Annotated in this window: 57 protein-coding genes and 1 tRNA gene (1 of these 58 cut by a window edge); 31 read left to right on the top strand and 27 right to left on the bottom strand. The window is 63.0% G+C overall.

Going from position 1 to position 54,313, the window contains the following annotated elements; genetic code table 11:
* A protein-coding gene (locus tag PARACOCCUSGL_RS20220; RefSeq protein WP_010392782.1) for a GNAT family N-acetyltransferase crosses the window boundary here: on the top strand, positions 1–203 show its 3' end. It extends 610 nt beyond the left edge of the window; only the last 203 of its 813 coding nucleotides appear in the window; its start codon lies off the left edge, out of view; the stop codon is at positions 201–203.
* Positions 204–207: 4 nt separating this feature from the next.
* On the opposite strand, the gene PARACOCCUSGL_RS0102700 is transcribed toward PARACOCCUSGL_RS20220, so the two are convergent.
* A complete protein-coding gene (locus PARACOCCUSGL_RS0102700) occupies positions 208–939 on the bottom strand; it encodes a response regulator (protein ID WP_010392781.1) in 732 nt (243 codons plus the stop codon).
* 135 nt (positions 940–1,074) lie between these two features.
* Between PARACOCCUSGL_RS0102700 and mce the strand changes: the two genes are divergently transcribed.
* Both mce and PARACOCCUSGL_RS0102690 read left to right on the top strand, forming a co-directional pair.
* A complete protein-coding gene (gene mce / locus PARACOCCUSGL_RS0102695) occupies positions 1,075–1,479 on the top strand; it encodes a methylmalonyl-CoA epimerase (protein WP_010392780.1) in 405 nt (134 codons plus the stop codon).
* Positions 1,479–1,739, top strand: coding sequence for a DUF1467 family protein (locus tag PARACOCCUSGL_RS0102690; protein WP_010392779.1), 261 nt, complete (start codon positions 1,479–1,481; stop codon positions 1,737–1,739). The genes mce and PARACOCCUSGL_RS0102690 overlap by 1 nt, the downstream gene beginning before the upstream one ends.
* On the opposite strand, the gene PARACOCCUSGL_RS0102685 is transcribed toward PARACOCCUSGL_RS0102690, so the two are convergent.
* A complete protein-coding gene (locus PARACOCCUSGL_RS0102685) occupies positions 1,705–2,406 on the bottom strand; it encodes an EI24 domain-containing protein (protein WP_010392778.1) in 702 nt (233 codons plus the stop codon). The genes PARACOCCUSGL_RS0102690 and PARACOCCUSGL_RS0102685 overlap by 35 nt on opposite strands.
* Positions 2,406–2,972, bottom strand: coding sequence for a nitroreductase (locus tag PARACOCCUSGL_RS0102680; RefSeq protein ID WP_010392777.1), 567 nt, complete (start codon positions 2,970–2,972; stop codon positions 2,406–2,408). The genes PARACOCCUSGL_RS0102685 and PARACOCCUSGL_RS0102680 overlap by 1 nt, the downstream gene beginning before the upstream one ends.
* A 105-nt stretch (positions 2,973–3,077) precedes the next feature.
* Here PARACOCCUSGL_RS0102680 and PARACOCCUSGL_RS0102675 point away from each other — a divergent pair, with 105 nt between their 5' ends.
* Positions 3,078–3,326, top strand: coding sequence for a DUF167 domain-containing protein (locus PARACOCCUSGL_RS0102675; RefSeq protein WP_029371382.1), 249 nt, complete (start codon positions 3,078–3,080; stop codon positions 3,324–3,326).
* Here PARACOCCUSGL_RS0102675 and PARACOCCUSGL_RS0102670 read toward each other — a convergent pair.
* On the bottom strand, positions 3,323–3,574 hold the full coding sequence (locus PARACOCCUSGL_RS0102670; RefSeq protein ID WP_010392774.1) for a hypothetical protein: 252 nt from the start codon (positions 3,572–3,574) through the stop codon (positions 3,323–3,325). The genes PARACOCCUSGL_RS0102675 and PARACOCCUSGL_RS0102670 overlap by 4 nt on opposite strands.
* Before the next feature lie 131 nt (positions 3,575–3,705).
* Here PARACOCCUSGL_RS0102670 and PARACOCCUSGL_RS0102665 point away from each other — a divergent pair, with 131 nt between their 5' ends.
* Together PARACOCCUSGL_RS0102665 and PARACOCCUSGL_RS0102660 are read left to right on the top strand one after the other, a co-directional pair.
* Positions 3,706–4,458, top strand: coding sequence for a M48 family metalloprotease (locus tag PARACOCCUSGL_RS0102665; RefSeq protein WP_010392773.1), 753 nt, complete (start codon positions 3,706–3,708; stop codon positions 4,456–4,458).
* Between the two features lie 248 nt (positions 4,459–4,706).
* Complete coding sequence (locus PARACOCCUSGL_RS0102660) at positions 4,707–5,051, top strand: hypothetical protein (protein ID WP_010392771.1); 345 nt, start codon at positions 4,707–4,709, stop codon at positions 5,049–5,051.
* Between the two features lie 12 nt (positions 5,052–5,063).
* On the opposite strand, the gene ilvN is transcribed toward PARACOCCUSGL_RS0102660, so the two are convergent.
* The 3 genes from ilvN to PARACOCCUSGL_RS0102645 all read right to left on the bottom strand — a co-directional run bounded on the left by ilvN (position 5,064) and on the right by PARACOCCUSGL_RS0102645 (position 8,405).
* Positions 5,064–5,624, bottom strand: a complete 561-nt coding sequence (ilvN, locus tag PARACOCCUSGL_RS0102655; RefSeq protein ID WP_010392768.1) for an acetolactate synthase small subunit — start codon at positions 5,622–5,624, stop codon at positions 5,064–5,066.
* Between the two features lie 16 nt (positions 5,625–5,640).
* Positions 5,641–7,395 carry an acetolactate synthase 3 large subunit gene (locus PARACOCCUSGL_RS0102650; RefSeq protein ID WP_010392765.1) on the bottom strand — a complete coding sequence of 585 codons (1,755 nt, stop codon included), beginning with the start codon at positions 7,393–7,395 and terminating at the stop codon, positions 5,641–5,643.
* Positions 7,396–7,559: 164 nt separating this feature from the next.
* A complete protein-coding gene (locus tag PARACOCCUSGL_RS0102645) occupies positions 7,560–8,405 on the bottom strand; it encodes an arginyltransferase (RefSeq protein WP_010392764.1) in 846 nt (281 codons plus the stop codon).
* Positions 8,406–8,634: 229 nt separating this feature from the next.
* Here PARACOCCUSGL_RS0102645 and PARACOCCUSGL_RS0102640 point away from each other — a divergent pair, with 229 nt between their 5' ends.
* On the top strand, positions 8,635–11,436 hold the full coding sequence (locus PARACOCCUSGL_RS0102640) for a glutamine-synthetase adenylyltransferase (RefSeq protein ID WP_010392762.1): 2,802 nt from the start codon (positions 8,635–8,637) through the stop codon (positions 11,434–11,436).
* A 7-nt stretch (positions 11,437–11,443) separates the two neighbouring features.
* On the opposite strand, the gene PARACOCCUSGL_RS0102635 is transcribed toward PARACOCCUSGL_RS0102640, so the two are convergent.
* On the bottom strand, positions 11,444–13,510 hold the full coding sequence (locus tag PARACOCCUSGL_RS0102635; RefSeq protein ID WP_010392761.1) for a glycosyltransferase: 2,067 nt from the start codon (positions 13,508–13,510) through the stop codon (positions 11,444–11,446).
* A gap of 97 nt (positions 13,511–13,607) precedes the next feature.
* Positions 13,608–14,756 (bottom strand): glutamine-hydrolyzing carbamoyl-phosphate synthase small subunit, encoded by a 1,149-nt coding sequence (gene carA, locus PARACOCCUSGL_RS0102630; protein WP_010392759.1) that lies wholly within the window; start codon positions 14,754–14,756, stop codon positions 13,608–13,610.
* A 169-nt stretch (positions 14,757–14,925) separates the two neighbouring features.
* On the opposite strand from carA, the gene PARACOCCUSGL_RS0102625 reads away from it, so the two are divergent.
* The 15 genes from PARACOCCUSGL_RS0102625 to PARACOCCUSGL_RS0102555 all read left to right on the top strand — a co-directional run bounded on the left by PARACOCCUSGL_RS0102625 (position 14,926) and on the right by PARACOCCUSGL_RS0102555 (position 32,093).
* Complete coding sequence (locus PARACOCCUSGL_RS0102625; protein WP_010392757.1) at positions 14,926–15,390, top strand: GatB/YqeY domain-containing protein; 465 nt, start codon at positions 14,926–14,928, stop codon at positions 15,388–15,390.
* A 211-nt stretch (positions 15,391–15,601) separates the two neighbouring features.
* Positions 15,602–16,639 (top strand): NAD(P)-dependent alcohol dehydrogenase, encoded by a 1,038-nt coding sequence (locus tag PARACOCCUSGL_RS0102620; RefSeq protein ID WP_010392755.1) that lies wholly within the window; start codon positions 15,602–15,604, stop codon positions 16,637–16,639.
* A gap of 4 nt (positions 16,640–16,643) precedes the next feature.
* Positions 16,644–18,101, top strand: coding sequence for a xylulokinase (gene xylB / locus PARACOCCUSGL_RS0102615; protein WP_010392752.1), 1,458 nt, complete (start codon positions 16,644–16,646; stop codon positions 18,099–18,101).
* A gap of 253 nt (positions 18,102–18,354) precedes the next feature.
* Positions 18,355–19,239: an AraC family transcriptional regulator gene (locus tag PARACOCCUSGL_RS0102610; RefSeq protein WP_010392749.1), complete on the top strand. Its 885-nt coding sequence runs from the start codon at positions 18,355–18,357 to the stop codon at positions 19,237–19,239.
* 99 nt (positions 19,240–19,338) lie between these two features.
* Positions 19,339–20,244: an ABC transporter substrate-binding protein gene (locus PARACOCCUSGL_RS0102605; RefSeq protein WP_010392747.1), complete on the top strand. Its 906-nt coding sequence runs from the start codon at positions 19,339–19,341 to the stop codon at positions 20,242–20,244.
* 70 nt (positions 20,245–20,314) lie between these two features.
* Entirely contained in the window at positions 20,315–21,817 is a 1,503-nt protein-coding gene (locus PARACOCCUSGL_RS0102600; protein WP_010392745.1) for a sugar ABC transporter ATP-binding protein, read from the top strand.
* Positions 21,807–22,784, top strand: a complete 978-nt coding sequence (locus PARACOCCUSGL_RS0102595; protein ID WP_010392743.1) for an ABC transporter permease — start codon at positions 21,807–21,809, stop codon at positions 22,782–22,784. The genes PARACOCCUSGL_RS0102600 and PARACOCCUSGL_RS0102595 overlap by 11 nt, the downstream gene beginning before the upstream one ends.
* A 36-nt stretch (positions 22,785–22,820) precedes the next feature.
* Positions 22,821–23,552, top strand: a complete 732-nt coding sequence (locus tag PARACOCCUSGL_RS0102590) for an SDR family oxidoreductase (protein ID WP_010392741.1) — start codon at positions 22,821–22,823, stop codon at positions 23,550–23,552.
* Between the two features lie 29 nt (positions 23,553–23,581).
* Entirely contained in the window at positions 23,582–25,204 is a 1,623-nt protein-coding gene (locus PARACOCCUSGL_RS0102585; protein ID WP_010392738.1) for an FGGY-family carbohydrate kinase, read from the top strand.
* Positions 25,205–25,218: 14 nt separating this feature from the next.
* Positions 25,219–25,944, top strand: coding sequence for an SDR family oxidoreductase (locus PARACOCCUSGL_RS0102580; protein WP_010392737.1), 726 nt, complete (start codon positions 25,219–25,221; stop codon positions 25,942–25,944).
* Positions 25,945–26,347: 403 nt separating this feature from the next.
* Positions 26,348–27,454: an ABC transporter ATP-binding protein gene (locus tag PARACOCCUSGL_RS0102575; RefSeq protein WP_040601657.1), complete on the top strand. Its 1,107-nt coding sequence runs from the start codon at positions 26,348–26,350 to the stop codon at positions 27,452–27,454.
* Positions 27,455–27,486: 32 nt separating this feature from the next.
* The gene (locus tag PARACOCCUSGL_RS0102570; RefSeq protein ID WP_029371378.1) at positions 27,487–28,569 is read left to right on the top strand and encodes an ABC transporter substrate-binding protein; all 1,083 of its coding nucleotides are present in this window, start codon (positions 27,487–27,489) and stop codon (positions 28,567–28,569) included.
* 107 nt (positions 28,570–28,676) lie between these two features.
* A complete protein-coding gene (locus tag PARACOCCUSGL_RS0102565) occupies positions 28,677–29,759 on the top strand; it encodes an ABC transporter substrate-binding protein (protein ID WP_029371376.1) in 1,083 nt (360 codons plus the stop codon).
* A gap of 73 nt (positions 29,760–29,832) precedes the next feature.
* Positions 29,833–31,134, top strand: coding sequence for an ABC transporter permease (locus PARACOCCUSGL_RS0102560; RefSeq protein ID WP_010392728.1), 1,302 nt, complete (start codon positions 29,833–29,835; stop codon positions 31,132–31,134).
* A gap of 5 nt (positions 31,135–31,139) precedes the next feature.
* Positions 31,140–32,093, top strand: coding sequence for an ABC transporter permease (locus PARACOCCUSGL_RS0102555; RefSeq protein WP_029371373.1), 954 nt, complete (start codon positions 31,140–31,142; stop codon positions 32,091–32,093).
* Between the two features lie 35 nt (positions 32,094–32,128).
* Here the strand turns inward: PARACOCCUSGL_RS0102555 and PARACOCCUSGL_RS0102550 are convergent, their stop codons facing one another.
* From PARACOCCUSGL_RS0102550 to PARACOCCUSGL_RS0102490, 13 genes are all read right to left on the bottom strand, one after another.
* Positions 32,129–33,073 (bottom strand): AEC family transporter, encoded by a 945-nt coding sequence (locus PARACOCCUSGL_RS0102550; protein ID WP_010392725.1) that lies wholly within the window; start codon positions 33,071–33,073, stop codon positions 32,129–32,131.
* Positions 33,070–33,870, bottom strand: a complete 801-nt coding sequence (locus PARACOCCUSGL_RS0102545) for an MBL fold metallo-hydrolase (RefSeq protein WP_010392723.1) — start codon at positions 33,868–33,870, stop codon at positions 33,070–33,072. Before PARACOCCUSGL_RS0102545 ends, PARACOCCUSGL_RS0102550 begins: the two co-directional genes overlap by 4 nt.
* On the bottom strand, positions 33,867–34,664 hold the full coding sequence (locus PARACOCCUSGL_RS0102540; RefSeq protein ID WP_010392721.1) for a TatD family hydrolase: 798 nt from the start codon (positions 34,662–34,664) through the stop codon (positions 33,867–33,869). Before PARACOCCUSGL_RS0102540 ends, PARACOCCUSGL_RS0102545 begins: the two co-directional genes overlap by 4 nt.
* An 11-nt stretch (positions 34,665–34,675) precedes the next feature.
* Positions 34,676–35,773, bottom strand: coding sequence for a DNA polymerase III subunit delta' (locus tag PARACOCCUSGL_RS0102535; protein WP_010392719.1), 1,098 nt, complete (start codon positions 35,771–35,773; stop codon positions 34,676–34,678).
* Positions 35,770–36,369, bottom strand: a complete 600-nt coding sequence (gene tmk / locus PARACOCCUSGL_RS0102530; RefSeq protein ID WP_010392716.1) for a dTMP kinase — start codon at positions 36,367–36,369, stop codon at positions 35,770–35,772. Before tmk ends, PARACOCCUSGL_RS0102535 begins: the two co-directional genes overlap by 4 nt.
* Before the next feature lie 15 nt (positions 36,370–36,384).
* The gene (locus PARACOCCUSGL_RS0102525; protein WP_010392714.1) at positions 36,385–37,533 is read right to left on the bottom strand and encodes a D-alanyl-D-alanine carboxypeptidase family protein; all 1,149 of its coding nucleotides are present in this window, start codon (positions 37,531–37,533) and stop codon (positions 36,385–36,387) included.
* A 120-nt stretch (positions 37,534–37,653) separates the two neighbouring features.
* Positions 37,654–38,352 (bottom strand): transcriptional repressor LexA, encoded by a 699-nt coding sequence (gene lexA / locus PARACOCCUSGL_RS0102520; protein WP_010392711.1) that lies wholly within the window; start codon positions 38,350–38,352, stop codon positions 37,654–37,656.
* A gap of 101 nt (positions 38,353–38,453) precedes the next feature.
* Positions 38,454–39,635 carry a gephyrin-like molybdotransferase Glp gene (glp, locus tag PARACOCCUSGL_RS0102515; RefSeq protein ID WP_010392709.1) on the bottom strand — a complete coding sequence of 394 codons (1,182 nt, stop codon included), beginning with the start codon at positions 39,633–39,635 and terminating at the stop codon, positions 38,454–38,456.
* A gap of 12 nt (positions 39,636–39,647) precedes the next feature.
* Positions 39,648–40,118, bottom strand: coding sequence for a cyclic pyranopterin monophosphate synthase MoaC (gene moaC / locus PARACOCCUSGL_RS0102510; RefSeq protein ID WP_010392706.1), 471 nt, complete (start codon positions 40,116–40,118; stop codon positions 39,648–39,650).
* Positions 40,115–40,906, bottom strand: a complete 792-nt coding sequence (trpC, locus tag PARACOCCUSGL_RS0102505; protein ID WP_010392705.1) for an indole-3-glycerol phosphate synthase TrpC — start codon at positions 40,904–40,906, stop codon at positions 40,115–40,117. Before trpC ends, moaC begins: the two co-directional genes overlap by 4 nt.
* Positions 40,907–40,915: 9 nt before the next feature.
* A complete protein-coding gene (locus PARACOCCUSGL_RS0102500) occupies positions 40,916–41,584 on the bottom strand; it encodes a uracil-DNA glycosylase (RefSeq protein WP_010392704.1) in 669 nt (222 codons plus the stop codon).
* The gene (gene trpD / locus PARACOCCUSGL_RS0102495; protein WP_010392702.1) at positions 41,577–42,617 is read right to left on the bottom strand and encodes an anthranilate phosphoribosyltransferase; all 1,041 of its coding nucleotides are present in this window, start codon (positions 42,615–42,617) and stop codon (positions 41,577–41,579) included. The genes PARACOCCUSGL_RS0102500 and trpD overlap by 8 nt, the downstream gene beginning before the upstream one ends.
* Complete coding sequence (locus PARACOCCUSGL_RS0102490; protein WP_010392699.1) at positions 42,614–43,204, bottom strand: aminodeoxychorismate/anthranilate synthase component II; 591 nt, start codon at positions 43,202–43,204, stop codon at positions 42,614–42,616. The genes trpD and PARACOCCUSGL_RS0102490 overlap by 4 nt, the downstream gene beginning before the upstream one ends.
* Positions 43,205–43,360: 156 nt before the next feature.
* On the opposite strand from PARACOCCUSGL_RS0102490, the gene PARACOCCUSGL_RS0102485 reads away from it, so the two are divergent.
* The 5 genes from PARACOCCUSGL_RS0102485 to map all read left to right on the top strand — a co-directional run bounded on the left by PARACOCCUSGL_RS0102485 (position 43,361) and on the right by map (position 49,619).
* On the top strand, positions 43,361–44,035 hold the full coding sequence (locus PARACOCCUSGL_RS0102485) for a hypothetical protein (protein ID WP_010392698.1): 675 nt from the start codon (positions 43,361–43,363) through the stop codon (positions 44,033–44,035).
* Positions 44,036–44,039: 4 nt separating this feature from the next.
* The gene (locus PARACOCCUSGL_RS0102480) at positions 44,040–45,215 is read left to right on the top strand and encodes an aminotransferase (RefSeq protein WP_010392697.1); all 1,176 of its coding nucleotides are present in this window, start codon (positions 44,040–44,042) and stop codon (positions 45,213–45,215) included.
* Between the two features lie 126 nt (positions 45,216–45,341).
* Entirely contained in the window at positions 45,342–47,321 is a 1,980-nt protein-coding gene (locus PARACOCCUSGL_RS0102475; RefSeq protein WP_010392696.1) for a peptidylprolyl isomerase, read from the top strand.
* A complete protein-coding gene (gene trpE / locus PARACOCCUSGL_RS0102470; RefSeq protein ID WP_010392695.1) occupies positions 47,321–48,823 on the top strand; it encodes an anthranilate synthase component I in 1,503 nt (500 codons plus the stop codon). Before PARACOCCUSGL_RS0102475 ends, trpE begins: the two co-directional genes overlap by 1 nt.
* 46 nt (positions 48,824–48,869) lie before the next feature.
* A complete protein-coding gene (map, locus tag PARACOCCUSGL_RS0102465; protein ID WP_010392693.1) occupies positions 48,870–49,619 on the top strand; it encodes a type I methionyl aminopeptidase in 750 nt (249 codons plus the stop codon).
* 63 nt (positions 49,620–49,682) lie between these two features.
* Here map and gpt read toward each other — a convergent pair whose 3' ends face one another.
* The 3 genes from gpt to fabI are packed head-to-tail and all read right to left on the bottom strand — an operon-like array spanning position 49,683 to position 51,629.
* A complete protein-coding gene (gpt, locus tag PARACOCCUSGL_RS0102460) occupies positions 49,683–50,180 on the bottom strand; it encodes a xanthine phosphoribosyltransferase (protein WP_010392691.1) in 498 nt (165 codons plus the stop codon).
* A 9-nt stretch (positions 50,181–50,189) separates the two neighbouring features.
* Entirely contained in the window at positions 50,190–50,792 is a 603-nt protein-coding gene (locus PARACOCCUSGL_RS0102455; protein ID WP_010392688.1) for a LysE family translocator, read from the bottom strand.
* Positions 50,793–50,801: 9 nt separating this feature from the next.
* Positions 50,802–51,629, bottom strand: coding sequence for an enoyl-ACP reductase FabI (gene fabI / locus PARACOCCUSGL_RS0102450; protein WP_029371364.1), 828 nt, complete (start codon positions 51,627–51,629; stop codon positions 50,802–50,804).
* 83 nt (positions 51,630–51,712) lie between these two features.
* On the opposite strand from fabI, the gene pdxH reads away from it, so the two are divergent.
* From pdxH to PARACOCCUSGL_RS0102430, 4 genes are all read left to right on the top strand, one after another.
* Complete coding sequence (pdxH, locus tag PARACOCCUSGL_RS0102445; protein WP_010392684.1) at positions 51,713–52,375, top strand: pyridoxamine 5'-phosphate oxidase; 663 nt, start codon at positions 51,713–51,715, stop codon at positions 52,373–52,375.
* Between the two features lie 130 nt (positions 52,376–52,505).
* Positions 52,506–53,099: a cold-shock protein gene (locus tag PARACOCCUSGL_RS0102440; RefSeq protein ID WP_010392683.1), complete on the top strand. Its 594-nt coding sequence runs from the start codon at positions 52,506–52,508 to the stop codon at positions 53,097–53,099.
* Positions 53,096–53,590 carry a DUF192 domain-containing protein gene (locus PARACOCCUSGL_RS0102435; protein WP_029371362.1) on the top strand — a complete coding sequence of 165 codons (495 nt, stop codon included), beginning with the start codon at positions 53,096–53,098 and terminating at the stop codon, positions 53,588–53,590. The genes PARACOCCUSGL_RS0102440 and PARACOCCUSGL_RS0102435 overlap by 4 nt, the downstream gene beginning before the upstream one ends.
* Positions 53,591–53,664: 74 nt before the next feature.
* Positions 53,665–53,741: transfer RNA gene (locus tag PARACOCCUSGL_RS0102430), tRNA-Pro, on the top strand.
* 8 nt (positions 53,742–53,749) lie between these two features.
* Here PARACOCCUSGL_RS0102430 and PARACOCCUSGL_RS0102425 read toward each other — a convergent pair.
* Positions 53,750–54,007 carry a hypothetical protein gene (locus tag PARACOCCUSGL_RS0102425; RefSeq protein WP_138918270.1) on the bottom strand — a complete coding sequence of 86 codons (258 nt, stop codon included), beginning with the start codon at positions 54,005–54,007 and terminating at the stop codon, positions 53,750–53,752.
* Positions 54,008–54,205: 198 nt separating this feature from the next.
* On the bottom strand, positions 54,206–54,313 hold a 108-nt coding region (locus tag PARACOCCUSGL_RS21740; protein WP_010392676.1), incomplete at its 5' end, for an ATP-binding protein.

The following is a 54,313-nucleotide window of genomic DNA, read 5'->3' as shown; positions in this document are numbered from 1 at the left end:
CTCTGCGCTATGGCTTTACCTATGAAGGGGTCTTTCGCCAGCATATGGTTACCAAAGGCCGCAATCGTGACACCGCCTGGTTCGCCATTATCAATCATGACTGGCCACGATTGGCCCGCGCGCATCAGGCATGGCTGCACCCCGGGAATTTTGACGCCCAAGGCAGGCAGCGTCAAAGCCTTGCCGTGCTGACCGGGCCGTAGACGGTCAGGATATCCGCGCCTCGGCCAGCCGGTCCTGCACAAGGCCGCTGATACGTGCCAGATCGGTGGCGAGTGCCTGTCCCTGTGCGTGGCCGCGCGCGAGTGCGGTCGCCGCATCCTCAAGCATCCGGTCATGGGCGGAACGCGCCACCCCTGCCAGAAACCGTGCGATATAGTCGATGGCGGCGGTGTCACCGGCGCGGGCCAGCACATCGGCGACATGGGTCAGATCCTCGCGCAGCGCCTGTGCATCGGCTGCAATCACTTCGTTTGGGAGTGAGCGCAGCCCCTGCGGCTGTGCCTCGGGCGGCAGGGCAGCAAGAATCGCCTGCTGGAACACCGCGAGATTCTCGATCGGCTTCGCCAGAAAGCCGTCGGCACCGGCGCGGAGCGCAGCTTCGCGGTTCTGAGGGTCGCCCGAAATGCCGAGGACCACTGGTACCTTTTGTGTGCTGTGGCTGATGGTGGCGATCATGTCTGCGCCGTCACCATCGGGCAGACCCATGTCAATGATGACTACATCGGGGCGATAGGTTTGCAGATGTCGCAGGGCCGAACGGATGCTGTCGGCCCGACGAATACGAGCGCCGGAGCGCAGGCAGAGCAAGCGCATCGCTTCGCAGGCGACACGCGAATCCTCGACCACCAGTACGGTGAGACCGTTCAACGGTCGGTTGGGCGTGGCGGCGCGCCAGGGAGAGATTTCGTGCACGCCAATCAGTTCCTGTTCGATCATCGCAAAAATCCTGACTGGAAAGCTCCTTCTGGTCCGAAGATGGGCCGATTCGCTTAAGATGCAGTTAACGACGCCTTGTTTTCCTTTCCCCCGCCGCCTCATGGGCCTAGAAGGGCGCAAATGACGGAGGAAGTGATGATCGGACGCCTGAACCATGTCGCCATCGCCGTGCCTGACCTGCAGGCCGCAGCCGCGCAATACGCCAACACTCTGGGTGCCAAGGTCGGCGCACCGCAGGACGAGCCGGATCATGGCGTGACCGTCGTTTTCATCGAATTGCCGAATACCAAGATCGAGCTGCTTTACCCTTTGGGCGGGAACAGTCCGATCAGGGGGTTTTTGGAAAAGAACCCTTCGGGCGGCATCCATCATATGTGCTTTGAGGTCGAGGATATCCTTGCCGCGCGTGATCGGCTCAGGGCCGAAGGCGCGCGCGTTCTGGGTGACGGAGAGCCCAAGACCGGCGCCCATGGCAAGCCGGTGCTGTTCCTGCATCCCAAGGATTTCAACGGCTGCCTGATCGAACTGGAGCAAGTCTGATGAGTCTGACCGGGGGCATCGTTCTTTATGCCGTATTGTGGTTTTTGGTGCTGTTCGTGCTCTTGCCCTTTGGCCAGCAGAGTCAGGCTGATGTCGGGCAGGTAACGCCCGGCACCCCCGCCGGCGCCCCCCATGAACCCAAGCTGAAGAAAAAGGCGCTGTGGGCGACGATAATCGCGACGCTGATCTGGGCTGCGATCGCTTATGTCATCATCGCCGGGGTGATCACCCGCGCAGATCTGGACGCCTGGACGCGCTGAGATGATAGAGGTGGGTAAAACCCGCCGCCGCCAGCACTGGAACAACGATATTCAGCAGTGGCACGGTTAACAGCGCCGCAATCAGTACCCCCAGCGCCGTTGCCTGCGGGGTCAGTCTGCGACGCAGTGCCGTGGCCTGCGGCTCGTGCAGATGACGGCGCGCCGCCATCTGAAAGAACTCACGGCCCAGAAGCCAGCCGTTGCCGCCATAATACAGCACCGAAGCCAGTGGCCCGAGGAATGGCGTGAGCACCAGCGTCACAAGCGTGACGAGGATCACCGCCCCCATCACCGCAAGCGATTCCAACAGCCCGTCCCAGAAATCGACCGGCAGACCGCGGGCGGCAGGGTAATGGGTTTCCTCGACCGCTTCTGAGACCCGCTCAGCGAAAAGGCCCGAAAAGCCTGCTGCCACCGGGGCCATCAGGAATATGCTCATGATCGGGAAAAGCAGCAGCGAGCTCCATGACAAGGCAGGAGCCAGCGGTACCGCCCCGATCCAGGGCAGGCTGATCTGTTCGGGCGCAAAGATGCGGATCGCCCAAAAGGTTCCGGCCTGCAGCGCCACAAACAGCGCAAGCGTCAATCCAACCCCCAGCAGCACAACGCCAAAGATGCGCGGCCGCATCAGGTCGCTCCAGGCGAGGAAAAGTGCGCGCAGCACCATCAAAGAAAGCTCGTCCTGGCAGCCACATCCGGGCGCGGGCGGTCAGGCGGGGCGGACCCGCGCCGGCCGATGTGGATCAGGCCGGCCACACGCTCATTCTCGGCAAGGCCCAGATGCTCGCGGGCAAAGTCGGGATCAGTCGCCGGCCCGGTCAGCCATGCAGCGCCATAGCCCGCCGCAAGGCTTGCGTTCAGCAGTTGCAGGCAGACCGCCCCGGCTGAAAGAAACTGCTCCCATTCCGGGATTTTTGGGCTTTCGACCGGGGCCGAAACCACCGCCACGATCAGCGGAGAGCCAAAGGCCGAGCGCGCCTTTTCCGCCGCAGCCTCATCGCCGCCTTTGGCCAGCACATGCTCGGCCACCAGAGGGGCCAGGCGATCCAGCGTCTCGCGCCCAAGGACGATAAAGCGCCAGGGCTCAAGCTTGCCATGGTCGGGCACGCGTGCTGCGATCTCCAACAGCGCCAACAGCTCATCACGCGCGGGCGCAGGGCCGGCCAGCAGCTTGGGCGGATGCGAGCGGCGGCTGCGCAGGAAGGCGAGGGTGGCAGGGTCAGAATATTGCATCGGGCTCTCGTCTGTTTCGCGCGGGTCAGATCCTGAGATAGCCACAGCGATAGGCCGATGCCAGACGGCATTGCCTTTTTCCTCGTCTGCGGGTTCAACGGGACCATGACCGATCTGAGCCACCTTGCCCAACCGGGGACCCAAATCGCGGTGCGCGTCACGCCGCGTGCCTCGCGCAATGCGGTGATCCTGGACGGAGAGACGATCCGCGTCACCGTCACCACCGTGCCCGAGGACGGCAAGGCCAATGCCGCTGTGGTCAAGCTGCTGGCCAAGGCGTTGGGCGTGGCTAAATCGCGGCTGGTGCTGGTGCGTGGGGCAACCGGCCGCGACAAGATATTTCGCCTCGATTAGCCGCGCTGCAGCCGGTAATTCCCCTCGGGCAGGTTCAGCGCGGCGCGCAATTCCTCAAGCTGCTCGATGGTCATGACGATCTGGGCAAGCTCTCCGGTGTCGGGGTCGAACTGCTCGATCACCACCCGGTCTTCGAAACTCTGGATGACCACATCTTCGTTAAGGGGGCGAGAGCCTGCCTCTTCCTCTGGCAGCTCGTCGATCAGGGTGATGACGGTGGCGTCGAAATCATGTTCGATGGTGAACATAGGGTACCCTTCTCGTTCAGCGTTTCTCAACAATCGCGTGATATTTATGCCCAGGCAACCCCGGGGCTTGGCTACCGGCGATTGGCACGGCTAGAGTGGTGCGAAATGTGATTATGAGGCAGGGCAGACGGATGATAAAGGCGTGGCAGGGGGTCGCGGCAATCGTACTGGTGCTGGCTGGTTGCGCCGCCGCACCTGTGGTGCCGCCCGGTGCGCCGGGCGCTTCGGGATCACAGCCCGCGATCACACCCGCGCCAGCGACGGCACCCAATGCCTCGGCTTCGGCCCGCGCCTTTGTTTCGGTCATCAGCCGTATGGAGCCTGCGGTCGAACGTGAATGCGTCCAGCGCCGCACCCAGCCGATCAACTGCGATTTCCAGTTTGTCGTCGATGACCGTTCGGGGCTAGAGCCGAACGCCTTCCAGACCGTCGATTCGACCGGACGGCCGATCATAGGCTTTACCCTGTCGCTGATCGGTGAGGCGCGGAACGCGGATGAACTGGCCTTTGTCATCGGACATGAGGCCAGCCACCACATCCTTGGTCATATCAACCGCAAGACCAGTGCGGCGACGGTGGGGGCGGTAATTCTTGGTGGGCTTGCCAGCGCCTATGGTGGCGATGACAACGTTATCCGCACGGCGCAGGATTTCGGCGCGCAATTCGGCGCCCGCTACTATTCCAAGGAATGGGAATTAGAGGCTGACTACCTTGGTGCGATCATCGCACTGAATGCAGGCTTTGACCCTGAACATGGTGCCCAGTTCTTTGCCCGCATTCCCGATCCGGGGGACAAGATTTTAGGCACCCACCCGTCGCGCGCGGCCCGAATGTCGCAAGTTGCCCGGGCCGTGGCCGATCATCGCGCTGGCCGGGTGCGTTGACCGGCCGGCGCCGCAACTATGATCTCATGTAATTTTGTATTGGAAAATCGACGATTTGCTCAGAGATATGAAGGGCTGTCGTCATTATTGCGCAGGTGATCTGCTGAAAAGACACAAGCCCTTGGCAAAAGAGCCCCTAAACTGGTGGTTCTGCGAGAATTTGCTTTCGTGAGCGAGAAATTGCCCATAGGCTCCTGCGCAGTTGAGTCCCCTCCTTTCTGTCGGGCAGGGTTCGTTGAGGAGTTTTCATGATTGGTGTTATTCTGTGGAGCAGCCCGACGAGAGAAAAGGCCGTGATCTGGTGCGAGGACCACGGTGCCTTGGCCTATTTGCAGGGCAAAGAGAATCTGGTCATTCCGGCCGAATGGCCCGAAGCAGGCGATCTGGTCGAGCTTGAGGTTGATGAGGTGGCCGATCTGCGCCACGCCCGTGCGGTCAGCCTGGTCGCTGGCAATCGCCGCTGCGAGTTGCCTGCTCTTTTGCGTGAGATGAGCGAAAAGACGGTTCCTGCCCGTCCTGTTCTGCGGGTGATTGCCGGGACAGATGGAGAAGGGCTGAAAGAGCGGCCGCTAAAGGTTGCAGCCGCTCACTGACAGGATCGGGGATCAGGCGCCGCGCGCAAGCGCGGCCACCCCGGTGCGGGCCTGATCTGACAGGCCCAGAGGGCGCATCAACTCGGCAAAGGCATCCAGCTTTTCAGGCGTGCCGGTGATCTCGAAAACAAAGCTCTCCAGCGTCGAATCAACGACGCTGGCGCGAAAGATTTCGGCGATGCGCAGCGCCTCGACGCGCTTGTCGCCCTTGCTCGTGACCTTGAAAAGGCCCAGCTCACGTTCGACGCTGGGGCCTTCGACGGTCAGGTCGTGGACTTCGTGGACAGGGACGATGCGGCCCAGTTGCGCCTTGATCTGTTCGATCACTGCCGGGGTGCCGCGCGTTACAATGGTGATGCGCGAGCGGTGGCCAAGGTGATCAACCTCGGCCACGGTCAGGCTGTCGATGTTGTAGCCACGGCCCGAGAACAGGCCGATAACACGTGCCAGGACGCCCGGTTCGTTCTCGACCAACACGGCAAGGGTGTGGCTTTCGATCACCTGAGTGTTCGGGTCGCGCAGGTCATAGGCCGAATGGCTCGATGCGCCCTTCTGGATGTTTAGTGCCGCCATTTTCTTCTCCCAAACCTCAGACCAGCGCCGCGCCGGCGCCGGTGATGGCGCCTTCGGTTGAAGCTTCGCCCAAGAGCATTTCGTTATGCGGCTTGCCCGAAGGGATCATCGGGAAGCAGTTCTCGTGTTTTTCAACCAGCACATCCAGGATGAAGGGGCCATCGTAATCGAGCATTTCCTGAATGGCTGCGTCCAGCTCGGCCGGGTCCGAAACCGTGCGGCCTGCACAGCCAAAGGCCTCGGCCAGCTTGACGAAATCGGGCAGGCTTTCCGACCAGCTTTGGCTATAGCGCTCGCCATGCAGCAGTTGCTGCCATTGGCGGACCATGCCCAGACGTTCGTTGTTCAGGATGAACTGCTTGACCGGGGCGCGGAACTGCACTGCCGTCGCCATTTCCTGCATGTTCATCAGCCAGCTTGCCTCGCCGGCGACGTTGATCACCAGCGCATCCGGATGGGCGACCTGCACCCCGATCGAGGCGGGCAACCCATAGCCCATGGTCCCCAGCCCGCCCGAGGTCATCCAGTGATTCGGATCTTCGAAATGCAGGAACTGCGCGGCCCACATCTGATGCTGGCCGACCTCGGTCGTGATATAGGGGTTGCGGCTCGCCGTCAGCGCCTGCAGCCTTTGCAACGCGTATTGCGGTTTGATGACCTGGTCCGAGTTGCGATAGGCAAGGCAGTCGCGTGCCTTCCACTGCTCGATCTGCGCCCACCAGGCTTGCAGGCCCGGGGCGTTCGACTTGCGCCCGCGTGCCTTCCAGACCTTCAGCAGATCTTCGAGCACATGGCCGACATCGCCGACGATGGGCAGGTCGACATGGATGACCTTGTTGATCGAACTGGGGTCGATATCTATCTGCGCCTTGACCGAGCCGGGGCTGAAATCAGCGACCCGACCAGTGATGCGGTCGTCGAAACGCGCCCCCACCGCGATCATCAGATCGCAGTCATGCATGGCCATGTTGGCCTCATAAAGACCGTGCATCCCCAACATGCCGATCCAGCCCTTGCCCGAGGCCGGATAGGCGCCGAGTCCCATCAGCGTCGACGTAATCGGAAAGCCCGTCGCATCCACCAGTTCGCGCAGCAGTTGGCTGGCCCCGGTGCCCGAGTTGATGACGCCGCCGCCAGTGTAAAAAATCGGGCGCTCGGCTGTTTCCATCAGCTCAACCAGCCGGGTGATGGTGGCGAGATCACCTTTTTTCGCCGGCTGATAGCTGGGCGTCTCGATCTGCTTTGGCCCGACATATTCGCCGGTGGCGAATTGCACGTCCTTGGGGATATCGACCAGAACCGGCCCCGGACGTCCCGAAGTCGCGATATGGAAAGCCTTGTGAATCGTCGCCGACAGCTCGTCCGTCTCTTTCACCAGCCAGTTATGCTTGGTGCAGGGGCGGGTGATGCCGATGGTATCGGCCTCTTGAAAGCCGTCGGTGCCGATCAGAAAGGTCGGAACCTGCCCGGACAGAACGACGATCGGGATCGAATCCATCAGCGCATCGGTCAGGCCGGTGACAGCATTTGTCGCCCCGGGACCTGAGGTGACCAGAACAACCCCCGGCTTGCCGGTCGAGCGGGCATAGCCTTCGGCCATATGAACCGCGCCCTGTTCGTGGCGGACCAGAATGTGCTTGATGTCGTTCTGTTGGAAAAGCTCGTCATAAATGGGTAGTACTGCCCCGCCCGGATAGCCGAATACCGTATCGACGCCCTGATCGCGCAGAGCTTCGATAACCATCCTCGCACCCGTCATCTGTCGGGACATGCCCATTCTCCATTTCTGAATTACAGCACGACAGGGATTTTCCCCCGCCGCGTCGCGGGAAACTATGGGCGCAGCGCGACAGGGTCAATGGCGATTATCCAAGAAAATGACCCCTGGATGCGGAATATTGAAATATTCTTGCGAATAAGCCGCAGTTTCGGCAATCACCGCCGGCTGGGGGGCAGGCTGATGCGGGCCACCTGTTCGACTATCGGGTCGATGGACAGGGGGTGAATGTCCGAACTGTGCTGCGCCGGGTCGCCGATGGGCTGCCAGACGCCGCCCTTGTAAATCTCAAGCGCCGCGAATTTGGCCTTGTAATCCATCTTGCGGCTGCCCGGCACCCAATAGCCCAGATAGACAAAGGGCAGGCCCGAGCTGCGCGCCAGTTCGATATGATCAAGGATGATATGCGTGCCCAGGCTGAGGTTTTCCAGCGTCGGATCATAGAAGCTGTAGACGAGGCTCAGCCCGTCATCCAGGACGTCGGTCAGGCAGACGGCCACCAACCGGTCTGTGTCCTGAGAAGGAGCGTCCCCGGCCTTGTCGCCCTGATTGCCGCGATATTCGATGACGCGGGTGCGCACCGGCGTTTCCTCGATCATTGCAGCGAATTCAAAGATATCCATATCGGCCATGCCGCCATCGGCATGACGCGCATCAAGATATGAGCGGAACAGATCATACTGTTCCTCTGTCGCCCAGGCACTGGTTGCCAGCCTGCGCAGATGGGCATTTTTGCGCGCCACCCGACGCTGGGTGCGCGAAGGTTCGAAATCCGCGACCCGGATGCGGGCCGACATGCAGGCTACGCAGCTTTCGCAGCTGGGCCGGTACAGCACGTTCTGCGAACGGCGAAAGCCCTGACGCGACAGGGCATTGTTCAGTTCATTGGCCGAATCGCCTGCCAGCGCCGTGAACAGCTTGCGTTCGGCCCGGCCGTGCAGATAGGGGCAGGGCTGCGGAGCCGTCACATAGAATTGTGGCGCATGTGGAAGACTATGCCGCATCAGACGCGTCCCCGCCGCTCCGGGCACGGCACGCCTGCGGACACATGCGAAAGGGTCAATTTCGGGTCGGCGCGCATCGGCTGCGGCATGAACTCTGCTGTCGGTTGCTCCTCGACTGAGCCTAACAACAGTTGCCGGGCACGCCAAGCAGGGAAAAACTTCAAGAACTGAACAGGCCAGTGTGACCCGGCGGCATTGACGCGGCGCGGGCGGCGGATAGGTTCGGAATATGGATTTCGCTGCCCGCATCACCCGCCTGCCCATTCCCGCCGATCCTGCTCGCGGTCAGTCCGCATTGCAGGCGACCGGGATCGCCGATCCCCAGCTTGGCGACCTGATCCAGGGTGCCGCCGGTTGCAGCCCCTATCTGGCCGGGCTGATCGAACGCGAGGCGGACTGGCTCGCCGATGCGCTTTCGCATGAGGATGTCGTTGCCCGCGAAACGGCGGGGTTCGAAGAGCTGACCGCCGACGCCCTTGGCCCGGCGCTGCGCCGCGCCAAGCGCAGGGTGGCGCTGTGGACTGCGCTGGCCGATCTGGGCGGCGTCTGGCGGCTGGAGCAGGTGACGGGCGCGCTGACCGATCTGGCCGACCGCGCTGTTGATCTGGCGTTGCGCGCCCATGTCGCAGCCGAACAGGCACGCGGCAAACTGCCCCCGACCGATGCCGATGCGGGCGGGATCGTGGCACTTGCCATGGGCAAAATGGGCGCGGGAGAGCTGAATTACTCCTCGGATATCGACCTGATCGTTCTTTATGATGACAGTGTCTATTCCCCCGATGATCAGCACGAGGCGCGCGCCTGCCTGATCCGCGCGACCCGCAAGGCGGGAGCGACGATCTCGGACAACACCGATCAGGGTTATGTCTTTCGCACCGATCTGCGACTGCGGCCCGATGCGGCGGTTACCCCGGTCTGCATCTCGGTTTCGGCGGCGCTTGCCTATTACGAGGCCGAGGGCCGGACGTGGGAACGCAGCGCCTATATCAAGGCGCGGCCCTGCGCCGGGGATCTGGCCGCGGGTGAACGTTTCCTGCGTGAGCTGCGTCCCTTTGTCTGGCGGCGCCATCTCGACTTTGCCACCATTCAGGACGCGCATGACATGCGGCTGCGCATCCGCGATCACAAGGGCCTGCATGGCCGCATCGAGGTGCCCGGCCATAATATGAAGCTGGGGCAGGGCGGCATCCGCGAGATCGAATTCTTTACCCAGACCCGCCAGCTTATCGCCGGTGGGCGCGATCCCGACCTGCGGGTGCGCGGCACGGTCGAGGGGCTGGCGCGGCTTGCCGAAAAAGGCTGGGTCCCGTCTGAAGTGGCCAAAGAGCTGACCGCCCATTACCGCGAGCACCGCGAGATCGAGCATCGTATCCAGATGGTGAACGACGCTCAGACGCATTCACTGCCGAATTCCGCCGAAGGGCTGGACATCATCGCCCGGATGATGGGGGCCGGGGACACTTCGGCCTGGAGCACCCGCCTCGCCGACCGGCTGACGCGGGTCGAGGCGCTGACCGGTGATTTCTTTGCCCCCGGCGAACAGCGAGCCCGACCCGAGCTTTCGCCCGAGGCCGAGGCGATGGTTGGCCGCTGGCGCAGCTATCCCGCCCTGCGCTCGGTTCGGGGACGCGAGATATTTGCCCGGATCGAACCCGAGCTTCTGACCCGGCTGACCGCCGCTGCCCATGCCGAAGAGGCCCTGGCGCGGTTTGATGCCTTTCTGGCGCGGTTGCCGGCGGGCGTGCAGATATTTTCGTTGTTTCAGGCCAATCCCCAGCTGATCGACCTTATCGTCGATATTTGCGCGACCTCGCCCGGGCTTGCGCATTACCTTGCCCAGCATCCCGAGGTTCTGGATGCCGTGCTTGGCGGCAGCTTTTTTGTTGCATGGCCGGGTGTTGTGGGGCTGCGCAGCCAGCTTGAGCAGATGCTGGCAAGTGCGCTTGGCGCGCCGGGTGGCGGCTATGAACAGGCGCTCGACGCAGCGCGTCGCTGGGCGCATGAATGGCAGTTCCGCATCGGTGTCCACCATCTGCGCAGCCTGATCGGCGCCGAAGAGGCGGGTGGGCAATATGCAGATATCGCCGATGCTGCGGTCGCGGCGTTGTTCCCGGTGGTCGCGGCCGAGTTCGCGCGCCGCCATGGTCCCCCTCCGGGTCGGGGGGCGGTGGTTCTGGGCATGGGCTCGCTTGGGGCGCGGCAGCTTAACGCCTCGTCCGACCTTGACCTGATCGTTATCTATGATGCCGCCGGGCAGGATGCCTCCGATGGGTCGAAGCCTTTGGCAGCGCGCGCCTATTACGCCCGGCTTACACAGGCGGTCATCACGGCGCTTTCTGCGCCAACCTCTGCCGGGCGGCTGTTCGAGGTCGATATGCGCCTGCGTCCCTCGGGACGGCAGGGACCGGTTGCGACCTCGGTGCAGAGCTTCCGCGACTACCAGATGACCGAGGCATGGACATGGGAACATCTGGCCCTGACCCGCGCCCGGGTGATCGGCGGCTGCGGGGCAGAGGCTGACGAACTGGCCGATGAGGTAGAAGCATTGCGGGTCGAGGTTTTGCGCAGCCGCGGCACCGACCCCCGCGTGATGCCCGACCTGGCCGAGATGCGAGCCCGGATCTTTGCCGCCAAAGCCCCCGATGGCGCGTGGGAGGCCAAGATTGGTCGCGGTCGATTGCAGGACATTGAATTGCTTGCGCAATGTTTTGCATTGCAGGCCGGCTCTCCGGTACGGGCGGCACAGGGACAGTTGCGTATCGGGCCGCGAACCGGGCTGATCGGGCGTGATCAGGCGGAAAAACTGGCTTCGGCCCGGCGTTTTCTTTGGGGGCTGCAATGTTCGGGGCGGTTGCTGACTGACCGGCCAATCGACATGGATAATCTTGGCAAGGGCGGGCAGGCATTTCTGCTGCGCGAGACCGGCACCGCCTCGCTTGAGGATCTGGCCGCGCGGCTGGCTGAAACGGTCGAAACGGCGGGCGCGATCATTGATGATGTGCTGGCCGAGGCCAAGGTTCAGGCGCAATAGCCGCACCTTATCCGACCCTGCTGATAGCGTGCAGTGCCCGCACCCGGCCCGTGGTCTGTTGCCCAGCCGCCACCTGACCATTCGCATTGGCAGAGCTGCTAAGGGGAATAGGTTCGCGAGAGATTACTGTTTCAGCCGCTTCGTCGTGGTTGGCATCAAAAATGCCGTGCTGGGTCTTGTCCCAGTAAAAGGGCTTGGCCACCAGTTCATAAACCGCCTTCCACGCTGCCAGACAGCCAAGGGGAAAGTACAGGTGCATCGTCGGTACCCAAGGGGTCAGGTGGCGGTGCTCACGTCCCCGGACCGCCCACAGGCCAATGGCGACGTTCAAAAGCTCGGATGCGACGAACAGGCTGAAAAGCACAGGGATGGCATTGCCGCCCCACAGCCCTGCCAGCACATTGCGCATCGGATGGGGCAGGCCAAGGCTGAGCAGCCAAAAGCTCCACAGTACTGGCGCGAACAGATATTGAGAGACTGCAGCGAAAAGCTGTGCCTGCAACCCGATAAAGCGCCGTGACCCAAGATCGCGCCACAGACCAACCGGGTCGCGCATATGCACGCCCCAAGTCATGGCAAAGCCCTTGAGCCAGCGCGAGCGCTGCTTGACCCAGGGGATAAGGCGGCAGTTCGCCTCTTCATGCGTGACGGTGTCGAGCATTTGGGTGCGGTAGCCGCGCCGGGTCAGCCGCACGCCCAGATCGGCGTCCTCGGTAACGTTCCAGGCGTCCCACGCGCCGACCGCCTCAAGTGCGTCGCGGCGGAAAAACAGTGTCGTCCCGCCAAGCGGCACCACCAGGTCAAGTGCTGCCGCCCCGGCCAGCGTGCCGCGAAACCATGAGGCATATTCGATGGTAAATGCGCGTGCGAGCCAGTTGGTGCGCGGGTTGTAATAGTCGAGAACGCCTTGCAGGCAGGCGACCTCGGGCGGGGCAAAGTGAAAACCGCGCGCGACCTTATGAAGCTGTTCAGGCTCGGGGCGGTCCTCGGCATCCCAGACGCCAATGATCGAGCCACGGCAAAAGTTCAGCGCATAATTCAGCGCCCGTGGTTTGGTGCGGACCGGACCATCAGGCACTTTCACCACGCGCAGCCAATGCGGCAGCCGGCTGTCGTCAAGCGCCTCGCATGTGATGCGATCGCTTTCTTCGACCACGATCAGGATATCCATCAGCTCACGCGGATAGTTCAGCCTCGACAGCCGCCCGATCAGCTTGTCGGCGATATCGGCCTCGGCAAACAGGGGCACCATGACCGAAATCACTGGCAAAGGCGCTTTCATTTCGGGCGGGCTGGTCGCGCCTTGGGCCATGGCGCGCGCCTCACGCCGCATCTTGCGGGTTTGGTGCAGAATCGCGGCAAAGGAGCAAATCTTCAGCGCAGTCGAGGCGATCAGCGCCAGAACCGCCCAACCGGTCAGCACCGCAATGAAGCCGATCGGAGCCAGCGTGAGGCCAAGAACTGCGGCGAGAATCAGCAAGCCAGCGATCCAGGCGGTTCGGCCTTCGTTACGGGTGCGGCAGCTTTCCCGGGGCGGCACACAGGTTTCGGCCTTACGCACAAGCGATGTGCGGCGCAGGGCCAGAATCGCCTCCCGTGCCGCATTTTCCGAACACAGCAGCATGCGCACGGTGCCAAAACCGGGTGGCAGGCGGGTTTGCAGTGCCTCGAACTCTTCGGGCCGGGCGGTGGCGATGAAGGTCACACCGCCGATCCGCCGCCATGGCACCACGCCTGCGGTAAGGCAAAGCTGCGCGCCCATTGTGTCGATCAACCTCGGATCGGGCGGCAGCGCCTTGAGATCCAGCACATTCGTGCGCCATTGCCGCGAGAGGGCGCGGATCAGCGCCTCTTCCTTGACCCAGCCATGGGCAAGCAGAATTTCCCCCAGCCGCGCCTGCTGCCGCTGGCGTATCATCAGCGCCTTGAGCAGATTTGCCGGCTCGACTGCGCCATCCTCGATCAGGATCTGGCCCAGTGGCCGCAGGTCGCGGGCAGAAACAAGCGCCCCCTGAGCTGGGACAGCAGCGGGCAGAATGTCCCGGTCGGGCCTGAATGGAGCAATGCGGGCCAATGCGTATTCCCTTGCTGGGTCACGATGGCCCCTCTCTGCCACGGAGAAGGTTAAGATGAGGTTAACCGGGCCGGGTCAGCCCCGCCCGGTCCGAAAATCAGCCGCGACGGGCCCGCATCGCCTCGGTAAAACGCTCGAACAGATAGGCGCTGTCCTGCGGGCCGGGGCTGGCCTCGGGGTGATACTGTACCGAGAACACGGGCTTGTCGGCCACGCGCAGCCCGCAGTTCGACCCGTCGAACAGGCTGACATGGGTCTCGATCACGCCTTTGGGTAGGGTTTGGGCATCGACGGCGAAACCGTGGTTCATCGAGGTGATTTCGACCTTGCCGGTCTCGACATCCTTGACGGGGTGGTTCGCACCGTGGTGGCCGTGGTTCATCTTGATGGTCCTGGCGCCAAGCGCCAGCGCCAGCATCTGATGGCCAAGGCAGATGCCAAAGATCGGCATATCCCTGCGCAACAGTTCCTGAATCATCGGCACGGCATATTCGCCGGTCGCTGCCGGGTCACCCGGGCCGTTTGACAGAAAAATGCCCTCGGGATCATGGGCCAGCACTTCCTCGGCCGTGGCGGTGGCAGGCAGGACCGTCACATCGGCCCCGCTTTGTGCCAGCGAGCGCAGGATGTTGCGTTTCGCGCCATAATCGACGGCAACCACGCGGAAGGGTCTGCTCTCGTTGGTTTTGCCGAAGGTGTCGGGCCAGGACCACAGCCCTTCGTCCCAGCGATAGCTTTGCCGGCAGCTGACCTCTTTGGCGAGATCCAGCCCGACGAGACCTTTCCATTCGCGCGCCTTGGCGACCATAGCGGCGATGTCGAAGTTACCCTGCGGGTCATGGGCCAGCACCACGTGGGGCGAGCCCTGCTGGCGGATCGCGCGGGTCAGACGGCGGGTGTCGATGCCGCCGATCCCGATACGGCCACGCCGCTCCATCCACTGGACGAGATCCGAGGAAGCCCGCCAGTTCGACGGTTCGGTCGGGTCCCATTTCACCACGATCCCCGAGGCGACAGGCTCGGGCGCCTCATCATCCTGCCCGGTCACACCGGTGTTGCCGATATGGGGGAAGGTAAAGGTCACGATCTGGCTGGCATAAGAGGGATCAGTCATGATCTCCTGATAGCCGGTCATCGCGGTGTTGAAGACCAGTTCGGCCACCACCTCCCCGACCGCGCCGAAGCCCTGGCCGTGGAACACGGTGCCGTCGGCAAGCGCAAGACATGCGGTCGGTTTCTGGGGCATCGTCGATCTCCGGGTAAATCGGCGGGAACCTAGGTAAAGGGCGGACGGGCGTCAAGGCAGGACTGGCACCTTGATACGGAACTTTGACGTGTGGTCGGGGTTGAGGCATGGCTTGACGGCAAGGACGAAGCCGGGCACCACCCGGCGGAATTCATCCAGCGAGGACCATATGGGATTGCGCGAGCGTATTCTGGCTGACACCAAAGAAGCGATGAAGGCCAAGGACTCGGCGCGGCTGTCGACGCTGCGGCTGATCTCGGCCGCGATCAAGGATCGTGAGATTGCCGCCCGGACCGGGGGCGGGGACGAGGCGGGACTGAGCGAGGCCGATCTGACCGCCATCCTGTCCAAGATGGTCAAGCAGCGCCAGGAATCAGCCAAAGCCTATGAAGAGGGCGGCCGGCTGGAGCTGGCCGAGCGCGAACTGGAAGAGATCCGCGTGATCCAATCCTATCTGCCGCGCCAGCTTGACGAGGAAGAGACCCGCGCCGCCATCGAAAAAGCCATTGCCGATTTGGGGGCCGAGTCGATCCGTGACATGGGCCGTGTCATGGCTGAGCTGCGCAGCCGCTATGCCGGGCAGATGGATTTTGGCGCTGTCGGCCCGATGATCAAGGACCGGCTGATGAAGTGACAACCCGCCCCTGATTCTCGGGTCAGGGGCCGCGTTGCGCCCGCTGCGATTCTGAAAACATGCTTTTCCGGATTCGGAACTGATACAATTATTCCCGCAACGGGCAAAAGCTCGTGTGGGATGCGGGTTTCTGTTTACATGCGCCCCGACTCGCCGCCAAAGACGCGAGTTGAAAGCGCCCGGTGAGGCGCTGCCATCAGGAGGACGGGCGATGAAAGCATTGGTGCTAGAGGAAAAGGGCAAGCTGTCGCTGCGGGATTTTGACATCCCCGGTACGCTCGGGCCCAGGGATGTGCGGATCAAGACGCATACGGTCGGGATCTGCGGCTCGGACGTGCATTACTATACCCATGGCAAGATCGGCCATTTCGTCGTCAATGCGCCCATGGTTCTGGGGCATGAAGCCTCGGGCACGGTGATCGGGGTCGGGGCCGAGGTCACCCATCTTAAGGCCGGCGACCGCGTCTGCATGGAGCCGGGGATCCCCGATCCGACCTCGCGGGCATCAAAGCTTGGGATCTATAACGTTGATCCGGCCGTGACCTTCTGGGCGACGCCGCCGATCCATGGCTGCCTGACGCCCGAGGTGATCCATCCTGCTGCCTTTACCTACAAGCTGCCCGACTCGGTCAGTTTTGCCGAGGGTGCGATGGTCGAACCTTTTGCTATCGGCATGCAGGCGGCCCTGCGGGCGCGTATCCAGCCGGGCGACGTGGCGGTGGTCACTGGCGCCGGTCCCATCGGGATGATGGTGGCGCTGGCGGCGCTGGCTGGGGGGTGCGCACGGGTGGTTGTCGCCGATCTCGCGCAGCCCAAGCTGGACATTATCGGTGCCTATGACGGTATCGAATGCGTCAACATCCGCAATCGTCCCCTGGTCGAGGCGGTGGCCGAGGTGACTGATGGCTGGGGCGCTGACATCGTCTTTGAATGCTCTGGCGCGGCTCCGGCGATCCTTGGCCTGCCTGCGCTGGCGCGGCCGGGTGGGGCGATCGTGCTGGTGGGCATGCCCGTCGATCCGGTCCCGGTAGATATCGTCGGTCTGCAGGCGAAAGAGCTGCGGATCGAGACCGTTTTCCGCTATGCCAATGTCTATGACCGGGCGATTGCGCTGATCGCCTCGGGCAAGGTGGATCTCAAGCCGCTGATCTCGGCCACGCTGCCGTTCGAAGACAGCATTGCCGCCTTTGATCGTGCGGTCGAGGCGCGCGAGACCGATGTTAAGCTACAGATCGTGATGCCGGAGTAAGGCCATGTATCTTGGACTGGACCTCGGCACTTCGGGCATCAAGGCGATGCTGGTCGATGAGACCTTTGCCCCTGTGGGTGTCGCCCATGCCGCACTGACCGTCAGCCGTCCCCATGCGGGCTGGTCCGAACAGGCCCCAGCCGACTGGATCGCCGGGGCAGAGGCGGCGATTGCCACGCTGTTGCGGGATCATCCGCAGGAAATGGCCCGCCTGCAGGCCATTGGCCTGTCGGGCCATATGCATGGGGCTGTGCTGCTTGATGCTGCGGATCAGGTGCTGCGGCCCTGTATCCTGTGGAACGATGGCCGCTCGGGCCGACAATGCGCCGAACTGACCGGGCGCGCAGATTTCCACGGCATCGCCGGCAATCTGGTGATGGCGGGCTTTACTGCGCCGAAACTGCTGTGGGTCGCGCAAAATGAACCCGAGGTGTTCGAGCGCACGGCCAAGGTTCTGCTGCCCAAGGATTACCTGCGGCTGTGGCTGACGGGCGAACATGTGGCCGAAATGTCGGATGCCGCAGGCACGCTGTGGCTGGATGTCGGCAAGCGCGACTGGTCGGATGCTTTGCTGACGGCCACCGGGCTTACGCGCGCGCATATGCCTGCGCTTGTCGAGGGCAGCGATGTCTCGGGCCACCTGCGCGCCGACCTGGCCGAGCGCTGGGGCATCGCGCGTGTCCCTGTGGCGGGTGGTGGTGGCGACAACGCGGCCACGGCCTGCGGTATGGGGGTGATGACGCCGGGTACGGGCTTTCTGTCGCTGGGAACCTCGGGTGTGCTTTTCGCTGCGACCGAGGCTTATGCGCCGAACACTGCCGACGCCGTGCATACCTTCTGTCACGCCGTGCCGCAGACCTGGCATCAGATGGGGGTGATCCTGTCCGCGACCGACAGCATGACCTGGCTGTCCGAGATCACGGGCAAGACTGTCCCCGGACTTGCCGCGCTGGTGACCGAGGTGAAAGAGCCGTCGCCCGTCACGTTCCTGCCTTACCTTTCGGGTGAGCGTACGCCCCTGAACGATCCCGACGCGACCGGCGCCTTCCTTGGTCTGCGCCGCGCTACGGGCCTTGCCGATCTGGCGCAAGCGGCGATGGAGGGCGTGGCCATGGCCTTTGCCGATTGCGTCCATGCTTTGCGCAAGGCCGGCACTTCGATCGAGGCGGCCTATGCGGTTGGCGGCGGCGCGCGTTCGCAGGCCTGGCTGAGGATCATGGCCTCGGCGACCGGGCTGACGCTGCTTGAGCCGGAGGACGGCGATTTTGGTGCTGCCTTTGGTGCGGCAAAACTGGCGGCGTCATGCGCGACTGGCGACACCTCCGAACGTATCTTTGCCAAACCTGCTGTGCGTGCTGAAATCAGACCCGATGCCGGATTGGCGCAGGCCTATGCGAAAAAGTATGAGATGTATCATACTGCTTGGCCGTGTTTGCGGGATCTGACCGCGCCCGCTTCCTGACCACCGGGCGGGGGTAGTTTTCAGGAAAGCAGGCCCATGTCGCTGCATTGCGGCATGGGTCTCTTTTGCGTCGTGGGAACAGCGTGACGTGATGGAACTTGAAGGATTATTCAATTTCTACGCAGATACTGGCAAAAAAGTATCGGTATTTTCTTGCCTCTGATGTGGAGATGCGCGGGTTGTGAAGCCTATGTTTGCTGAACGTTCGCGGCTGCCGGTCAGGGGAATCGCAGCTCGCAAGGGGGGAAGGTGAATGCAACCCGATCTGGAACTGGTCCATATCCGCAAAGGCGAATCCTTCGCCGCGTGGATGCATGGCTATCCGTTCCGCACGGTGCGCTGGCACTACCACCCCGAATATGAAATTCACCTCGTCGTCGCCACGTCGGGTACGTTTTATATCGGCGACCATGTGGGCAGTTTTCAGCCCGGCCAGCTGATCATGACGGGGCCGAACCTGCCGCAGAACTGGATCAGCGACATCGCGCCGGGCGAGGCTGTGCCGCTGCGCTCGCTGGTCATCCAGTTCCCCGAGGCTTTTATCGAGGGGGCAAGCGCCTCTATGGCCGAGATGGAGGCGCTGCGTCCGCTGCTGGATCGCTCGCGTCGTGGCCTGCTGTTTGATGACGAGACCAGCGCCCGTGTCCGTCCGCTGATGGAACGGCTGGTCGAGGCACAGGGGCTGCGCCGTCTGGCGCTGTTCTGGGAAATCCTTGATCACCTTGCCAACGCGCCGGAATATGAGGTGCTGGCAAGCCTCAGCTTTGAGCTGGATCTGACGCGCATCAGTGACGGCGGCATCAATCGGGCGCTGTCCTATCTGCGCGAACATCTGACCGAGCAGATCGAAGAGGCCGGGCTGGCCGAGATGGTCGGCCAAAGCCAGAGCGCCTTTTCCCGTGCGTTCAAGCGCCATACCGGCACGACGCTGGTGCGCTATCGCAATCAGCTGCGTATCGATCTGGCTTGCCAGATGCTGCTGACCGTCCCCGAAATCAAGGTGGCCGAGATTTGCTATGAGGTCGGGTTTTCGAACCTGTCGAACTTTAACCGGCATTTCCTTAAGCTGAAGGGAATGTCGCCCTCGCAGTTCCGCGCGACTTTTGCGGCCCAGAAGGCAATGGTCATGGCGGACTGACACAAACCGATATCGCGGAATTCACCAATTCGGGCGGCGCGGCGCCGTCCGGAGACGCGCAGGCTTTGCCTGCTTTCATTCAGATGGGAGGGAACCCTGATGAGATCCAAACTTCTTACCGCTTCGGCTGCGCTTGCGCTGCTGGCAGCCCCGGCGCTGGCTCAGGACAAGCTGAAAATCGGCATGACCTTCCAGGAGCTGAACAACCCCTACTTCGTCTCGATGCAAGAGGCACTGAAAGAGGCGGCCGCCAGCCTGGGCGCCGAGGTGGTCGTGACCGACGCGGGCCATGACGTCGCCAAGCAGATCTCGGATGTCGAGGACATGCTGCAGCAAAATATCGACATCCTGCTGCTGAACCCCACGGACAGCGCCGGGATCGAGGCCGCGGTGCATGCCGCCAAGGCTGCCGGTGTGACCGTCGTTGCGGTCGATGCGAATGCGAACGGCCCGGTCGACACCTTTGTCGGCTCGAAAAACCGTGATGCGGGCTACATGTCCTGCAAATACCTGGGCGAAACCCTTGAAGGCAAAGGCGAGGTCGCGATCCTTGACGGTATCCCGGTCGTGCCGATCCTGCAGCGCGTCGAGGGCTGCAAGGCCGCGCTGGAAGAGTTCCCGGAAATCAAGCTGGTCGATACGCAGAACGGCCGTCAGGACCGCTCGGTCGCACTGGGTGTGGTCGAGAACATGATCCAGTCGCATCCGAACCTGGCCGGTATCTTTTCGGTGAACGACGGCGGCGCGATGGGTGCTCTGGCTGCGATCCAGGGTTCGGGCAAGGATATCAAGCTGGTGTCGGTCGATGGCGCGCCCGAAGCGATCAAGGCAATCACCGAAGGCGGCCCGTTCATCGAAACCACTGCCCAGTTCCCGCGCGATCAGGTGCGCGTCGGCCTGGCCTTGGCACTGGCCCAGAAATGGGGCGCTCGTGTCGTGCCGAAAGAAGTCCCGATTGATGTTATGGTCGTGGACAAGGAAAACGCGGCTGACTTCAGCTGGTAAGGGTTCCTCCCCGCGCCCGCCCTCGCATCATGCGGGGGCGGGAGTTTTCCCAGCCATTCAGGAGGGCATCATGCTGGAACTGAAGGGAATCCGCAAAAGCTTTGGCAAGATCGAGGTCCTTCACGGCGTCGATCTGGATGTCCGCGCGGGCGAAGTTCATGCCCTTCTGGGCGAGAACGGCGCGGGCAAGTCCACGCTGATGAAGATCCTTTGCGGCATCATCCAGCCCAGCGAGGGCAAGATTCTCATCAACGGGGCTGAACGCCATTTTGCCGATTACGATCAGGCCATCGCTGCCGGGATCGGTATCGTGTTTCAGGAATTCAGTCTGATCCCGTGGCTGGACGCGGTCGAAAACATGTTTCTGGCGCGCGAGATCCGCAACCGCTTTGGCATGTTGAACCGCAAGGCCATGCACAGGCGCGCGGCCGAGATCATGCGCCAGCTTGCGGTTGATGTGCCGCTGGATGTGCCGGTGCATCGCCTGTCGGTGGCCGAGCAGCAATTTGTAGAAATCGCCAAGGCGCTGTCGCTCAATGCCCGGATTCTGGTGCTGGACGAGCCGACCGCGACCCTGACACCCTCTGAGGTCGAGCACCTTTTCAAGGTGATGCGCGAACTGCGCAAACAGGGCGTGGCGATCATCTTTATCTCGCATCACCTCGAAGAAATCTTCGAGATTTGTGACCGTATCACCGTCTTGCGCGACGGCGAATTCGTCGGCTCATGTGCGGTGTCCGGGGTCGATAACGACCGGCTGGTCGAAATGATGGTCGGCCGCCGGATCGAGAATAATTTCCCGGCCAAGGTGCCGGTGCCGTCCCCGGCCCCCGTGGTTATCGACGTTGAGGAGCTGCAACTGAAAAAAGGCGGGCCCGTCTCGCGCTTTCAGCTTCGCAAGGGCGAGATACTGGGGTTTGCCGGGCTGGTCGGTTCGGGTCGTACGGAAACCGTGCTTGCCATGCTGGGCGCCGGGCCAGTGCAGCGTTGCCGGCTGCGCCTGAACGGGACGCAGAAACGCTTTCGCGGCCCTGATGAGGCGCTGGCAGCTGGCATCGGCCTGTTGCCCGAAAGCCGCAAAGAACAGGGGCTGATCACCAGCTTTTCCATCCTGCAAAACGTTTCGCTGAACAATTACGGCAAATATCGCAAGAACCACTGGTTCATCGACCTGAAGAAAGAGCTGGCTGCGACCGGGACCGCCATGGCGCAGGTGCGTGTCAAGGCGCAGGGTCCGCATGCCCGCGTTGACACGCTGTCGGGCGGGAACCAGCAAAAGGTCGTCATTGCCCGCTGGCTGAACCACGACATGCAGGTTTTGATCTTTGACGAGCCGACGCGCGGTATCGACGTCGGCGCCAAGGCCGAGATCTATGCCCTGATGCGCGAATTCACCCAAAAGGGCGGCTCGATCATCATGATCTCATCCGAACTGCCCGAAGTGATCGGCATGTCCGACCGGGTCTGCGTGTTCCGCTCGGGCGGGCTCGTCGCCACGGTCGAGGGCGACCAGATCGAATCCGAAACCATCATGACCCATGCTACGACCGGGAGAGTTGAACATGTCGCATGACGCAAGCACCGGCGCGGCCGGCAAAACCGGCGGCCTGACGCTTGGCCGCCTGCTGCAATCGCCTCTGGCGCTGCCGCTGATCGGGCTGATCGTCGTCTCGATCCTGATGGGGCTGGCCAGCGACAACTTCTTTACCCTCAACAACATCCTCAACGTGCTGCGGCAGGTGTCGGTGGTCGGCATCCTTGCAGTCGGCATGACCTTTGTGATCCTGACCGGCGGGATCGACCTGTCGGTCGGCGCGGTCATGGCGCTGGTCGGCACGCTGAGCGCGGGGATGATGGTGAACATGGGTGTCCCCGCCGCTGCGGCGCTGGCGCTGGGGCTGCTGATCGGCCTTGGCATCGGGCTGGCCAACGGGGTGCTGGTCGCATGGGGCCGGATGCCGGCGATCATCGTGACCCTTGCCACCATGGGCATGGCGCGCGGCCTTGGCCTGATCTACTCGGGCGGCTATCCGATCAGTGGTATCCCCAGCTGGATTTCGTGGTTCGGCGTTGGCCGCATCGGCATCATCCCGGTGCCGGTTGTGATCATGGTGGCGATTTATGCCGTCGCTTGGGTGCTTTTGCAGCGGACCGCCTTTGGCCGCCACGTCTATGCCCTTGGCGGGAACGAGAACGCGGCGCGGCTTTCGGGCGTCAAGACCCAGCGCGTCAAGCTGGCGGTCTATGGCATCTCGGGCCTGACTTCGGCGCTGGCCGCGGTGATCCTGACCGGCCGTCTGATGAGCGGCCAGCCCAACGCAGGCGTGGGGTTCGAACTGGACGCCATCGCTGCCGTGGTTCTGGGCGGCACCGCGATTGCGGGCGGGCGCGGGCTGATCCTTGGCACGCTGATCGGGGCGGTGCTGCTTGGCATCCTGAACAACGGTCTGAACCTTATGGGCATCAACCCCTATCTGCAGGATGTCATTAAGGGCGCGATCATCCTGCTGGCCATCTATATCGGGCGCGAATGGCGCTGAGCCACGCCCAACGAATTGATAAGACAGGAGAACGGAATGTCTGAATCTCTGGACGGGAAAATTGCCGTCATCACTGGCGCAGCTTCGGGGATCGGCCTTGCCACCACTCAGCGCCTGCTGGACCGGGGCGCCACCGTGGTCATGGTGGACTGGAACGAGGCGGCGCTGAACGAGCTCGCTTCCAAACTGGGCGACCGGGTCATCACTCAGGTCACGAACCTGATTGATGAGAAAAGCTGCAATGCCATGATCCCCGAGATTCTGGCAAAGGTCGGACACATCGACATCCTTTACTGCAACGCCGGGACCTATATCGGCGGCGATCTGACCGAGACGACGCCCGAGGCGATCGACCGTATGCTGAACCTCAACGTCAATGCGGTGATGAAGAACGTTCACGCCGTGGTGCCGCATATGACCCAGCGCAAGACCGGCGATATCGTCGTCACCTGCTCGATCGCAGGCCATTTCCCGACCTGGTGGGAGCCGGTCTATTCCGGCTCGAAATGGGCGATCACCAGCTTTGTGCAGGGCATGCGGCGCCAGATGATCCCGCATGGTGTGCGGGTCATGCAGGTCTCGCCCGGGCCGGTGGTTTCGGCGCTGCTTGCCGACTGGCCCGAGGAAAACCTGCGCAAGGCCAAAGAGACGGGCAGTCTGATCGACCCCGAAGAGGTCGCCGATGCGGTCGAATACATGCTGACCCGCAAACGCACCGTGACCATCCGCGACATGCTGGTGCTGCCCACCAACTTTGATCGCGTCTGACCCGCAGGACCCGGAACAGGGGAGGCATCATGGACCAGTATCTGATCGGTATCGACGTCGGCACAGGATCGGCGCGGGCTGGTGTGTTTGACCGCAAGGGCAATCTGATCGCCACAGCCCGCCGCCAGATCGAGATGCACCGCGAACGCGGTATCATCGCCGAACAGTCCAGCGAGCAGGTCTGGCGCGCGGTCTGCGACTCTGTCCGGGAAAGCGTGACCCGTGCCGGGATCGACCCGGCGCAGGTCACGGGCATCGGTTTCGATGCCACCTGCTCTCTGGTCGTGCGGGGTGATGGTGAGGCGACGCTGCCCGTCGGCGATCCCGTCCACCCTGAGCGTGACATCATCGTCTGGATGGACCATCGCGCCGTCGAACAGGCCGAGCGTATCAACGCCCAGGGCCATGAGGTGCTGAAATATGTCGGCACCCGCATCTCGCCCGAGATGGAGACGCCCAAGCTTTTGTGGCTGCGCGAGAACCGTCCCGAGGTATATGCCGCTGCGGCGCATTTCTTTGATCTTACCGATTTTCTGACCTGGAAAGCGACCGGCGCGCTTGAGCGTTCGGCCTGCACGGTGACCTGCAAATGGACCTATCTTGCCCACGAGGGTCGCTGGGACGCGGATTATTTCCGCCAGATCGGACTTGAGGATCTGGCGGAACAGGGATTTGCCCGTATCGGGGCGCGTGTCGTCGACCCGGGCACCCCGCTTGGTCACGGTCTGACCAAGGCCGCTGCAAGCGCCATGGGGCTGCGCCCGGGGACCGCGGTGGCGGCAGGGCTTATCGACGCCCATGCCGGAGGGGTCGGCACGGTTGCCGCCGGGGGGGATGCGACGACATGCCTTGGCTATGTCTTTGGTACCTCATCCTGCACCATGACGACGACGCGAGAGCCGGCCTTTGTGCCGGGGGTCTGGGGACCCTATTACTCGGCCATGGTGCCCGGCATGTGGCTGAACGAAGGTGGGCAATCTGCCGCCGGTGCCGCCATCGACCAGCTGGTGCAATTGCATCCGGCCACGGGTGAGGCGTCTGCGCTGGCCGAGGCGGCGGGCAAGTCCTTGCCGCAGTGGCTGGCGGACCGGGCGCTTGAACTTGCGGGCTCGGCCGCCGACGCGGTGCGCCTTGCCGATGAGCTGCATGTTGTACCCGAGTTCCTGGGCAACCGTGCGCCCTTTGCTGACCCCCATGCCCGCGCCGTCATTATGGGGCAGGGGATGGAGACCGGCCCGGATTCGCTGGCCGCGCTTTACGTCGCCGGCATTTGCGGCCTTGGCTACGGATTGCGCCAGATCATCGAGACCCAGGCCGCCCATGGCGCGCCGGTCGAAACGATCAGCGTCAGCGGTGGTGCGGGTGCGCATCCATTGACGCGGCAGCTTCTGGCTGATGCGACCATGCTGCCGGTCGAGGTGACCGAATGCGCCGAGCCGGTGCTGCTTGGCTCGGCCATGCTTGGGGCGGTGGCGGCGGGTGTCTACCCCGATCTGCATACCGCAATGCCTGCCATGTCGCGTGTCGCCACGCGCTGCGTTCCTGACCCGGCCACCCGCGCGCGGCAAGAGGCGCGCTATGCCGCCTTTCTGGCGCTGCAATCCGTGGCGCGGCAGATCCGCTCGTCGATGGCGGCCCTGCCATCCAACTGAATATGTGAGGAAACATGCAATTCTCGGGCAAGACCGTCATCATCACCGGTGCGGGCAAGGGCATCGGCCGCGCCTGCGCCCAGCTCATGGCCCAGCGTGGGGCCAAGGTCGTGGCGTTAAGCCGGACCCAATCCGATCTCGACAGCCTGCGCGATGAATTCGGTGCGCATGGCATCCGCGTCGATCTGGCCGATCCGGCCGCTGCACGTGCCGCGATGGCCGAGGCCGGGACCGCCGACTATCTGATCAACAGCGCCGGTATCAACGTGCTGGAAAGCGTGCTCGACATGACCGAGGCCGGATATGAGGCGGTTTTGGGCATCAACCTGCGCGCGGCGCTGATCTGCTGTCAGGAATTCGCCCGCGCCCGGGTTGCTGCGGGTGGAGGTGGCGCAATCGTCAATATCACCTCGATCGCTGGTCATCGCGGTTTTCAGGACCACTTGTGTTATGCAGCCTCGAAGGCCGGGCTTGAGGGGGCGACCCGTGTGCTGGCCAAGGAACTGGGACCGCATGGCATCCGCGTGAATGCGGTTGCGCCGACCATCACCCTGACCGAACTGGCGGCTGAGGCCTGGTCGGACCCGGCGAAAAGCCAGCCGATGATGGTGCGTCACTCGCTGAACCGCTTTGCCGAGGCCGAAGAGGTCGCGCAGGCCATCGCGCTGCTGCTGTCCTCGGACAGCAGCATGGTGTCGGGCGCGGTGCTGCCCGTGGATGGCGGCTTTCTGGCGGTCTGAAAAATCGCGCGGCAAGGCGGGTTGGTACCGGCTTGCGCCATCAGCATTTTCCCGATTCCCGCGGGTGGCTGCCGAGTGATAAACGAGTGTCGGCGCATCCCAAGCGCATGCCAGGCAGGGCATGACGGGGATGCGCCTTTTTTGTTTTCGATGGCTGCTGGCGGGGGATTTTCTTCGCCCCGTAACGGCTTGGACAGTCAAGATATGCCCACGCCGGTTGCCATAGCGAAGCTGCGGTTTTGCTGAAAAGAGGCACATGCCAGGCAAACGGGCAGCGGCGCGGGGCGCGGCCCGGACGGGGTATGCCGCCCCCATCCCTTATCTACAAGTCGGTTGCATTCTGCGAGGGCCGCCGATTAGTGTCAGGAAACAGAACGAACAAGCAAGGGAACAGGGAGCCCGCATGGTGACTGCGCAGCCCGGCAACGACGCATTCGTCGTTTTTGACCACGTCCAAAAAAGCTATGATGGTCAAACACTTGTCGTAAAGGATCTGAACCTGACCATCGGCAAGGGCGAGTTCCTGACGATGCTCGGCCCCTCGGGTTCGGGCAAGACCACCTGTCTGATGATGCTGGCTGGCTTTGAGACGGCGACGCATGGCGAAATCCGGCTTGATGGCAAAAATATCAACGATGTGCCCCCGCATAAGCGTGGCATCGGCATGGTGTTTCAGAACTACGCGCTTTTCCCCCACATGACGGTGGGAGAGAATCTGTCCTTTCCGCTGGAAGTGCGCGGCATGACCAAGAGCGAGCGCGAATCGCGCATCGCCCGCGCCCTCGACATGGTTCAGATGGGCCAGTTCAAGAACCGTCGCCCGGCCCAGCTTTCAGGCGGGCAGCAGCAGCGTATCGCCCTGGCGCGGGCGCTGGTCTTTGACCCCAAGCTGGTGCTTATGGACGAACCGCTCGGTGCGCTCGACAAGCAGCTGCGCGAGCATATGCAGTTCGAGATCAAGGCACTGCATGACCGTCTGGGCATTACGGTGGTCTATGTCACCCATGATCAGGGCGAGGCGCTGACCATGTCGGACCGTATCGCGGTCTTTAACGACGGCCGTATCCAGCAGCTTGCCCCGCCCGCCGTGCTTTATGAGCAGCCCGAAAACAGCTTTGTCGCCGGTTTTATCGGCGAAAACAATGCGCTGCGCGGCAAGATTGAGCAGCTTCAGGACGATAAGGCGCTGGTGCGGCTGGGCAATGGCGACCTGATCGACGCCACCGCCGTCAACATCCGCGAGACCGGGCAAGAGACCACCGTTTCGATCCGCCCGGAACGGGTCGAATTCAAGCCCGAGCTGATGCCCGCCGGTGCCCATACGCTTGAGGCGCATGTCGTGGACGTGATCTATATGGGCGACATCCTGCGCGCGCGCCTCAAGGTGGCGGGGCAGGACGATTTCGTCATGAAATACCGCAATACCCTTGGCCAGGTGAAGCTGACACCCGGCCAGACGATCCGGATCGGCTGGCATCCCGAAGACGCCCGCGCCCTCGATCCGGTCTGAGTGTGCATCCAGCAAGGAACCACGGAGTTATGATGAAACGCACGTTGATACTGACTTCTGCGCTGATCGCCGTCGCTGCCTCTGCTCAGGCGCAGGACAAGCAGCTGAACCTGCTGTCCTGGGGTGGAGCTTATGGCAACAGCCATGTCCAGGCTTACGTGAAGCCCTTCGAGGCCAAGACCGGCATCAAGGTCGCGGTTTCGGACGCGGACAACCCTGCCACGCCCATCAAGGGCCAGGTCGAGGCTGGTAACGTCACCATCGACGTCGCCTCGGTCGAATATGCCGATGCCGTGCGCCTGTGCGACGAGGGCCTGCTGGAAGAGATCGATTCATCGATCCTGACCGCGGCGGGCGATGGCACTGCCGCTGCCGATGACTTTATCGAAGGCGCGATCACCGACTGTTTCGTCGGCACGGACGTCTATTCGATGATCCTGGCCTATGACGACAGCAAGTTCTCGGACGCGAAACCGGCTGGCCCTGCCGATTTCTTTGACACGGCCAAGTTCCCCGGCAAGCGCACCATGCGCAAGGGTGCCAAGTTCAACCTTGAGCTTGCGCTGATGGCCGATGGCGTCGCCCCCGATCAGGTCTATGAGGTGCTTGGCACCCCCGAAGGCGTGGACCGTGCCTTTGCCAAGCTGGAAACCATCAAGAACGACGTGATCTGGTGGGAAGCCGGCGCCCAGCCTCCGCAGCTTTTGGCGGATGGCGAGGTGACGATGGCCTTTGCTTTCAACGGCCGGATCTTTGACGCTGCACAGAAAGAGGGCAAACCCTTCAAGATCGTCTGGAACGGCCAGATCTATGAGATGGAGGGCTGGGTCGTGCCGAAAGGCGCCCCGAATATCGAGGCGGCCAAGGAATTCATCGCCTTCTCGACCGCGCCTGAACAGCAGGCCCGTGCGGCCGAGTTCATCAGCTACGGTCCGCCGCGCAAATCGGCCGCTGCGCTGGTCGGCAATATCGAAGGTACCGACGTTCCGATGGGGCCGAACCTGCCGACCTTTGCTGACAACATGACCGAGGCGCTGGCCTCGAATCTTGATTTCTGGGTCGATCACGACGCCGAACTGCAAGAGCGTTTCAACGCCTGGCTTGCGGCGAACTGACGCCCCTTTGATCGCCGGCCGCGGCGGGTTTCTCGCCGTGGTCATCCAAAAGCCCGAAACGGGCGCAAGAACGGCCACAAGAGCCGCAAAACCAACGGGAGTAGAACATGAGAACCAGATTGATCCTGACCACGGCCCTTTGTGGCCTGGGTCTTGCGGCTCAGGCTCAGAACCAGGAAGTCAACGTCGTGTCCTGGGGCGGAGCTTATGAAAAGTCGCAGGTCCAGGCCTATAACATGCCCTTTGCCGAAAAGACCGGCATCAAGGTAAACATGATGGCTGCCGACAACCCCGCGACGCCGCTCAAGGCCCAGGTCGAGGCCGGAAATGTCACCGGCGACGTCTTTGACATCGAGGTTTCGGACGCGATCCGCCTGTGCGACGAAGGCGCGCTGGTCGAGATTGACCCCGCCACGCTGCCGCCCGCGCCCGATGGCACCCCGGCCGAACAGGACTTTATCCCCGGCGCGTTGCGCGAATGTGCGGTGGCCAACATCTTTTGGGGCACGCCTATCGCCTTTGACACTACCAAGTTCAGCGGTGAAAAGCCCTCGACGGCAGCGGATTTCTTTGACACCGCGAAATTCCCCGGCAAACGCGGCCTGCCCAAGAACCCCAAGCGCACGCTTTATCTGGCGCTGATCGCTGACGGCGTCGCCCCCGACCAGATATATGAGGCGCTTGGCACGCCCGAGGGCGTGGATCGTGCCTTTGCCAAGCTCGACACCATCAAAAAAGATGTGGTCTGGTGGGAGGCAGGCGCCCAGCCGGTCCAGCTTTTGGCCGATGGCGAGGTGGTGATGACCACTGGCTATAACGGCCGCTTCTTTGACGCCATGGTGGGCGAGGGCAAGCCCTTCGAGATCATCTGGGACGGGCAATACATGGATATGGACATGTTCGCCATTCCCAAGGGCTCACCCAACCCCGAGGCGGCGCTGGAATATCTGAAATTCGCCACCTCGACCGAACAGCTCGCCAATCAGGCGAAATACATTGCCTATGGGCCGTCGCGCAAAAGCTCGGCGGCACTGGTCGGTCTGTATGAGGATGGCAAGACCGAGATGGGTCCGCATATGCCGACCAACGAAGAGCATATGAAGACCGCCGTCATGGACGACCCGGAGTTCTGGGCCGATCATGGTGCCGAACTGACCGAAAGGTTCAACAGCTGGCTTGCCGCCAACTGATCGCATCGCTTTCTGCGGCCCGGCTGGTCCGGGCCGCAGTCCAAGACCAAGGAACGCCTGACGAAGGATTGAGATGGCCAAAGCCCTTGACCCCCATGCCGCCATCGTGACCGAGGCCGCCGGCCCTGACGAAGGCGGCACCTTAAGGACCGCAGACGGTCGACCGCTGAAACAGGCGCTTGTGCGCAGTTCACGGCGCGCACGCCGGCGGGCCTTTCTGCTTGTTCTGCCGCTTTTGCTGTTCATTCTGATCACCTTTGTGGTGCCGATTGGGCAGATGTTGCAACGTTCGGTCAAGAATGACGGCTTTTCGGCCAATATGCCCAGTCTCAGCGCGTGGTTTCACGAAAACCCGCGCGGCACCGAGCCTGACGATGCGGCTTGGGCGGCGCTGGCAGGGGATCTGCAGGCGGCGGCCAAGGCGCGTACCATCGGCGTGGTCGGCACCCGTATCAACTATGATATGCCCGGCACGCGTTCGCTGTTCACCTCGGCAGGGCGCAAGGCCCGTTCGGGTATCGAGCCGCCCTACAAAGAGGCCATCCTTGAGATGGACCAGAAATGGGGCGATCCGAAACTATGGTCAGTGATGCGCGAGGCATCCTCGCCCTATACCTCGAATTTCTATCTGGCGGCGGTAGACCGCACCCGTGACGAACAGGGCGATATCGTCTCGGCTCCGGCGCAACAGCAGATCTATGTCAAACTGTTCATGCGCACCTTTTGGCTGTCGCTGGTCATCACCTTCATGACCTTCCTGCTGGGCTTTCCGATCGCGCATCTGCTGGCCACCCTGCCGATGCGCAGATCAAACCTGCTGATGATCCTGGTGCTTTTGCCCTTCTGGACCTCGCTGCTGGTCCGGACGACCGCGTGGATGGTGCTGTTGCAGCAGCAAGGCGTGGTCAATGATGTCCTTGTCTGGCTGGGGGTGATCGGCAACAGCCAGCGGCTACAGATGATCTTTAACCAGACGGGCACCATTATTGCGATGACGCATATCCTGCTGCCCTTCATGATCCTGCCGCTTTATTCGGTGATGCGGACCATCAACCCCTCTTACGTCCGCGCGGCCCGCAGCCTTGGTGCAACCAGCTGGACTGCATTCCGCCGGATCTATTTCCCGCAGACCCTGCCGGGGCTGGGGGCGGGGGCGTTGCTCGTCTTTATCCTTGCGGTCGGCTATTACATCACGCCGGCGCTGGTTGGCGGATCGTCGGGTCAGCTGATCTCGAACATGATCGCCATGCATATGACGCAGACGCTGAACTGGTCGATGGCTGCGGCCCTTGCCGCGCTGCTGCTGGCCGGAGTGCTGGTGCTTTACTGGGTCTATGACCGTCTTGTCGGCATCGACAATCTGAAGCTTGGGTGATCGCGATGGCTCTTCCTACCTATGCCTCTCCGCTGGAAAAAATCTGGCATTACGCATATCTGGTGATCTGCGCGGCGATCTTTTTCTTTCTGATCGCGCCGATCGTGGTGGTGATCCCGCTATCGTTCAACGCCGAGCCCTATTTCACCTTTACTGACAAGATGTTGTCCTTTGACCCCGACGGCTATTCGCTGCGCTGGTATGACAGCCTCTTGACCTTTGGCATGGCGCGACCCGATGCGCCGCGCGACCTCAGCTGGTGGGCGGATGCCTGGCACAATGCCAAATGGGTGAATGCGGCGAAAAGCTCGATCATCATCGGCGTATTCTCGACGCTGATCGCCACTGTCCTGGGGACGCTGGCCGCGCTGGGTCTGTCACGGCCCGAGATGCCCTGGCGGCGTGCGATCATGGCGATCCTGATCTCGCCCATGATCGTGCCGATCATCATTACCGCGACGGGGATGTTCTTCTTTTACTCGAACCCCTGCGAACCTCTGAGCTGGCTTGGACTGAACCCGGAATGCGGACGGCTGGCCGGGACATATCTGGGCGTGATCCTGGCCCATGCGACGCTGGGGATTCCCTTTGTCATCATTACCGTGACCGCGACGCTGATCGGTTTTGACCAGTCGCTGAACCGTGCGGCGGCAAGTCTTGGCGCCAACCCGCGTACGACGTTCTTTCGCATCACCATGCCGCTTATCCTGCCGGGCGTGATCTCGGGGGCACTATTTGCCTTTGTCACCTCGTTTGACGAGGTTGTGGCGGTCCTGTTCATCGCTGGTCCGGATCAGCAGACCATCCCGCGCCAGATGTGGAACGGTATTCGCGAACAGATTTCGCCTGCGATCCTTGCGGTAGCAACGCTGCTGGTGATTTTTTCGATCGCGCTATTGACCACGGTCGAGCTGTTGCGACGCCGGTCCGAGCGGCTGCGCGGTCTGACCCCGCGGTAAAGATAAGCGCCGCCCCAAGGGGCGGCGTTTTCATATCAGGGCAGGGCGCCCAGCCAGAACCACACAGTCAGGATCGACAACCCCGTCGCTACCAGCACCGCCGAGGCTGACACGCGTTTCGCCACCCCGTAAAGCGCAGCAAAAAGATAGGCGTTGACCCCGGGCGGCATTGCTGCGGTAACGACGGCCGAACGCATCTCGGCGATGCTGAGGGCAAAGAGCTTGCCCAGTCCAAAAGTCACTGCCGGGTGCAACAGGAGTGAGCCAAAGCAGCACAGCGCAATCGCCCGCATCTCGCCTTCGGGGCGGTAGCGGTAAAGAATACCCCCCAGTCCAAAGAGGGCGGCGGGCAGGGCGGCACTGGACATCATCGTGACCGCGGCCCAGAAACCGTCGGGCATGACCAGTCCGGCAAGGCCCATCAGGTTCATGGCAAAGCCGCACAGAATGCCGATCACCAAAGGCGTGTGCAAAACCCCCGACAGTGCGCGTAGCGCCACCCGGCCCAGAGGCAGGTTCTGGCCCTGTGCACGGGCGAACTCCATCGCCGTGATGCCAAACGTGTAAAGCAGCGGCGAATGGATCGAGATGATGGTAAAGTTGCCCACCAGCGCCTCGGCCCCATAGGCGCGCTCGGTGATCGGCACGCCAAGCAGCAGCGAGTTTGAAAACAGGCAGACAAAGCCGATGGCGATGGCGTCCTCGACCGGGCGCTTCAGCCAATAGCGCGCCAGCGCAACGCCCAGCAGAAAGGACAGGATCGCGCCACAGTAAAAAGCCAAAAGCAGCAGCGGGTTGTAATTCGCCCCCAGATCCAGCCTGGCGATGGCTGAAAACAGCAGCACCGGCAGGGCAAAGTTCTGGGCAAAGCGCATCACGCCATCGACCGCCACCTCGGTCAGCCATTTGCGCCAGCAGACCAGATAGCCAAAGCCGACGACCAGAAAGACCGGCAGGATGACGTCGAAAAGCGCGGTCATGTCAGTTCGATCTGCATCCCATCATAAGCGGGGACCACGTTATCAGGGGTCTCGGCCATGACCGCGTCATAATCCAGGTCGATGTGCATATTGGTCACCACACCTTGCACACAGCCCGAACGGGCCAGCCATTCCAGCGTCAGCGCCAGATGGGCATGGCTTGGATGCGGCGTGCGGCGCAGCGCATCGCAGATAAAGACCTCGCACCCCTTGATGACCGACCAGGCCTCTTCGGGGATCGACAGCACATCGGGCAGATAGATAAGGCTTTGTCCGTTGCCGCCGATACGAAAGCCAAGCGCGTCGATATCACCGTGATTGACCGTAAAAGGCGTGACCTCAATCGGGCCGCCAGCGCCTTGGACGGCAAAGGGGCCGCGGATCGGGTAAAGGTCGCAGATCGGCGGATAAGAGGATCCCAAAGGCGTCTCGAACGCATAACCAAACCGGGTTTTCAAAGCCTCGGTCGTCTGTGCATCCGCCCAGACCGGCAAGCGACTGCCGATGTTAAATACGATCTGACGCAGGTCGTCGATCCCATGGGTATGATCGGCATGGGCGTGGGTATAGGCGACGGCGTCAAGCTCGGCCACGCCGGCATCAAGCAGTTGCGGCACCAGATCGGGGCCCGTGTCGATCAACAGCCGGGTGGCGCCGTCCTGGCCAACACGCTCGACCAGCAGCGAGCAGCGCCGCCGCCGGTTGCGCGGATTATCCGGGTTGCACTCGCCCCAGCGATTGCCCAGCCGCGGCACCCCGCCCGAGGAACCGCAGCCAAGGATCGTGGCCCGGATCATGCCACGGCCTTGCTGAACAGCCGCTCGAAGTTCTGTGAGGTAAGGCGTGCGAACTCTGCCTCGGTCATGCCCAGAAGGTCGGCCCCGACCTTTGCGGTGTGGACGACATAGGCCGGCTCATTGCGCTTGCCGCGATAGGGTGGGGGGGCGAGGTAAGGCGCGTCAGTCTCAACCAGGATACGGTCCTGAGGCGCGGCGGCGAAAATCTCGCGGATCCCGGTCGAGCGCGGAAAAGCCGCGATCCCTGACATGGACAGGTAAAAGCCGATCTCCAGCGCCGCACGGGCCAGTTCCGGCCCGCTGGTATAGCAATGCATGACGCCGGTAAACGCGCCGGTACGGTACTCTTCGGTCAGGATGCGTGCCATATCTTCATCGGCATCACGCGAGTGGATGATCAGTGGCAGGCCGGTACGGCGTGCAGCCTCGATGTGGATGCGCAGGCTTTCAGCCTGAACGGCGGCGCTGTCGGCGGTATAGTGATAATCCAGTCCAGTCTCGCCAATGCCGACGAATTTCGGATGTGCGGAAAGCGCCACCAGTTCATCAACCGTGACCAGCGGCTCTTCGGCGGCATACATCGGGTGGATGCCGGCTGCGTAAAATACGCCGGGATAGGCCTCGGCGATGGCGCGCACGGCCGGCTCTTTGTACATCCGGGTGCAGATCGTGACCATGCGGATCACGCCAGCGGCCTGGGCGCGTGCAATCAGATCGGCCTGTTCGCCGTCAAAGTCGGGGAAATCCAGGTGGCAATGGCTGTCCACCAGGAGGGGAAGGTCAGGTTCGGACATGGCAGATTCCGTCAGACGGCGGGCTGGTTGGCAAGCCCGATCAGCATATCCAACACCAGCGCGGAAGGGTCAAGGTTGACCGACCTGCCGGCCCGGGCGCGGGCAGAGAGTTCGGCCTGTGCGCCCGCCCAAAGCCGGGCCGCCACAGGATCGGGCGAGATGCGGCGCAGGACCTCGGTCTCACCCTTGGCTGCCTCGGGCAGAGGTGCGCCCAGCAGGCCAGCTCGTGCCGCCCGGGTCAGGAAACGGTCAAGCAGGGTGACCACCAGATCAAAGGGATCGCCCTCGGCCCCCGCGCGGCCTGCTGCCAGTTCGGCAAGCGCTGCGGCAGCGCGGCGGTCCATGCGCGGGTAATCAGCAAAAAGTCCGACGATGCGCTGATAGACCTCTAGCCCATCTTGACCCGCCAGCCGCAGCGCCTCGCCAATCGAACCGCCTGACAGGGCCGACAGCTGTGCCGCGTCGTGGTCAAGGCCCAGATCCTGTAAAACCTGCCCCATATCCTCGGGGTTGAGCGGATGCAGCCGCAGTTCGCGGCAACGTGAGCGGATGGTCGGCAAAAGCCGCGCCGGCTGATGCGCGATAAGCAGCAGGGTCGAATCCTGCGGCGGCTCTTCCAGCAGCTTTAACAGCGCATTGGCTGCGGCCTGATTCATCTCATCCGCCGCATCGATGATGGCGACGCGATGGCCGCCTTCGGCCGCGCTCAGGTGGAAAAAGCTCTGCAAACGGCGGATCTCATCCACGGTGATTTCTGCCCGCAGGCGCTGGGTTTTCTCATCAACCGGGCGGCGGACAAGAAGCAGGCGCGGCTCGGATAGGGCGCGGATGCGCCGGATAATCGGGTCCTCGGGGTGGGTGGACAGGTCCGGGGTGTCAGCGCCGCTCAGCAACCATTTGGCGACATTCCAGGCAAGGGTGGCTTTGCCCGTTCCCCTGGGGCCTGAGATCAGCCAGGCATGATGCAGCCGTTGGGCCCGGGCAGCGGCGATGAAGTCGGCAATCGCAGCATCCTGCCCAATGACGCGGGTGGCCTCACGCGGGTGGGGTGCGCCGGGTACGCGATCCGGTTCGGGAAGCGCTTCGTCGCTGGCGGCGGGTCTGCTCATGTCAGTGCCGCAAGAACGCGGGTGGCAACCTCATCCTCGCTGCCGCTGCCATCTATGACGCGGATACGTTCGGGCGCCTCGGCGGCAAGGGTCAGGAAACCCTCTCGCAGCTTTTTCTGAAAGGTCAGGCCAAAGGTTTCAAACCGGTCCTCGGGGCCGCCGCGCGCTTGCCCACGTGTCAAGGAAACCTCGGGGTCGATGTCGATGATAAAAGTCAGGTCTGGCTCGATGCCGATGGTCAGCCGGTGCAGCTCTTCGACAAGTTGGCGCAGATCGGCCCGCACGAGTCCCTGATAGACACGGGTGGAATCGGCAAAGCGGTCGGTAATAACCCAAGCGCCGCGGGCGCGCGCCGGGCGGATCAGCCGTTCCACATGGTCTCGGCGTGCGGCGGTAAAGAGCAAAAGCTCGGTTTCAGGGGACCAGCGTTCGCCGCGGCCCTCGACCAGCAGACGGCGGATTTCCTCGGCGCCCTCACTGCCACCGGGTTCGCGGGTCAACACCACCTCGGTGGCGCGCGCCGCCAAAGTCTGGGCAAGCCGCCGCGCCTGCGTCGATTTCCCTGATCCGTCTATGCCCTCGAAACTGATGAACATGCTTGGGGAGCGGCCTCAGTTCCGCACGGCTTTATAAGCTTTTTCGCCCAGACGCATGGCGGCGCCCTGCATCCGGCCCAGGACCCCGGTGCGGGCGACATCGCTTGCGGCCAAAAGCGGCAAACGCGACTGCCCGGCGCCGGGGATGGTCACGACCAGCTCACCCAAGCGGTCACCCTGGGTGATCGGTGCCTCGATGGGGCCACGAAACACTGCTTCGGCGGTGACGCCGGATTGCGAGCCGGCCGGGATCAGCACCTTGACGCCATCGGCGGTGGTCAGGCCAACCCTGCTTTTGCTGCCAAGCCAGACCGGAGCTTGGGCAACAATCTCACCCTTGGGGACGATGGTTTTCATGGTGAACTGGCGATAGGCCCAGTTGACGATACGCTCGGCCTCTTCGGCGCGGGCCTTTTCGCTGGGAAGGCCCGTGATCACAAAAATCACGCGGCGGTCGCCCTGAACCGCCGAGCCGACAAGGCCATAGCCCGCCTCTTGGGTATGGCCGGTTTTCAGCCCGTCCGCGCCGATGCCAAGCTTGAGCAGCGGGTTGCGGTTAAAGCGGTTTGCCGGGGCGCGATTGTCAAAGCGGAATTCCTCGATGGCAAAATTCCTGTAAAGCTCGGGGAAGTCGCTGATCAGGTGCTGTGCCAGAATACCCAGATCATGTGCGGACATGCGGTGACGGGGATCGGGCCAGCCCGAGGCATTGGCAAAGGTCGATTGGGTCAGCCCCAACTGCCGGCCGCGTTCGGTCATCTGACGGGCAAAAGCTTCTTCGGTGCCGGCAAGCCCCTCGGCCACCACAACGCAGGCATCATTGCCGGAAAGCACGATGATGCCCTTGATCAGCTCTTCGACCGTGGGGCGGTCCTGTTCGTTCAGGAACATGGTCGAACCCTGCATCTGCCGGGCCTTGGTCGAGACGGGCAGGCGGGTATCAAGCTGTACCCGACCCTCATGCAGGGCCTCGAACAGCATATAGATGGTCATCAGCTTGGACATCGAGGCCGGGGGCAGGGCCTCATCGGCATTCTTTTCCATCAACACGGTGCCGGTCGCCACATCATAGACCCAGGCCGCGCGGGCATTGGTGTCGAAAGCCCGCGCCGGCAGAGCTAGCATCATGACCAGAGCGAGGATGTGAAGTGTCAGAGCGCGCATGGATTGTCCTTGACCTGTCGCCTTTGGGCCATGGTTACCCCAGCCGGTCGAAACCCGCAACGCCACCCGGCCATTCGTGCCGCGCAATTGAACAGGAAACAGAGCCCTTTGGCCCTGAGCCTAGTAGCTGCGGATCAACCCGACGAGGCGGCCCTGGATGCGTACCTTGTCTTCGGGCAGGACGCGGGTTTCATAAGCAGAGTTCGCGGCCTCAAGCGCGATCATGCCGCCCTTGCGGCGGAAACGCTTCAGCGTCACTTCCTGGCTTTCGATCAGCGCCACCACGATATCGCCATTATCGGCAATGTCCTGTTCACGGATCACCACCACATCGCCATCGTTAATCCCGGCCTCGATCATCGAGTCGCCGCGCACTTCAAGCGCATAGTGACGATCCTGACCTGCGAGCATTGAGCCCGGCACGGCGATGTGATGTGAGATTTCCGAGATCGCCTCGATCGGAACACCGGCGGCGATGCGGCCCATCACCGGCAGCTCAACAGCCGAGGCCGCAACATCCATCGCGCCGCGCGGCAGGGGGCCGGGCCGACCGGGGGCCGATCCGTCGATCACACGGGGTTGAAAACCCGTGCCTTTGCTAAGGCTGTCGGGCAGGCGGACGATTTCCAGTGCCCGCGCGCGATGGGGCAGGCGGCGGATGAAACCACGCTCCTCCAGCGCGGTCACAAGCCTGTGGATCCCCGATTTGGAGCGCAGGTCCAGCGCCAGCTTCATCTCGTCAAAAGAGGGTGGAACCCCGTCGCGGGCCATGCGCGCCTGAATGAATTCAAGAAGCTGGATCTGTTTCTTTGTCAGCATGCCTTGCCCCCGATCTGCTGCGGCGCCACCATGTTCATTGAATGTTCTAGCGCAGGTCCTGTGTTGCGTCAATCTTTATGGCGATTCGGGTAAATGGCCGGTTAACGCTGCTGGAGCGGCAGGTAATTTACCCGCTCTCCGGCCTTGCGTGCGGGATCATCTGCGGGGCGGATCAGCAGCGCATCAGCCTGGGCGAGTACCCACAGCCGCGCGGAATCCTGGTCGGCAAAGGGTTCGATCACGGGTATACCGTCGCCCGCCGACAGCTGCGCCCGCAGGTAGTGTTGACGATTTCCTTCGGGGGGCAGATCGCGCCCCAGCACCGCCTGCAGCGGCTCGGGGCCCGGTGGCAGGCCCTGCATGGCGCGGATCAGTGGCTGCATGAAGAGTTTTGCGCAAACCACGGCAGAGACGGGGTTTCCGGGCAGACCCAGCATGGCCGCATTGGCGATCCGCCCGGCCATCAGCGGTTTGCCGGGCCGCATGGCAAGCTTATAAAAAGCGCGTTCCATGCCAAGATCGGCTGCAACCTTGGCGATCAGGTCGTGATCTCCGACCGAGGCTCCGCCAATGGTGACGATCAGGTCGCAGCCCTCGGCCTCGGCAAAGCGATCGCGCAGGCTTTCCTCGGTGTCGCGGGCAAGAGGCAGGACGATTGGCTCGGCCCCCGCCTCGCGCGCCAATGCAGCGATGGCGATGTCGTTCGAACTGATGATCTGGCCCGGCGCGGGGTCAGAACCGGGGCGCACAAGCTCATCCCCACCTGCCAATACGGCGATGCGGGGGCGGCGTGCGACCGTCAGACGAGGCACGTTCATTGCAGCGAGCAACGCCAGATCTGCCGGGCGCAGCGGGCGGGCGGGCTGGAACTCGTGACCTTCGGCAAAGTCGTTTCCGCGTGCACGGATATTCAGGTTCTGGCCGGCATCCGCGACGGTGATCTGGTCCTCATCACGGGTAACGATTTCCTGCATGACAACACGGTCATAACCCGCCGGGACCGGGGCGCCGGTAAAGATGCGAATGGCGGTCCCAGGCGCGGGTTCACCCTGCCAAGGCTGACCAGCGGCGGCGGTTCCGATCACGGATAGCGGGCCGGGAAGGTCGGCCGAACGCAGCGCATATCCATCCATGGCTGCGGCATCAAAAGGGGGCTGCGTCAGCCGCGCAACGGCGGGCGCGATCATGGCGCGGCCAAGCGCATGTTCCAGCGCAATCTGCTCAGGTTCGGGCGGGCGGGCAAGGGCCAGAACGCGGGCGCGGGCTTCTTCGACGCTGATCATGGTTTCCCCCTTTCAGGGCGCGCGAAAATCGCCGGACTTGCCACCTGTTTTAGAGAGCAGGCGGATGCTTTCGATACGCATGTCCTTTTGCGCGGCCTTGAGCATGTCATAAACCGTCAGACAGGCGGTCGAGACAGCGGTCAGCGCCTCCATCTCGACGCCGGTCTTGCCGGTGGTGCGGACGGTGGCGGTGACCCGGATGCCGGGCAGCGCGGGTTCGGCCACAAGATCGACCGAGACCTTGGTAATCGGCAGCGGATGGCAAAGCGGGATCAGATCCGAGGTGCGCTTGGCCCCCATGATCCCGGCAAGCCGCGCAACGCCCATCACATCGCCCTTGGCCGCGCCACCCTGAGCCAGCGCCAGCGTTCCGGCTGACATCAGCACCACCCCCTCGGCCACCGCCTCGCGCGTTGTTTCGGGCTTTTGCGAGACATCGACCATATGGGCCTGTCCCTGAGCGTCGAAATGGGTCAGGCTCATGCCGCGAGGCCCAGGATGTTGCGGGTGGCGCCGGTGACGTCCTCTTGCCGCATCAGGCTTTCGCCGATGAGGAAACGGCGCACCCCGGCCTCGGCCATACGGTCAAGGTCGGCGGGCGTGAACAGCCCGCTTTCGCACACTAAATCACGGTCGGCGGGCACATGCGGCGCCAGATCCAGCGTCGTGTTCAGGCTGACCTCAAAGGTCTTGAGATTGCGGTTGTTCACCCCGATCAGCGGGGATTTCAGCCTTAGCGCGCGGTCGAGTTCGGCGCGGTCATGCACCTCGATCAGCGCGTCCATACCCCAGTGAAAGGCCGCGTCCTGCAATTCAGCGGCCAGCGCATCATCGACCGAGGCCATGATGATCAGGATACAATCCGCCCCCCAGGCGCGGGCTTCGGCCACCTGATAGGTATCGTACAGGAAATCCTTGCGCAGCACAGGCAGATCACAGGCCGCGCGCGCGGCGGTCAGAAACTCCGGCGCGCCCTGAAAGCTGGGGGCGTCGGTCAGAACCGAAAGGCAGGCCGCGCCACCTTGCTGATAGGCGCGGGCCAGGGCTGGCGGGTCGAAATCGGGTCGGATCAGACCCTTTGAGGGGCTGGCCTTCTTGATCTCGGCGATCAGCGCATGGCCGGTCTCGGCCTTTTCACTCAGCGCACGGGCAAACCCCCGGGGGGCGCCGGCGGCGCGGGCGGCGGCCTCAATCCCTGCCAGCGGCCGGGCGGCCTTGGCGGCTGCGATTTCTTCAAGCTTATAGGACTTGATGCGGTCAAGAATATCCATGGTTCAGCTTTACCCCGCAGCGGCGGTTTCGGAAAGGGCCCAGTCGATGCCGGGCTGGCCTTGGGCTTGCAGCCAGTCGTTCACCTGGCTGAAGGGGCGCGAGCCGAAAAAGCCCCGCCGCGCCGACAGGGGCGAGGGATGGGTGCTTTCGATCACCAGATCCTGTGGGCGCGGCAGCCCGGCCAGTGCCTTTTGTGCATGTCCGCCCCAAAGGATAAAGGCCAAGGGACGGACCTGTTGCGCGCGGGCGACGGCCTGACGCGCCAGCCTGTCCCAGCCCCATTTTGCATGTGCCCCGGCCTGACCGGGCGGCACGGAAAGCGAGGTGTTGAGCAGCAGCACCCCGGCTCTTGCCCAATGGCTCAGATCGCCGTTTGCAGGTGCTGCGCCGATATCCTCGCGCATCTCGGCATAGATGTTTTTCAGTGAGCGTGGCAGCGCGGTTTCCGGCGTTACCGAAAAGGCCAGCCCGTTCGCATGGCCGGGCGTGGGGTAGGGGTCTTGCCCCAGGATGACCACCCGCACATTTTCAGGCGGCGTCAGCTCAAGCGCCGCAAAGACCCGCGCGGGACCCGGCAGCCAGTCATGGCCGCGCAGCCGGGCGGCGATACCCGGCCAGTCCTGTCGAAAGAATGGCAGATCGGCCCATGCGCGGGGGGAGGCGATATCCTCAGTCATGCGGTTCGGGCGGGGCGCCGACCTCGGCTGCCAGCGCGGCAAGCTTGGCCTTGGCCTTGCCGCTGTCGATCGAGTCGCGGGCGATCTCGACCCCTTCCCGCAGATCGGCGGCCTTGCCCGCGATCAGCAGCGCAGCCGAGGCGTTCAGCAATACCGCATCGCGGTAGGCCCCCGCAGCGCCATCAAGCAGCGCCCTCAGTGCGGCGGCATTCTCGGCAGGCTCTCCGCCCAGAATCGCCTCAAAGGGGTGGATCGGCAGGCCTGCGTCCTCGGGCGTGATCTCGAATTCGGTGATCTCGCCGTCCTTGAGCTGCGCAACCCAGGTCGGCGCAGCAATCGAGATTTCATCCGTGCCGTCGCCGCCATGCACCAGCCATGCGCATTCCGAGCCAAGCGTGCGCAGCGTCTCAGCCATCGGACGGTTCCAGACCTTATCGAACGTCCCGGTAAGCTGACGTTTGACAAGGCCGGGGTTCGTCATCGGCCCCAGCAGGTTAAAGATCGTCCGCGTCCCCAGTTCGGCCCGTGCGGGACCAACATGGCGCATGGCCGGGTGATGCACCGGGGCCATCATGAAGCAGATCCCCGTTGTCGCCAAAGCATGCTCGGCAATCTCGGGGGTGGACATCACATTCAGTCCCAGATGGGTCAGCGCGTCCGCCGAGCCGGATTTTGAGGACAGGTTGCGATTACCGTGCTTGGCAACCGGTACGCCTGCGCCTGCGACGACAAAGGCCGTGGCGGTCGAGATGTTCAGCGTGCCCTTACCGTCGCCGCCGGTCCCGACGATGTCGACAGCCCCTTCGGGGGCGTCGATGCGGTTCATGCGGGCGCGCATGGCGCGGGTCGCGGCGGCCATTTCCTCGACCGTTTCGCCGCGCACGCGCATCGCCATCAGCAGCCCGCCGATCTGGGCGGGGGTGGCGGCACCTTCGAACAGCGCGGAAAAGGCGGCCTCGGCCTCGGCCCCGGTCAGCGGGCGGGTGGCGGCAAGGCCGATCAGCGGGCGGATGTCGGTGCGTGCGGCCTTCATGCGGCGGCGTCCACATTCTGGCAGCGGCGCAGGAAATTGCGGATCATGTCGTGACCGTATTCCGAGGCGATGCTTTCGGGGTGGAACTGCACGCCCTCGACCGGCAGGGTCTTGTGCATCAGTCCCATGATGGTGCCATCCGCTGCGGTGGCGGTGACGCTCAGGCAGTCGGGCAGGCTTTCCGGTTCGACCGCGAGCGAGTGATAGCGCGTCGCGGTCAGTGGCGAAGGCAGCCCGGCAAAGACGCCGACGCCCTGATGCGTGATGGCGTCGGTTTTGCCATGAACGATGCGGCAGGCGCGCACGACTTTGCCGCCGAATGCCTCACCGATGGCCTGATGACCAAGGCAGACACCCAAAAGCGGTACGCCCTTTTCCGCTGCTGCCTGGATCAGCGGTACGATGATCCCTGCTTGCGACGGGGTGCAGGGCCCGGGCGAGATCACGATTCCCTGTGCCCCCATGGTCAGCGCCTCGTCCACGCTCAGCACGTCGTTGCGGCGGACGACGACCTCGGCCCCGGCCTCGCCCATGTAATGGACAAGGTTCCAGGTAAAGCTGTCGTAATTGTCGATGAGCAGGATCATGGCGGGCGCCTTGCATTGGGGGGTGAACCCCGGAAAGTCTGCGGCTATAGATGGTCCAAAGCCTTGCGGCCGGTCAAGACCGCGGGGCAAGAAAAACCTTGCCGGGCATATGCAGCTTGGCATTAAGGCGGCGTAGGGCAAGGACTGGGCGGGGGCATGGCAAAAGGGTTTGCGTCAGGTCTGGTTCATGGCGTGCTGGTCTGCGCAGCGGGGCTGGCGGCGCTGTCCCTGACCTTGCCGCAACCTCCGCGCCCCAAGGCAGCCGCCGATCCCGGCCCCGCAGTCGAGGCGTTGTCCGTCCCGGCTGGATCGGAATTTTCACGCGCCAGCGATATGGAACCCGAGGCCCCGGCGCCCCTGACCGCCGAGGCTGCACGGCCCGCCGTGCCGCAGGTCGGGCGTCCGGCGGACGAGACCGCGCCTGCGGCTGCCGATCCGGTCAGCCTGCGCCCCGATACCCCGGCCGAGGCACCCGCCGCGCCCGAGATCGCATTGCCCGAGCCCGATCCGATCGACCTGCCTGAACCGGCGGGCGAGGCGCCGATTCCCGTGCCGCCGCCCGGTCAGGTTGTGGTGCCGGGCCTCGACCGTGCGCCCGAAAGGGCATTGTTTGTCCCCGCGCCCCCGACCGATGCGTCACCGGCAAGCGATACGCCTGCCGCCCCGGGCCAGCCCGCCGACGAACCGCCGACGGTTGAGGCTGCTGCCAATCCCGATTCACAGCTACCCATTTCAGATCCCGAGCCTCAACACCGCGCCGCGCCTGCGCCCGGATCGGGTTTCGATCTGTCCCTTCCGCCCGATTTCGATGCCCTGCACCTGACTGAATAAGCCCATGCTGCCCCTGAACCCAGCCCTTGCCGCTACCTTTCGTCCGCCCGTGATGGAGGCGCGGCGCTGGCTTGAGGGGCTTAGCCTGCCTGCCGGGCTGCCTTTGATCAATCTAAGTCAGGCCGCCCCGGTCGAACCCCCGCCCGAGCCCCTGCGCCGGGCGATGGCTCAGGCGGCGCTGGAGCAGCCAGACGCGCATCTTTACGGTCCCGTCCTTGGCCGGGCCGAGCTGCGCGAGGCGGTGGCGGGCGAATGGTCGCGTGCTTATCATGCCACGATCCAGCCCGGTCAGGTTGCAATCACCCAAGGCTGCAATCAGGCGTTTTGTGCAGCGATCCTGACGCTGGCCGCCGCGGGGGATGAGGTGATTCTGCCCACGCCCTGGTACTTCAACCACAAGATGTGGCTGGACATGCAGGGCATCCGCGCGGTGCCGCTGCATTGCGGCCCGGATATGATCCCCGAGGCCAGCGCGGCCGCGCGGCTGATTTCGGACCGCAGCCGGGCCATTGTGCTGGTCAGCCCCAACAACCCCTCGGGTGCCGAATACCCGGCCGAGACCTTGCGCGCCTTTTGCGAGCTGGCCCGTTCGCGCGGCCTCGCGCTGATCCTGGATGAGACCTACCGCGATTTCGATGCGCGTGAGGGCGCACCGCATGATCTTTTCTCTGATCCCGACTGGGGCGATACGCTGATCCACCTTTACAGCTTTTCCAAAGCATATCGCCTGACAGGTCATCGCATCGGGGCGCTGATCGCCAGCGCCACCCGTATGATCGAGGTGGAAAAGGTGCTGGATACGCTGGCTATCTGCGCCAGCCAGATTGGTCAGATCGGCGCGGCCTGGGGCATGGCCCATCTGCGCGACTGGCTGGCGGGTGAGCGGGCCGAGATTCTTGCCCGGCGCACCGCCATGGCCGAGGGGATGGCACAGCTGTCAGGCTGGCGCATCAAGGGCTGCGGCGCCTATTTCGCCTGGGCCGAGCATCCCTACGACCTGTCGTCGCCGGAACTGGCGCAACGCCTGCTGTACAAGGTGGGGGTGCTGCTTTTGCCCGGCACGATGTTCATGCCCGAGGGCGATCCTGATGCCGCGCGCCATGTCCGCATCGCATTTGCCAATGCTGACCGTGAAGGCATCGCAGCACTGATCGGGCGGCTTGAGAGCTTTCGCCCCTGATCACCTTCCGACCCGAATGTGACCGCCAGGAGGCCGGGCAGGGCGTCGCGGCACTTGCCGCCGCAGCCTTGTCACCCTAAAGACTTTCGCTGACTGAATTGGCAATCGGCGAGGCAGGACGACAAGATGCGTGGCAAGGGCAAATCGACCATCGTCTGGTTGCTGATGGGTATGCTGGTTCTGGGGCTTGGTGGCTTTGGCGTCACCAATTTCTCGGGCGGGACCGCGGATATTGGCGCGGTGGGCAAGGTCTCGATCTCGGCCCAGGATTATGCCCGTGCGCTGCGCAGCGAGATGCAGGACTTTTCCGCCCGCGCCGGCCGCCAGATCACGGCGGTCGAGGCCAAGGCCATCGGCCTTGATCGCGCGGCACTTGGCCGGCTTTACACCGCCGCTGCGCTTGAGGCCGAGGCAAACCGGGTGGGCGTTTCGGTCGGTGACAAGGCGGTGGCCGATCAGATCGCCAATATCTCGACCTTTCGTGGGCTGAACGGGCGGTTTGATCGCAATCTTTACGCCGACCGGCTGCGCAGCGAAGGACTGCGCGAGGCCGAGTTTGAACAGGATCTGCGCATGGATATGGCCGGGCTGATCCTGCAGGACGCTGCTTTGGCCGGGGTCAGCGCCCCGCAACCGGTCGTGGCCCAGACCCAGGGCTGGCTGCTTGAGACCCGCGACATCCACTGGCGCGAGCTGACCGCCGAGGATCTGCCAGCGCCTGTGGCGACGCCGGATGATGCGACGCTGCAAGCCTGGCATCAGGCCAATGCCGAGAAATTCACCTCGCCCGAGATCCGCAAGATCACCTATGTCTGGCTGGTTCCCGAAATGCTGGAAGGCGAGGTCGAGGTTGATGAACAGGCGCTGCGCGACCTCTATCAAGAACGGATCGAAGAATTCCAGCAGCCCGAACGCCGCATGGTCGAACGTCTGGTCTTTCCGACCATGGCCGCTGCCGAAGAGGCGAAGGCCCGGATTGACCGGGGCGAGATCACCTTTGAGCAACTGGCCGGTGAGCGCGGCCTGACCCTTGGCGATATTGATCTGGGCGAGGTCAGCGAGGCTGAGCTGGGCGCGGCTGGCCCTGCGGTATTTGCACTTGATCAGCCCGGTGTCGCGGGCCCGGCAAGCTCGGATCTGGGGCCGGCGCTGTTCTCGATGAACGCGATTCTTGAGCCGCTGAATATCCCATTTGAACAGGCCAGGACCGATCTGCGCCTTGAGGCAGCCATTGACCGCGCCCGCCGTCAGATCGAGGAGCGTTCGGGCGAGTTCGCGGACCTTCTGGCGGGCGGGGCCACGCTTGAGGATATGGCCAAGGAAACCCCGATGAAGCTTGGCCAGATCGATTGGAGCACTGGGGCGGAGGCCGATCCAAACGGCATTGATGCCTATCCCGAGTTCCGCCAGCGCGCGGCAGAGTTGACCGAAAAAGACTTCCCCGAACTCTTTGAGACCGAGGATGGCGGCGTCTTTGCCCTGCGGCTGGACAAGATCGAGCCTCCGGCGCTGATCCCCTTTGATGAGGTGCGTGAGCGGGTGGCCGAGGACTGGACCCGGAACGAGATTCACCGGCAGCTTCTGGCACTGGCCGAAGAGCAGCGTGTCGCAGCCGAGGCGGCTGCCGAACCCGGCATTGAGCCGGCTCCGGCAGCGGCGACCGCTCCGGTCGCACAGGCCATCGGCGCGGCTGCGACCGGCGGCGGCGCGGCCGGGACCGGAACCGAGGCGGTTGCCAGCAATGGCGCGACCGCCGAGCCAAAACCCACGCCCGATCCCGGTGCGCCCGTGACCGGCCTTGCCCGTGGCGGCTTTATCAGCGGCGTGCCGCAAGAGGTGGTCACCCAGGCCTTTGAGATCGCTGCAGAAGGATCGACCGAGGTCGCGGATGCCGAAAACCGGGTGTTCCTTGTCACGCTTGACAAGATCCATCCTGCCGCGACCGAAGGTGACGAGGCGGCCCAGATCCGCGACACCATTGACGCCCGGCTGACGGATTCGCTGCGCCAGGATGTCTTTGACTACTTCACCCGCGCCCTGCAGGCCCAGGGCGGGGCGACCGTGAACCAGACCGCCGTCGAAGCGGTGAACGCACAGGTCCAGTAATGGATATCTCTCCTGATTTCGCGGCGTTTGAACGCGGCTGGGCCGAGGGCCGCAACCAGCTTCTGACCATCCGGCTTGCCGCTGATCTGGATACGCCGGTCAGCCTGATGCTGAAGCTGGCCGAGGCGGCGCCCAATTCCTTTATGCTGGAAAGCGTCACCGGCGGCGAGGTGCGGGGGCGTTATTCCTTTGTAGGGATGAAGCCCGACCTGATCTGGGAATGCCGCGACGGCAAGGCACGTATCAACCGCAATGCCCGCTATTCGGATGAATTCGTCACTGACGACCGCCCGGCGCTTGACAGTCTGCGGGCCCTGATCGCGGACAGCCGCATGAAGATGCCCGAGGGTGTACCTGCGGGCGCGGCCGGGCTTTTCGGCTATCTCGGCTATGACATGATCCGGCTGGTCGAGCGGTTGCCGGATGTGAACCCCGACCCGCTGGGGCTGCCCGATGCGATGATGATGCGGCCTTCGGTCGTAGCGGTGCTTGATGGGGTCAAGGGCGAGGTGCTGCTTTGCGCTCCGGCCTGGCATGACCCCGAGACACCCGCCCGTGCCGCCTATGCGCAGGCCGCCGAACGGGTGATGGAGGCGCTGCGCGCCCTTGACCGTCAGCCAAACGAGTCTCGCGCGCTGGGACAGGACCTGCAGGTGGGCGAGCTGCGCTCGAACTTCACGCGCGAGGGTTATCTGGCAGCGGTCGAAAAGGCCAGGGAATATATCCGCGCGGGCGACATCTTTCAGGTCGTGCCCTCGCAACGCTGGGCGATGGATTTCCCGCTGCCGCCCTTTGCGCTGTACCGCGCGTTGCGGCGCACCAACCCGTCGCCCTTTATGTTCTATCTGAACTTTGGCGGGTTCCAGATCGTCGGCGCCTCGCCCGAGATCCTCGTGCGGCTGCGCGAGGGGCAGGTCACGATCCGCCCCATCGCCGGCACCCGCCCGCGCGGCACGACCGCTGACGAGGATCGCGCGCTTGAGGCTGATCTGCTTGCCGATCAGAAAGAGCTGGCCGAGCATCTGATGCTGCTGGACCTTGGCCGCAACGACGTTGGCCGGGTGGCCAAGATGGGTACCGTCACCCCGACGGAACAGTTCATCGTCGAGCGTTATTCGCATGTGATGCATATTGTCTCGAATGTAGTTGGTGAATTGCGCGAAGGTGAGGATGCGTTGTCGGCGCTGCTGGCGGGGATGCCGGCAGGCACCGTCTCGGGCGCGCCAAAGGTCCGCGCGATGGAGATCATCGACGAGCTTGAGCCGGAAAAGCGCGGAGTCTATGCCGGGGGCGTAGGGTATTTCGCTGCCAATGGCGAGATGGACATGTGTATTGCCCTGCGTACCGGGGTGATCAAGGACGGCCAGCTTTACATTCAGGCGGGTGGCGGTGTCGTCTATGACAGCGACCCCGAGGCCGAGTTCATGGAGACCGTGAACAAAAGCCGGGCCCTGCGCCGCGCCGCCGAGGAAGCGGCGCGTTTCGTGCGCGGCAACGGTTAAGGGCGCGCGGGGCACGGGTCCCGTGCCATGACAGGAGTATGCGGGCATGACGATCACCAAGGCAGAAGAGCTGGATGGCCTGAAAGCCATCGGCAGGATCGTCGCGAATACCATGCATGCCATGGCCAGGGCGATCGAACCCGGCATGACCACCCGCGAACTGGATGAGATCGGCCGCCAGTTGCTGGAGGCCGAGGGCGCGGTTTCCGCCCCTCGCTCGACCTACGGCTTTCCCGGAACGACCTGTATCAGCGTGAACGAGGAAATCGCTCACGGTATCCCCGGGGACCGCGAAATCAGCCGGGGCGATCTGGTCAATATTGATGTCTCAGCCTCGAAGGATGGCTATTTCGCCGATACCGGTGCTTCGTTTCTGGTGGCGCCCAAATCCCCTTCGCTTGAGCGGCTTTGCCGGGATGGCAAGCGCGCGATGGAGATCGGCATTGAGCAAGTCGGCAGTGGCAAGCCGCTGGCCGGGATCGGCAAGGCGGTCGGGCGGTTCGCATCAAGCCGGGGCTATACACTGATCCGCAACCTGGCCAGTCACGGCATTGGCCGGGCGCTGCACGAAGAACCGGGCGAGATTGCGACCTGGCCGACGCGTGGTGACCGCCGTCACATCGACAAGGGTCTTGTGCTGACTGTCGAGCCGTTTCTGTCGATGGGAGGGATGTGGGCAACCGAAGGCGAAGATGGCTGGACGCTTTACAGCGAGCCCCGCGCAGCGGTTGTGCAATACGAACATACTGTGGTCGCAACCGACCGGGGCGCTATCGTCGTCACGATGCCGGGTTAAGCGCGGGGGTGCTGATCCGCGCTGTGGCCGCACATCAGGCTATGCGCGGCCACGAAGCGTCGATTAATCTTCGCCGCGATAAGGCTGGACGTATTGCAGCGCCATGTCCCAGGGGAAGAAGATCCAGGTGTCCTGGCTGACCTCGGTCACATAGGTCTGAACCATCGGCCGGCCTTTGGGCTTGGCATAGACCGTGGCGAAATGCGCCTTGGGATACATGGTGCGCACATGTTCCAGCGTGCGGCCGGAATCGACCAGATCGTCCACGACCAGAATACCGTCGCCGTCCTGCATGACCGCAGGATCAGGGGCCTTGAGAACCTGAACCTCGCCCCGCTCTTGCCCGCCCTTGCCGCGATAGGACTTGACCGAGATCGTGTCGATGACCCGGACATCAAGTTCCCGCGCGACGATCATCGCAGGCACCAGCCCGCCACGGGTGATGGCAAGGATGGCGCGCCAGTTCCGGTCCTCAAGCCGCCAGGCCAGCGCGCGCGCGTCACGGTGGATCTGGTCCCAGCTGATGTGAAAGCCGCGTTCATGGGGCAGGCGATCGGTCATGCAAGCTCCTTAAAGATTGACGATCAGTAACAGACCCAGCAGCGCCATGGCGACACCGGCCGTCCGGTCGATCCAGAATTTCGCTGCAAAATAGCGCGACCGCATACCCCCTGTCGACATCAGAACCGCAACCAGCGCGTACCAGAACAGCTCGGTTGCCAGACAGACAAGGTAAATCAGCGCCTGACGGCTGATCTGCATCGGCTCGGGAAAGACCGACAGAATCAGCGAGGCGTAAAACAGTGCTGGTTTGGGGTTCGAAAGATTAAGCGCGATCCCGCCCCAGAAACCTTTCGTCGCCCCACCGGCCGCATCGGGCAGCGGCCCGGTCGAGGCACGCCACAGCCCCCAGGCGAACCAGAGCAGATACAGCCCGCCAAAGATCTTGAGTGCCGAAAACAGTGCCGGGTGCAGTCTGAACAGCACTGCCAGCCCCGCCAAGGCGAACAGACACCACAGCGAAGCGCCCGTAGCCAGCCCCAGCGCATATGGCAGGGCGCGGCTACGGCCATGGGCAAAAGCAGTCTGCACGGTGGCGATGATCGCCGGGCCGGGTGTCAGAATCGCCAGTGACAGCGCCGAGATCAGAGCAAGGAACTGTTCGGCGCTCATCAGCGAAAATCAGTCCTTTTTCGCCGTTGCGATATCGGGCGCGTCCACCGCCTTCATGCCGACGATGTGATAGCCTGCATCGACGTGATGGGTTTCGCCGGTCACGCCCGAGCCAAGATCGGACAGCAGGTAAAGTGCCGAACGGCCGACCTCTTCCTGGCTGACATTGCGGCGCAGGGGCGAGTTCAGCTCATTCCATTTAAGGATATAGCGGAAATCACCGATACCCGAGGCGGCGAGGGTTTTGATCGGACCTGCCGAGATCGAGTTGACGCGGATGCCATCCTTGCCGAAATCCTCGGCCAGATAACGCACCGATGCCTCAAGCGCGGCCTTGGCGACGCCCATGACATTGTAATGCGGCATCACACGCTCGGCCCCGTAATAGGTCAGCGTCAGCATCGAGCCGCCATTCGGCATCATCGCGGCGGCGCGGCGCGCCACAGCGGTGAAGGAATAGACCGAAATGTCCATCGTCATCAGGAAATTGTCGCGGGTAGTATCCGCATAGCGGCCGCGCAGCTGTTCCTTGTCGGAAAATCCGATGGCATGAACGATAAAGTCGATGCTGTCCCAGCGCTGCTGCAGGGTGGTGAACAATGCGTCAATCGAATCTTCGTTCGACACATCGCATTCGGCCAGAAAATCGGACCCGACCTGTGCGGCCAGCGGCTCGACCCGGCGCCTGAGCGCCTCGCCCTGATATGAAAAGGCCAGCTCGGCCCCGTGATCCGCCAGCGTCTTGGCTATGCCCCACGCGATGGATTTGTCGTTTGCCAAGCCCATGATAAGGCCGCGGCGACCTTTCATCAGCCCCATACCGCCGTCACTTGACATGATGCTGTCCCTCGCGCTTCTTCGATTCCGGGCAGGATTAGGACAACTACCGAGAGGCATCAAGTGTTGGTAAGCAGGCAGCCATGAGCGATCGCAATGGAATTTTCGCCGGAGACGACCCTTTTGCCATAGCCCGCCGCTGGCTGGCCGAGGCCGGGAAAACCGAGCCGAACGACCCTAATGCCATGGCTTTGGCCACTGTCGATGACGCGGGTTTGCCCGATGTGCGCATGGTCCTGTTAAAAGATATCGAAGGTGCGGCGGCGGATGGCTCTTTCGTATTTTATACCAATTACGAAAGCGCCAAGGGCAGCCAGATCGAGGCGACGGGCGTTGCTGCGCTGGTTTTGCACTGGAAATCCCTGCGCCGCCAGATCCGGGTTCGTGGTCATGTCACCCGGGTCGAAGGCGAGGTGGCAGACGCCTATTATGCTTCGCGTCCCCTGCAATCGCGGATTGGCGCCTGGGCATCGCATCAAAGCCGTCCGCTTGCCAGCCGGGCCACGTTGATGGCCGAGGTCGCACGGCTGGGAATCAGCCTTGGCCTTAATCCTTCACGCCCTCCGCATTGGGGTGGATACCGTATCAGGCCGGTTGAGATCGAATTCTGGGCAGACGGCGCGTTTCGTCTGCATGACCGATTTCGTTGGATAAGATGCGATTCTGACGGCGAAAACAGGGAATTGAATGCAGCCGGGCAGGATATTACGCAAAGTTTCTGGCAAGTTTGCCGTCTTAGCCCTTGATGAGCGGGCAGGATTTATCCATGGTATGGAAAACCTGACCAATCTGGATTCACCTTCGCCTAGTTCTGGTCGAAGGAAGCAGGACCGGAGTTCGGGTTGTTTCTGGTTTTCAAACAGGTGACAGGACGACATGGAAGAAAACGACGAACAACAGCGCAAGATCGCGGGCGTCGTGAAATGGTTTGATGGCAGTAAGGGCTTTGGTTTTCTGACCGACCCTGAAGGTGGCTCCGACATTCTTCTTCATGCCAATGTGTTGAGGAACTTCGGTCAGAGCTCGGTTGCTGAAGGTGCTCATGTCGTGGCCGTAGTCCAGAAGACGCCGCGCGGCATGCAGGCAATCGAGGTGCTGGAGATCACGCCGCCTGCCAGCGAACCAATGCCCGCTATTGCCGATCTGTGCTCGGCCACGCCCGACGAGATCGCATGCCTACCGCTTTTGCCTGCACGGGTGAAATGGTTCGATAAAGCCAAAGGTTTTGGCTTTGCCAATATTTTCGCTGAAAAGGCCGATGTCTTTTTGCACATCGAGGTCTTGCGCCATTCGGGTTTTTCCGACCTGGCGGTGGGTGAGGCAATCGCTCTGCGTGTTGTAGATGGACGTAGGGGGATGATGGCCGCGCAAATCCTTTCCTGGGAAAGAGCAGCAATCGAAGCCCGGCAGTCGCAACCGGGGGGAGCGGCCGCGCTCGCTAAATTGCGGCTGGTCGCGAGCGCGGTATGAAGTTACGGGCCGTAACGGTTGTTCTAGCTTTTCTTGTTACAAATCAGTCTCCGGTCCTCGCGGCCTCATGCAACCCCGACCGGGCCCTGTTTCAGGGTCAGGATGGGGTGGTCGAGGTGTCGGTTGAAATCGCCGACACCCCCGAAACGCGGGCGCAAGGTCTGATGTTTCGCCGCGAGTTGCAGCGCGGCAAGGGTATGCTGTTTATCTATGAAACACCGCAACCGGTCAGTTTCTGGATGCGTAATACCCTTATCCCTCTCGACATGATCTTTATTGATGCGCGTGGAAAGGTCCGCCATGTCCACACGATGGCGCGGCCATTGGACGAGACATCGATTCCAGGCGCTGCACCCGGAGATGTCGCGCCAGAACGGCTGATGGTACTTGAGGTACCGGGCGGTGACGCGGCCCGGCTGGGTATTCGCCCCGGCATGGCGCTGTCCCACCCTCGTCTGCCGCAAGAGGCGGCGCTATCGCCCTGTGACTAGGCTGGTTACCGGTCTCGCGGTCGTTTTCCCCCTTTCCCCCGGCGCAGTCAGCGGCTAGACAGCTGGCTGAGGTCCGGGGCGTAGCGCAGCCTGGTAGCGCGACGGTTTTGGGTACCGTAGGCCGGAGGTTCGAATCCTCTCGCCCCGACCATCACTTAGCTATATTTCACCATGGCTGGTTTGCACTGCGATTTGCAGTTTTGTTCTGGATTCGGCTCGCTGCAACTTCTCAGCCAGCCCATTCGTCATGCTGGGTACTAGCGCCACATGGCGCTTAATCACTTTGGCCACGTGTTTGATCGACCAGCCCATATGGGTCGCGATTTCCTTCAGTTCGGCCCCGGCTTCGAGTAAGCGTGTCATCCCGACCATCATCACTCTTTCCGACAGGCTTTGAAAACGATTCTGAGCAAACATAAAGCGCCGGGGCTGATGGCATGCGCTTTTGCTCCCGTTTAGGGGGCGATTCGCTGTCGGCACGGTGTCAATCGGCGTTGCATGGTGGCCCCTTATCGGCGTCGCAAAGGGACCCCTCTGGCGATGTGGTGAGCAGGCCCGTGGCGGCGTAGCTTCCCAGCTGGCGCAGCCGAGGCGGGCCTGCGTTTTGGAGGTCGGTCAGGCTCGTGTTTTGATGCGCCAGCTGTCGTTGCCGGTTTCGACGATGTCGCAATGGTGATTGAGACGGTCGAGCAGGGCGGTGGTCATCTTCGCGTCTCCGAAGAC

It is taken from the genome of Paracoccus sp. TRP (assembly GCF_000185925.1).
In the GTDB taxonomy this organism is placed as follows: Bacteria; Pseudomonadota; Alphaproteobacteria; order Rhodobacterales; family Rhodobacteraceae; genus Paracoccus; species Paracoccus kondratievae.
This window is presented reverse-complemented; position numbering and strand designations above follow the sequence as displayed.

Coding starts and splice junctions, on each gene's coding strand:
- PARACOCCUSGL_RS0102700 (WP_010392781.1), bottom strand. CDS start 939: ATGATCGAACAGGAACTGATTGGCGTGCACGAAATCTCTCCCTGGCGC.
- mce (WP_010392780.1), top strand. CDS start 1,075: ATGATCGGACGCCTGAACCATGTCGCCATCGCCGTGCCTGACCTGCAG.
- PARACOCCUSGL_RS0102690 (WP_010392779.1), top strand. CDS start 1,479: ATGAGTCTGACCGGGGGCATCGTTCTTTATGCCGTATTGTGGTTTTTG.
- PARACOCCUSGL_RS0102685 (WP_010392778.1), bottom strand. CDS start 2,406: ATGGTGCTGCGCGCACTTTTCCTCGCCTGGAGCGACCTGATGCGGCCG.
- PARACOCCUSGL_RS0102680 (WP_010392777.1), bottom strand. CDS start 2,972: ATGCAATATTCTGACCCTGCCACCCTCGCCTTCCTGCGCAGCCGCCGC.
- PARACOCCUSGL_RS0102675 (WP_029371382.1), top strand. CDS start 3,078: ATGACCGATCTGAGCCACCTTGCCCAACCGGGGACCCAAATCGCGGTG.
- PARACOCCUSGL_RS0102670 (WP_010392774.1), bottom strand. CDS start 3,574: ATGTTCACCATCGAACATGATTTCGACGCCACCGTCATCACCCTGATC.
- PARACOCCUSGL_RS0102665 (WP_010392773.1), top strand. CDS start 3,706: ATGATAAAGGCGTGGCAGGGGGTCGCGGCAATCGTACTGGTGCTGGCT.
- PARACOCCUSGL_RS0102660 (WP_010392771.1), top strand. CDS start 4,707: ATGATTGGTGTTATTCTGTGGAGCAGCCCGACGAGAGAAAAGGCCGTG.
- ilvN (WP_010392768.1), bottom strand. CDS start 5,624: ATGGCGGCACTAAACATCCAGAAGGGCGCATCGAGCCATTCGGCCTAT.
- PARACOCCUSGL_RS0102650 (WP_010392765.1), bottom strand. CDS start 7,395: ATGTCCCGACAGATGACGGGTGCGAGGATGGTTATCGAAGCTCTGCGC.
- PARACOCCUSGL_RS0102645 (WP_010392764.1), bottom strand. CDS start 8,405: ATGCGGCATAGTCTTCCACATGCGCCACAATTCTATGTGACGGCTCCG.
- PARACOCCUSGL_RS0102640 (WP_010392762.1), top strand. CDS start 8,635: ATGGATTTCGCTGCCCGCATCACCCGCCTGCCCATTCCCGCCGATCCT.
- carA (WP_010392759.1), bottom strand. CDS start 14,756: ATGCCCCAGAAACCGACCGCATGTCTTGCGCTTGCCGACGGCACCGTG.
- PARACOCCUSGL_RS0102625 (WP_010392757.1), top strand. CDS start 14,926: ATGGGATTGCGCGAGCGTATTCTGGCTGACACCAAAGAAGCGATGAAG.
- PARACOCCUSGL_RS0102620 (WP_010392755.1), top strand. CDS start 15,602: ATGAAAGCATTGGTGCTAGAGGAAAAGGGCAAGCTGTCGCTGCGGGAT.
- xylB (WP_010392752.1), top strand. CDS start 16,644: ATGTATCTTGGACTGGACCTCGGCACTTCGGGCATCAAGGCGATGCTG.
- PARACOCCUSGL_RS0102610 (WP_010392749.1), top strand. CDS start 18,355: ATGCAACCCGATCTGGAACTGGTCCATATCCGCAAAGGCGAATCCTTC.
- PARACOCCUSGL_RS0102605 (WP_010392747.1), top strand. CDS start 19,339: ATGAGATCCAAACTTCTTACCGCTTCGGCTGCGCTTGCGCTGCTGGCA.
- PARACOCCUSGL_RS0102600 (WP_010392745.1), top strand. CDS start 20,315: ATGCTGGAACTGAAGGGAATCCGCAAAAGCTTTGGCAAGATCGAGGTC.
- PARACOCCUSGL_RS0102595 (WP_010392743.1), top strand. CDS start 21,807: ATGTCGCATGACGCAAGCACCGGCGCGGCCGGCAAAACCGGCGGCCTG.
- PARACOCCUSGL_RS0102590 (WP_010392741.1), top strand. CDS start 22,821: ATGTCTGAATCTCTGGACGGGAAAATTGCCGTCATCACTGGCGCAGCT.
- PARACOCCUSGL_RS0102585 (WP_010392738.1), top strand. CDS start 23,582: ATGGACCAGTATCTGATCGGTATCGACGTCGGCACAGGATCGGCGCGG.
- PARACOCCUSGL_RS0102580 (WP_010392737.1), top strand. CDS start 25,219: ATGCAATTCTCGGGCAAGACCGTCATCATCACCGGTGCGGGCAAGGGC.
- PARACOCCUSGL_RS0102575 (WP_040601657.1), top strand. CDS start 26,348: ATGGTGACTGCGCAGCCCGGCAACGACGCATTCGTCGTTTTTGACCAC.
- PARACOCCUSGL_RS0102570 (WP_029371378.1), top strand. CDS start 27,487: ATGAAACGCACGTTGATACTGACTTCTGCGCTGATCGCCGTCGCTGCC.
- PARACOCCUSGL_RS0102565 (WP_029371376.1), top strand. CDS start 28,677: ATGAGAACCAGATTGATCCTGACCACGGCCCTTTGTGGCCTGGGTCTT.
- PARACOCCUSGL_RS0102560 (WP_010392728.1), top strand. CDS start 29,833: ATGGCCAAAGCCCTTGACCCCCATGCCGCCATCGTGACCGAGGCCGCC.
- PARACOCCUSGL_RS0102555 (WP_029371373.1), top strand. CDS start 31,140: ATGGCTCTTCCTACCTATGCCTCTCCGCTGGAAAAAATCTGGCATTAC.
- PARACOCCUSGL_RS0102550 (WP_010392725.1), bottom strand. CDS start 33,073: ATGACCGCGCTTTTCGACGTCATCCTGCCGGTCTTTCTGGTCGTCGGC.
- PARACOCCUSGL_RS0102545 (WP_010392723.1), bottom strand. CDS start 33,870: ATGATCCGGGCCACGATCCTTGGCTGCGGTTCCTCGGGCGGGGTGCCG.
- PARACOCCUSGL_RS0102540 (WP_010392721.1), bottom strand. CDS start 34,664: ATGTCCGAACCTGACCTTCCCCTCCTGGTGGACAGCCATTGCCACCTG.
- PARACOCCUSGL_RS0102535 (WP_010392719.1), bottom strand. CDS start 35,773: ATGAGCAGACCCGCCGCCAGCGACGAAGCGCTTCCCGAACCGGATCGC.
- tmk (WP_010392716.1), bottom strand. CDS start 36,369: ATGTTCATCAGTTTCGAGGGCATAGACGGATCAGGGAAATCGACGCAG.
- PARACOCCUSGL_RS0102525 (WP_010392714.1), bottom strand. CDS start 37,533: ATGCGCGCTCTGACACTTCACATCCTCGCTCTGGTCATGATGCTAGCT.
- lexA (WP_010392711.1), bottom strand. CDS start 38,352: ATGCTGACAAAGAAACAGATCCAGCTTCTTGAATTCATTCAGGCGCGC.
- glp (WP_010392709.1), bottom strand. CDS start 39,635: ATGATCAGCGTCGAAGAAGCCCGCGCCCGCGTTCTGGCCCTTGCCCGC.
- moaC (WP_010392706.1), bottom strand. CDS start 40,118: ATGAGCCTGACCCATTTCGACGCTCAGGGACAGGCCCATATGGTCGAT.
- trpC (WP_010392705.1), bottom strand. CDS start 40,906: ATGGATATTCTTGACCGCATCAAGTCCTATAAGCTTGAAGAAATCGCA.
- PARACOCCUSGL_RS0102500 (WP_010392704.1), bottom strand. CDS start 41,584: ATGACTGAGGATATCGCCTCCCCCCGCGCATGGGCCGATCTGCCATTC.
- trpD (WP_010392702.1), bottom strand. CDS start 42,617: ATGAAGGCCGCACGCACCGACATCCGCCCGCTGATCGGCCTTGCCGCC.
- PARACOCCUSGL_RS0102490 (WP_010392699.1), bottom strand. CDS start 43,204: ATGATCCTGCTCATCGACAATTACGACAGCTTTACCTGGAACCTTGTC.
- PARACOCCUSGL_RS0102485 (WP_010392698.1), top strand. CDS start 43,361: ATGGCAAAAGGGTTTGCGTCAGGTCTGGTTCATGGCGTGCTGGTCTGC.
- PARACOCCUSGL_RS0102480 (WP_010392697.1), top strand. CDS start 44,040: ATGCTGCCCCTGAACCCAGCCCTTGCCGCTACCTTTCGTCCGCCCGTG.
- PARACOCCUSGL_RS0102475 (WP_010392696.1), top strand. CDS start 45,342: ATGCGTGGCAAGGGCAAATCGACCATCGTCTGGTTGCTGATGGGTATG.
- trpE (WP_010392695.1), top strand. CDS start 47,321: ATGGATATCTCTCCTGATTTCGCGGCGTTTGAACGCGGCTGGGCCGAG.
- map (WP_010392693.1), top strand. CDS start 48,870: ATGACGATCACCAAGGCAGAAGAGCTGGATGGCCTGAAAGCCATCGGC.
- gpt (WP_010392691.1), bottom strand. CDS start 50,180: ATGACCGATCGCCTGCCCCATGAACGCGGCTTTCACATCAGCTGGGAC.
- PARACOCCUSGL_RS0102455 (WP_010392688.1), bottom strand. CDS start 50,792: ATGAGCGCCGAACAGTTCCTTGCTCTGATCTCGGCGCTGTCACTGGCG.
- fabI (WP_029371364.1), bottom strand. CDS start 51,629: ATGTCAAGTGACGGCGGTATGGGGCTGATGAAAGGTCGCCGCGGCCTT.
- pdxH (WP_010392684.1), top strand. CDS start 51,713: ATGAGCGATCGCAATGGAATTTTCGCCGGAGACGACCCTTTTGCCATA.
- PARACOCCUSGL_RS0102440 (WP_010392683.1), top strand. CDS start 52,506: ATGGAAGAAAACGACGAACAACAGCGCAAGATCGCGGGCGTCGTGAAA.
- PARACOCCUSGL_RS0102435 (WP_029371362.1), top strand. CDS start 53,096: ATGAAGTTACGGGCCGTAACGGTTGTTCTAGCTTTTCTTGTTACAAAT.
- PARACOCCUSGL_RS0102425 (WP_138918270.1), bottom strand. CDS start 54,007: ATGTTTGCTCAGAATCGTTTTCAAAGCCTGTCGGAAAGAGTGATGATG.